Origin of the sequence: Nostoc sp. FACHB-280 (genome assembly GCF_014697615.1) — a bacterium.
Classification (GTDB): Bacteria; Cyanobacteriota; Cyanobacteriia; order Cyanobacteriales; family Nostocaceae; genus Nostoc_B.
In genome coordinates this window covers 173,015-230,685 of sequence record NZ_JACJSD010000004.1, presented here as the reverse complement: position 1 = coordinate 230,685, position 57,671 = coordinate 173,015, and the positions used below count along the sequence as shown (strand labels likewise).

Sequence of the window (57,671 nt, the reverse complement as noted above, 5' to 3'; positions counted from 1 at the left end):
ACAGAGCGAAAGCCAGAAATAGGCACTAAAATTACCCCCGCACTCCGCGCGGCTTGGGTCATGGCGCGAAACTTTTCGGCCGCAGTTTTTCGCATTCTGATGCGGCGATCGCTTGTAATTGGTACTAACTCTGACTCTGGTGCTTCTGGGTAAGCTAAATGTCCCAACACCACATTATTATCTTGGGGATTTGCTGAGTTAGTCGCGCCGGGAGTGGTGAGAGTCGGGGAATCTGCTGGTGAAGATGAAGAATCGGTGATTTTTTTCGGTGTAGTGAGAGAAAAGAAAAAACCACTAACTACAGCCAGCAAGATAAATCCCGCGACTCCCCCAATAATCAGCACTAAAGGTTGTAAGGGTGTTTTGGCTGAGACATCAGGAGTATCGCGTAAAGCTACTGGAATGTCATCACCAGAATCACCGGACGAATTTGGGGCTTTTCCAGAAAACCCAGCTTTATTCAAGGGTTAACTCCTGCTTTTGTTCAAAATTCATAACAGACTGTAGACTGGACAGAGATTAGCATATTCGGTAGATTTTACATCTGTCTTTATTAGTGAAATTTTGGCAAACCTCCTAGAACTATACGTCAAACTGGCAGGCTTAATTTTAATCGGATTTTTCCTGGGACGGAAACTGCCTGCCGCAGTTCCACAGCGTTTGGGTCAGTTCCTTTTTTGGGTGGGAGTACCTGTAAGCATTGTTGCTTTTTTACGTCAAGCTGATCTATCGGCACAGATTTGGATTGCACCTGCGATCGCTCATTTAGCAATTTTATTGGGTGCATTTTTGGCTTGGTTAGCAATCAAAGGACAAGCTTATCTGACAAACACAACTTTTCAACACCCAACTCAGGGAAGTTTTATCTTAGCCGCAATGGTCGGCAATACAGGTTATATCGGCTTTCCTGTGACTTTAGCAATGGTCGGGCAAGATTATTTTGCCTGGGCTTTATTTTACGATTTATTGGGGTCACTGTTTGGTGCTTATGGTTTGGGTGTCGCCATAGCATCTCGTTATGGCTATGGTGGCACAAACTACTGGCAAATGGCTCAGGCCATCTTGATTAACCCAGCCTTGTGGAGTTTTGGGTTGGGTTTATGGTTTCGCCAAATTAGTATTTCTCCGACGGTAGAATTTTATTTGGAAAAATCGGGTTGGATTGCAGTCGCCTTATCTTTAGTATTAATTGGAATGCGCCTTTCCCTGCTGACTTCTTGGCGCAGGTTTCCCCAAGCCGCCATCAGTTTGGCTATCAAAATGCTTTTAGTTCCTCTGCTGCTAGGCAGTATCTTATCTTTATTTGGTGTGACTGGTTTTGCCGCCAAGGTAATTGTTTTACAAATGGCAATGCCGCCAGCATTTGCGACAATGGTGCTGGCTGAAACTTTCAATCTTGACCGTGACCTCGCTGTGACTTCCCTAGCGTTGGGAGTCATGCTGTTGTTGGTGACTTTACCTGTGTGGCTGTGGTTGTTTTGAATTAGTCAATAAACCTGTTGCAAAGTTCATAACTCTAGCTTCTTTACTTTGCGCCTTTGCGTGAGACAAAAAAAGAGTCTAATATTTATGATTCTTCCCTCAGCATAATTGACTTAACTTTGCTGCCAAATCTGCGGGACTGGTATGTTCGTAATGTTCAAAGGGTTGGTGAATCCAAGGATTATCCGGTAAGTAATCGACGTAATAATCAGGTTTAATGACTGAACAGGCTTTATACCAAACGACGGCGCTGCGAATTTCCGCAATTGAGGAATCGACATTTTCCCGTAACCAAGGAATTGTCTGTTGAAGAGTAATCCCAGAGTCTACCAAGTCGTCAATTAATAGAATATGGGAACCTAACTTTTCTGTGGTCATAGTCAAGTGATGGGAAAAAGTGAGATCACCTCGTGCTTGTTTGCCGGGGCCGCTGTAAGATGATGTCGCTAAAATGGCCAATGGCTTTTGATAAATCCGAGAAATAATATCTCCAACTCGCAGTCCGCCTCTGGCTAGGCAAACAATTTGGTTGAATTCCCAACCAGATTGATATACCTGAACCGCCAGTTGTTCAATCTTGTAGTGATATTCTGACCAAGAAACGTAAAGGTCTGGCATAAAAAAAGTAATTTTGAGGTAATACTGATAGCGATCGCAAACTTTTTATTTTAATACGAGCCTCAGATATTATGAACGATTCTGCCGATAATTCCGCCCAAAATCCAGCTTTGAGTTCAAAAATGGATTTTAAAACCAAGTTAGCTTATGGTGCGGGTGATTTAGGCCCAGCAATTACGGCTAATATTTCGATATTTTTCTTGTTAGTTTTCTTTACAAATGTCGCTGGGATTCCCGCCGGTTTAGCTGGGAGTGTATTGTTGATTGGCAAAATCTGGGACGCTGTTAATGATCCATTTGTCGGATTATTAACAGATAAAACCAAATCTCGGCGCTGGGGTCGTCGGCTACCGTGGATGTTTTATGGTGCAATTCCTTTTGGAATTTTCTTTTTCTTGCAGTGGATTGTACCGCAATTTAGTAGCGATCGCAGTACAAATATTGGGTTTTTATTTTGGTATTACGTCGTAATTGGGTTGATATCTCAGGTCTTTTACACCGTGGTAAATTTGCCTTACACAGCGATGACTCCTGAACTCACCCAAGATTATGATGAACGCACCAGTCTAAACAGTTTTCGCTTTACTTTTTCAATTGGTGGCAGTATTTTATCGTTGATTTTAGCGCAAATAGTATTTTCGCAAATTCCTGACCGTCAACAACAATATTTTGTCTTAGCGGTGATTTGTACCGTAATTTCTGTAGTTTCGCTATATTGGTGCGTTTTTGGAGTCCGCGATCGCATTTTAGCTTTTGAAGCCAAACGCATCCAACTAGAAGAACCTCCATCACTGCCCTTTTTTGAACAGTTAAAAATTGTTTTTACCAATCGCCCTTTTTTATTTGTAATTGGTATATATCTATTTTCTTGGTTAGCTGTGCAAATTACAGCCAGTATCATTCCTTACTTTGTCATCAACTGTATGAAGCTGAAAGAAGCAGATGTTCCGACAGTGATGATTGCTGTCCAAGGCACTGCTTTAATTATGTTATTTGTGTGGAGTAATTTAAGTAAAAAAATTGGCAAAAAACTCGTTTATTTTATGGGAATGAGTTTGTGGATTATCGCCGCCGCCGGACTATTTTTTTTACAATCTGACCAATTAGTTTTAATGTATGTCATGGCTGTGATGGCTGGTGTAGGAGTATCTACAGCTTATTTAGTTCCTTGGTCGATGATTCCCGATGTGATTGAATTAGATGAACTGCAAACCGGACAACGCCGCGAAGGTATATTTTATGGTTTCATGGTTTTGTTACAGAAATTTGGGTTAGCATTCGGGTTATTTCTTGTCGGTAATGCCTTACAATCTGCTGGTTTTAAAGAAGCTGTAGCGGGACAAAGCACTTTACCAATTCAACCAGAATCCGCACTCACAGCCATTCGCTTTGCTGTTGGCCCTATACCCACTGTTTGTTTAATTTGTGGTTTAGTTTTAACGTATTTTTACCCCATTACTAGGGAAATGCACTCGGAAATATTGTTAAAACTCAGAGAACGTCAGACAAACAAGTCATAAATAATTTTTGGCACTATTTGAACTGAAACTATCTACAAATATGTTTTTAATAGTATAGAACTACAAGATTCACGATTTTTTCCACAAGTCAGGAATCTGGAAGTCTGACAATTTTCTCAAATCAAACATCCTCAAACTGATAGTTACTAATTATGTGCCAGCTGCTAGGGATGAACTGCAATGTACCCACAGATATTTGCTTTTCCTTTGAAGGTTTTTCTGCACGAGGAGGCAAAACAGATGATCATAGCGATGGTTGGGGGATTGCATTTTTTGAGGGAAAAGGATGTCGGGTATTGTTAGATGACAAACCTTCTGTGACATCTCCAATAGCAGATTTAGTCAGGCGCTATCCCATCCACTCTACTCATGTAATTGCCCATATCCGTAAAGCAACTCAGGGAGAAGTAGCCTTAAGAAACTGTCATCCCTTCCAACGAGAACTGTGGGGTAGGTATTGGGTATTTGCTCACAATGGTAATCTACCAGATTATCATCCCCGGAATATGGGCTTTTACGAACCAGTGGGTGATACCGACAGCGAAAAAGCCTTCTGCATTATGTTAGAAACTCTCCGGGAGGCTTTTCCTGACGGTAAGCCGCCTTTAGAAAAACTTAATGTTGTGCTGCGTCAAATTACGGCGGAAATCGCTCAAGTAGGTGTTTTTAACTATTTGTTGTCGGATGGAGAACATTTTTTTGCCCACTGTTCGACAAAACTCTCCTACATTGTTCGTCAAGCCCCCTTCGCCGCTGCCCACTTGATTGATCAAGATATGACGGTAGACTTTCGGGAGTTGACTTCCCCACACGATCGCGTCGCCGTTATCGCCACTACCCCCCTCACCGATAACGAAGTCTGGACAACCATCCAACCAGGAGAATTACTAGTCTTTCAAGACGGCTTACCCCAGAAATAACCCCAGAGTGTATGGCAATTTATTTTTGATTCATTATCAATAACATTAGTATTTTTACAGTCTCCCATAAGGGAAAATTTGTTACTTATCGCCCTTACCATATTTGTCTGCTATCAAAAAGTAAATAGTACACAAATATAAATATTGCTATGCCTATGTATATATCTTGGGTGGTGACTGTAAAGAGTATGTAAAGATGCTTTTGGTGAGAATAGACACCTCAGTAAATATACAGTACAATTGCAATAAATTATTTAAATAATAATAGCTGCTAAAGCTAAATAATCATAAGTAACAACCCATAATGTAAATGTGGGAGTAGCTTTCTGTGTCTGATACATCTTTAAGCTTGATTTTTTGATATTGATTAGCGATCGCTAATGATCAAAGGATGGTTGAAATAAAGCCTAAATATGAGTGCTTTTATGGAAATTCATAAAGGCATAGAGAATGCAGAGATAGATAACAGCTAAACATATCACCCCGAAACGATTGACAGGAATAATACAGCAATTAGATAGCTAAAAGCCATATTTACGCTAAGAATATGGTCTAAAGTTTGATGAATTTTCCTGGCTAAAGATTAATATTCTGGCAAGATGGGAAAAATTAAGATTTTCTCGTCTTAAATGCTATGAGATTGGCTAAATATTGAAACAGCTTATCGATTATCAATAAAGATAAAGATATTCTTGTTAGTAGAAAACTGTTCATAAACTTTTCAGAAGCACATTACATATTAATTAATAATCAGCTTTCACAAAGCCTCTGCTATATCTATGTGTTTCTGGAGAATTAATAGAAAAAACTTTATAAAAAATTACTATGTTATGTAATCTAAATATGCTTTAGTTAAATATGTTTCTACTTAGTTAATGCGACAGCAAAAGCCAACATTATGTTGCGAAACGTGCCTTTAAAATTAAACCGAATTGTATTGCTTCTATACTCACGAAAAAAATGCTGAAAGCATCGGCTATCGGCATATTTTTTGTTGTTTCAAATAGCAAAATCTGTAATTTGCAAAATTTCAACTGACTGAAACAATCAATTTATTTTAGGTAAAAGTTATGGCAATTAATGGCACTAATGGCGATGATAATCTCATCGGCACAGCTGGTGATGATATTATTAAAGGCTTTGCCGGAAATGACAATATATCAGGTAATGGCGGCAACGATATTCTAGAGGGTGGCGCTGGAGATGATACTATTTCTAGTTTTGCTACCTCTGGTAATAGCATTCTTGATGGTGGATTAGGCGACGATGTATTGGATGTGGATCAGTCAAGCGGTGATAATCTGCTTGATGGTGGTGCGGGTGATGATTATCTGTCCGCTGTAGGTTCCTCTGGGGTTAACGTTCTCAATGGTGGTGGTGGGGAAGATATCTTAAATGCGGATCAGTCCACAGGCAATAACCTGCTGAATGGTGGTGCTAATGATGATTATCTGTCAGCGATCGCATCTGAAGGCAATAACGTCCTAGATGGTGGCGGCGGTAACGACACCCTTAATATCAATCAGTCCGACGGCGATAACCTACTCGAAGGTCGTGCTGGAGATGATGAACTGTCGGCTGTTGGTGCTTTTGGTAATAACATCCTCAATGGTGGCGCAGGCAACGATATATTAAATGCTGACGATTCCACAGGCAATAACATCCTCAATGGTGATGGGGGTGCTGACTATATTACTGCTGTGGGTTCATCAGGGAATAACACCCTCAACGGCGGTGCAGGTGCTGATACCTTAGATATCACCGATTCCACAGGAAATAACCAGCTGAATGGGAATGGTGGTGACGATACCTTGACAGCTTATCGTTCATCAGGTGATAACACCCTCAATGGTGGTGCAGGCGCGGATACCTTAGATGTTGATCAGTCCAGTGGCGATAACACATTGGATGGTGGTATTGGTGATGATTCTCTATCCGCCATCAATTCCTCTGGAGACAATACTCTCTATGGTGGAGAGGGAGCGGATATCTTAAACGCAGATCAATCCACTGGTGCTAATTCTCTCTATGGTGGTGCAGGTGATGATTATCTGACTGCCGTTGGTTCCGAAGGTGATAACACCCTCAGTGGCGAAGGTGGTAACGACAGATTATTTGTCGATCAGTCCACAGGCAATAATGTACTTGAAGGTGGTACTGGGAATGACGAACTGTCTGCTGTCGGTGCTTTTGGTAATAATATCCTCAATGGTGGGAATGGTCAGGATACATTAAATGCAGACAATTCCACAGGTGATAACCTGCTTGATGGTGGTGATGGTACTGATTATCTATCTGCCGTTGGTTCCTCTGGCGATAACACCCTCAATGGTGGTGCAGGTGCAGATACCTTAGATGTGAGTGATTCTACAGGTGATAACATCCTCAATGGCGAGAACGGTAACGATACCCTAACAGCTTATCGTTCATCCGGTTATAACTTTCTCAACGGTGGCGCAGGCAGCGATACCTTAGATGTAGATCAGTCAAGTGGCAACAACTATCTCTATGGTGGTGGTGGTGACGATTATCTGTCAGCAATCAATTCCACTGGAGATAATAATCTCTACGGTGATGATGGAGAGGACATCTTAACCGCAGATCAATCAAGTGGCGATAACTATCTCTATGGTGGTACTGATGATGACTATCTGTCTGCCGTTGGTTCCGAAGGTAATAACCTCCTGGATGCTGGAAATGGCAACGATATCTTAATTATTGATCAGTCTACAGGCGATAACACCCTGGAAGGTGGGGCTGGTAATGATGAACTGTCTGCTGCTGGTTCATTTGGCAATAATACCCTCAATGGTGGCGCAGGCAACGATACATTAAATGCAGACAATTCCACAGGTAATAACGTCCTCAATGGTGATGGGGGTGCCGATTATATTACCGCTGTGGGTTCGTCTGGTAAAAACTTCCTCAATGGTGGCGTAGGCGACGATACTTTAGATGTGACGGATTCCACAGGTGATAACGTCCTCAACGGCCAGAACGGTAACGATACCCTGAGAGCTTATCGTTCCACAGGTGATAACATCCTTGATGGTGGCGTAGGCGCGGATACCTTAGATGTAGATCAGTCAAGTGGCGACAATTATCTTGATGGTGGTATCGGTGATGATTTCTTGTCGGCAATCAATTCCACTGGAGATAATACTCTCTATGGTGATGATGGAGCGGACATCTTAGACGTAGATCAATCTACTGGTGCTAATTCTCTCTATGGTGGTGCTGATGATGATTATCTGTCTGCCGTTGGTTCCGAAGGTAATAACCTCCTCTATGGTGAAGATGGCAACGACATCTTAATTGTTGATCAGTCCACAGGCGCTAACACCCTGGAAGGTGGTGCTGGTAATGATGAACTATTGGCTGCTGGTTCATTTGGCAATAACACCCTCAATGGTGGCGCAGGCAACGACACATTAAATGTTGACGATTCCACAGGTAATAACGTCCTCAATGGCGGTGCGGGAGATGACGAATTGTCTGCTCTGGGTGCATCTGGAAATAACAGCCTCAACGGTGGCGAAGGTGATGACGCAATCTATGTTAGTACTGCCTTACAACAGTCAACCACTTTGGTAGTACAAACAGTTGATGGTGGCGCAGACTACGATTACCTTTTTGTTGATTACAGCAACGCTACAGCTGGCATTACCTCCACGTATAACTCTTCAACCAATAGCGGGAGAATCACCGCAGGCACAAATCGAGTTAACTACAGCAACATCGAAAGTCTAGAGTTGATTGGTACAGCCTACAGTGACAATATTATAGGCACCAACGGCAACGACAGACTTTTTGGTGGCAGTGGTGGCGATGATATTATCAACGGCGGCGCTGGTGATGATTATATTTCAGCGATTGGTTCCGCTGGAAATAACAGCCTCAACGGTGGCGAAGGCGACGACAGGTTAACCGTTGACGATTCTACTGGGGATAACCTGCTGAATGGTTATAACGGTAACGATACTCTGTCTGCTTATCGTTCCGAGGGTGATAACACTCTGATTGGTAATGCGGGTGACGACACATTAGATGCGGATGAGTCGATTGGTAATAACACCCTCAATGGTGGTAGTGGTGATGATCATCTTTCGGCTATTGGTTCAGCTGGTAATAACATCCTCAACGGTGGCGCTGGAAGTAATATCTTAAATGTGAGTCAGTCCAGTGGTAATAACACCCTCAATGGTGATAATGGTGATGATGTGTTGTTGGCAGATGCTTCTGTGGGCAATAACACCCTGATTGCCAGAGGTGGTAATGACAGATTAAGTGTGGAATATTCGGAAGGGAATAACCTACTTGATGGCGGTGTGGGCAATGATGAATTGTCTGCCGTTGGTTCTTTTGGCATTAACACTCTCTACGGTGGTAATGGTAGCGATGTATTGACTGTTAACTATTCCAGCGGCAATAACCTACTTAATGGTGACAGTGGTAATGATACTCTGTCGGCTGTAGAAGCTACTGGGAATAACACCCTAGATGGCGGTAGTGGAAACGATACATTGATTGGTGGTAATGGCAATGATATTCTCATTGGTGGCACAGGTAATGACCTGATCACAGGTGGTAGCGGTGCAGATACCTTTGTCTTTAATCGTTTTAATGAAGGTACTGATACGATTACTGACTTCAGTATCAGTAATGACATTATTCAGATATCTGCTGCTGGTTTCGGTGGTGGTTTATTGGCTGGGGCGCTATCGATTAGTCAGTTTACCTTGGGGACATCGGCAACCACAGCTGATCAAAGATTCATCTATAACAACACCACTGGTGCGTTGTACTTTGACCAAGATGGTAATGCTGGTGGATTTAGACAAGTACAACTAGCGCAACTGTCTGGTGCGCCTGCATTGAGTGTTAGCAATTTTGTGATTGTTTAAAGACTGTCGCAAAACTAATTATTAAATTGCAATAGTACAGAAAACAAAGGTTACGCCATCAGCGTAACCTTTTTTCTATTTATTAATTATTTGTGGGAGCGATCGCCAATCATAGCCAAATATTTTACCAGTTGTAAAAAGTAGATAACCAATGAAGAATAAAGCTGAAGTTGCGATTAACAATAACAAGTTAACTGAGGCAAAAATCCGACCAGTAAATATAATGATGAGGATTCCGATAGCAATCAAAACCCAGCCTAAATGACGATTGATCCGTTGTTGACACAACACAAAAATTCCAGCAAAACAAAGCGCAATGCTAGGTAAACCAAAAAATATACCGATTCTCACGTTGGCAGTTAACAGTACAATACTGGCAACTATTAAACTTAAACCTATCAGCTTAGTTGTTTTATCTACCACGATTGGTTGCTTATGCTGAACTGGTGGGGGTACAACTTGTGTGCTATGAACTACTGTCGCTAAAGCTGGGGAATTTTGCCAAATAAAAGTGATGGCATCACCTTGACCAAAGTTAATGCGATCGCCTACTTTTAACTGATATCTGGTTCCCGCTTCCAATTTGACATCGTTGAGAAATGTACCATTGGAACTACCTAAGTCTTCAATCAAGTAATTGCCATTCTCTACAATAATTTGAGCATGAGCGCGAGAAACAACTTCCGCATTTGGCAAACTGGAAACATCAATATCTGGGGGATTTTGGTCATTTGGCTTACCCAGTCGGATTACTGTCAGATTTGCTGGTAAGTCAAAAGCGGTGTTGGTTTGAACATGGAATAGCTGTAAACTTAGCCCGGTAGTGCTGAATTGATTGAGATTTTGCATGGCTTACCGTTGTATCGCTAATCCTATGTTAAATAGTTTAGGCGATCACTGACACCTTTGCGTATTTTCCCAGAGACAGGGTAAAGCAGAATTCAGGTGTTGGAAGTGATCACAGTTTGATGATGCTTTTTAAGCGATACTTCCGCGTTTCCTAGCTTCTTTGTAAGAAGTACCAACATTTTTTAAGCCAGCTTTAATCATTTGCTTTTCTAAAAGGGCGAAGAAACGCGCTTTATCTCCACCTCTAACCACAGCTTGATTATGTGCTTCTGCGATCGCTACTGGGTAGCCATATCCTTTTTGAACTTGCGCCAGCATCAATCCCAAGGCTTCATCAAACATAGCTGTATTTTCCACAACCCAAGCTGGGACTTCTATACGGGCAATTTCCGTACCTACGTGAACGTAACAAAAATAAATGTTTTGACCTTCATAAAACTCTAAAATTCGGGCGTTACTCCGCCATAAAGGGCCGCGTTGTCCTGGCTGGAGTTGAGTTGACCACAAAGACGTATCTCGTAAAGGTTCAAATACTTTGCAAGGAACTTTTTCTAACTGGTTGGGACAATAACTTACACAGTCGGGAACCGGATGGGGACAAGCCATCAACCGTAAAAAGTTAATTCCTTCAACATTTCGAGAGGCGCTGAGATAACCCATTAATGGGATTCCGGCATCACGTAGCTGCTGCCAAGCTTGCAAAATCGGCGGTAAAATGCGATCGCGTGCTTCTAGCGGTAACTGTTCTAAAAACCAATAAACTAACGAACCATCCACCATTGCTAAGGTTGGTATTCGGTCTTGGGAGGGTGAGGGAGAGAGGGGAGACAAGAGAGAGGGGGTAGACAAGGAAGAAGAAACATAGTTTCCCCCTTGTCTCCCTTGTCCACCTTGTCCCCTTCGTCCCTCCCGTCCCTCCCGTCCCTCCATCACTCCACAAGCTAATTCAGCCAGTACAGTTGCTTCACTTGCAGTCCGACAAAAACTCATCCATTCTTCCGTCCTAATACCCCACTGTCGAGATGTATATAAATCTTCGGGGCGGTAAAATACCTCTGGCAAGCTATCAAGTAGTGGATGACGATTTTGACCGTAGTGTAAAACTACTCTGCCAATATTTAAGAGATAACAATAAGCTATTTCGTGGTGGCTAGGGGCAATTTGTGAACCGTCGGTAGCGATGACAGTATGTACTTTCGGTGGAACAGGAATATCAATACGAGTTTCTAATGGCTCAATGGGGGTAGCATTAGCGAATAAAATGCGATCGCGCCATTTTTCTTGACGTTCAATTAAATCCTGCTGACATTCGTAAGCATTTATTAAATGTTGTTGCGCTAATTCTAAACGCTGACGACCAGCAACAGCTTCTTGGGAAAGATGCTGGCTTAAACCTTGCATTTGTCGCGCTAATTTTGTCAGGTCAAGCATATATTTTTAACTGAAGCCATTAATTAATTCAGCATAAAATATAATTCTAGACGTGGCTTATTGGTGAAATGACCACAAAATGTTACCTATAATCCAGAAAATATTTGATGAGATAGAGACGTAAAATTTACGTCTCTACAAATTTATGACAACCAATCAGAGAAGTTCTTGGTAAACTGTGACAGCGATATTAACTGAATTCGCTCGTCATCTTGCGCGGCTTTTCTTTCTGGTTGGGTATTATAGCCCCAATCAGCCAGAAAAAGTTGCACATCCTCTAGGTCAGCTTGTTGTTGAACTAACTGCAACGTTTTGATCCGGTCTTCAACAAACCATAAACTAACTGGCTGTTGATTCGCTGTTTGTATCAATTCTCGCAGAATTTCATATTTCGGACGCTTCACTTCTTTACCAAAAATTGCAGCGGGAGGTAAACTCACACCTTCTTGTTGCAACAATTGTTGTACAAAACGTCCCTCTTTCGTTGTCACAATGAATAACTGCACATGACTATCCAGAGTCAGTTTGATTTTTTCAATCACACCCGGATAAAATCTGTGCAGACTCAGCCAGCCGTCTAAATCTGTTGCAATCCATTCATCCCGCAGGTGATCTAGTTTTGCACCGATTTCTCTAGCCTGCAAGTTATCTTTTAATAAAATTTGTGGCGTAATTGTTGTCCATTCCTGAAGAATCTCTTCATCGGACATTCCCGCCAACAAAGCTTTAATTAAAACAGGCATTTCCCAACCTGTTTCAATCACTGGTCTGAGACGATAAAATCTCAATGCCAAGTCATCGGGCGGTGTATCATTATCTGGCAACCAAAGTTTACAGTAGGTTAGCCATGCGACCTCAAAATATTCAATTAGTCCGTCGCAAATTACTCCGTCAAAGTCTAAGGCCAAAATTGTAGGACTACTTGCGGTCATTGTTTTGAGGATGAAAACTGCTTTTGTCAGCTTACATGAAAAATTAAAAATTGGTAGTAATTTTTGCTAGTTTTTTGCAATTGATATTTTTTTCAAAATAGCTTCATCTACTTTTAATTATTTATTTTTAACTCGCTTAAAAGAAAATTTCTCTAGACTTTTGTTATTGATTAATAAAGTTAATATTTTATCTAAACTAATCTAGATATTCTATAAGTATTTTTTATTGGATAGATTGCTAGAAGCTGCTGACGCGGTTACATTCGCATTAATTATTCATTTTATTAACTTTTTTATTCATTTTGAATATCTCTAAACAAAGAAATTAAAAAAATCTGATTTAATTTTTTATTTGCGTTTTGGCGCTCTTATGTGATGTAAATTAATACACGGATTCAGCACAGTACAAAACCAACAAGCGCGAGATATAACTATTAAATTGGAAACAAAATCATGATTACCCAATCTGAGAAAATAACCTCACCCAAGCTGCTGATGGGAAATCCGGCTCCTGTTTTGGAAGTTAAAACTTTAAATGGAACCATCTGGAAACTAGCTGACCACACTCCGAAAAACTACACAATGGTTGTATTTTATCGAGGGTTACATTGTCCCATTTGTCAACAGTATATTACTGATTTAGAGCAGAAACTCGATGATTTCCAAAAACTAGGTGTAGAAGCGATCGCTATCAGTGGTGATTCTCTAGAAAAAGCACAACAATTTCAACAACAAGCTAACATCCAAAATAGCACCATTGGCTATGACTTCACCCCCGATGAAATGCGTCGTTGGGGACTGTATCTCACCAAAGGTCATTTTGAAAGTGAACCTGCCTTATTCAGCGAACCTGCTGTATTTTTAATCAAGCCCGATAGTCGTTTATATTTTGCCAACATTGGTACTCATCCCTTCTCCCGCGTCGATTTTGCTTTCCTACTCCAAGGGCTAGAGTACATCATTCCCAGAAACTACCCCTTCCGGGGAACAGAGTGGTAAGACATAACAGTCGGCTTCCAGATATCACTAAGCGTGCTTAAATATTGACTGATTGGTTAAAGCCAAAGGAGCCAAGCAAGCAATTTTGGCCAATCTAATGTAAATTAAGAATGTACACAGCAATGCCCTCTTCAGTGGGTAGTACAAACTCAACAGGCTGGAGTTTAGCAAAATTTCGCTTTGGTGTGATGTCTAACGACAAGACGTTCTGCGTCTACGCTCCTCAAGCACCAAGTAAATTTTCTAAACCCGGCTTTCCCGAAATATTACGTAGGTGATTACACAACGCTTCTGGAGGTCACTGAGATTATTTGACGAAAAAGCAATCTAACATAAACTAGGAATTTCGCAGGTGAGATTCACGTTACATCCTCAGATTTGCCTGCTTCCTAAGTTTTCTCGCTTTGTGCCTATCCAAAGTTTAATTTGTGTTGCGTTTGGGTAAAAAACAAGAAGTTAATTGTTTTTTTCTAAAGTATTGTTACCAGATCGTGATATGATTCAGCTGACTGAATGTGCAGTCATAATAAGTTAGCTGTACTGGTTTCAAGTCCCGTGAGCTTGTCAGAAGAACCAATTGCGCCCCCTCCGACAACACAACAAGATGCTCCATCTGGTTTTGAGGACACAGAACCAGTCAACACTTCTATGCAGGAGTTCTATCAACTCTATCAGAAGTTGTTGGTAATCACACTTGTTTTGACGGGGATTATATTTATCTCTGTGTGGATTTTTTATTCACTAAACATTGCCCTGAATTATTTAATTGGGGCGTGTACAGGTGTGGTTTACTTAAAGATGCTGGCTAACGACGTTGAGCGATTGGGTGCTGAGAAAAATCGTCTAAGCAAAAATCGTTTTGCTTTATTTATTGGGTTGATTATACTAGCAACTCAATGGAACGATCTACACGTAATGCCCATTTTTTTGGGATTTCTTACATACAAGGCCACGCTCCTCGTCTATACGGTGCAAACTGCGTTCCTTCCTGATTCTTAACAAAATCAGGCTCACTAAAGACAATACACCCATCCTCGCTCGTTGGGGAAAATGCTTGAAGAATGCAAATGCTTAGTGTTTTAAACGCCTTTAATTCTTTTCCCCTCGCCGAATTAGAAGTAGGTCATCATTTCTACTGGCAATTAGGCAACCTAAAAATTCATGGGCAGGTTTTTCTCACCTCATGGTTCGTGATTGGCATTCTGGTAATAGCTTCATTAGCTGCTACTCGGAATATACAAAAAGTTCCCAGAGGTATCCAAAACTTAATGGAATACGCTCTGGAATTTATTCGTGATCTAGCAAAAAACCAACTTGGTGAGAAAGAGTACCGCCCTTGGGTACCATTTATTGGTACATTGTTCTTGTTTATCTTCGTATCGAACTGGTCAGGTGCTTTAATTCCCTGGAAGCTCATCAAGCTGCCATCTGGTGAATTAGCGGCTCCCACCAATGACATCAATACGACGGTAGCATTGGCACTGCTGACTTCTCTTGCTTACTTTTATGCGGGTTTCAGCAAACGTGGTTTGGGCTACTTCAAGAAGTATATAGAGCCAACACCCGTATTGTTGCCGATCGCCATTCTCGAAGATTTCACTAAGCCCCTCTCCCTAAGCTTCCGTCTTTTCGGTAACATCTTGGCGGATGAATTAGTTGTGGCGGTATTAGTGCTGCTCGTGCCTTTATTTGTACCTCTGCCTGTAATGGCCTTGGGTTTATTTACCAGTGCCATTCAAGCCCTAGTGTTTGCTACCCTAGCAGGGGCATACATTCATGAGGCAATGGAAGGACACGGCGGCGAAGAGCATGAGGAGCATCATTAAAGCCCTCAGTTGTTAGCACAGTTCCGACGAGCATCAAAGCTCAAAACGTCGCAAACTGCGATTTGCGAGAACTCGGTGCAGCGTGAAAAAACACGTCTTTACTAGTTAATTTACTTTTGTAGTTCTGTACTTAAAGCAAGGAAAATCAAAATGGATCCATTAGTTTCTGCTGCTTCAGTTCTGGCTGCTGCTTTAGCAATTGGTTTGGCTGCTATTGGCCCTGGTATTGGACAAGGTAACGCTGCTGGTCAGGCAGTAGAAGGTATTGCTCGTCAACCAGAAGCAGAAGGTAAAATTCGCGGTACTCTGCTATTAACCTTGGCGTTCATGGAATCTTTGACCATCTACGGTCTAGTAATCGCGCTAGTACTATTGTTCGCTAACCCATTTTCCTAGAACCTAAAAGTTTTGTGAGTGTAGAGACGTGAATTCTCACGTCTCTACACAACAAATATTTTGGGGATTAATTGGTTCTGATGTAGGCTGACCCTCGTGGCTATGGGTCTCTAAAATACGAAAGGTTGGATAACGTTGCTAGCCATGAAAACTGCTACTCCAGCCAAAGAGGAGAGAAATGTTTGATTTCGATGCTACTTTGCCCTTTATGGCATTGCAGTTCCTGCTGTTGGCAGCCTTGTTGAATGTAATTTTCTATAAGCCACTGACCAAGGTACTGGATGAGCGCGATAATTACATCCGCACCAATACCCTTGAAGCCAAGGAACGTTTAGCCAAAGCCGAACGCCTAACTCAAGAATATGAGCAACAACTAGCAGAAGCTCGCAGACAATCGCAAGCTACTTTAGAAGCTGCTCAGGTTGAGGCTAAGAATATTACTGCCCAGAAAATTGCTGAGGCGCAACAAGAAGCTCAAGCTCAACGAGAAAAAGCTTCTGCTGAAATAGAGCAACAAAAGCAGGAAGCTATGCGTTCCTTGGAACAACAAGTTGATGCTCTCAGCAGGCAGATCCTAGAAAAACTATTAGGGCCGAGTTTAGCTAGATAAGCTAAAAATGATTGGTCTGACAAAACCTACGCGCAACTGGGCATTTGTCCCAGAGCGCCTAATTTAAGTGTCAAAACAGGCACTTTTTTCCTACGGGAAGACAAAACTTAATTAGCAAGCGAGCAGCGCACCTGTAAATGGCTATCATGGGCATTTTCTTCTTACTTGCCACAGAAGCTCAAGCTGTTCACTCTGAATTGGCAGAAGGCGCAGCAGAAGGTGGTTTCGGTCTAAACCTAGACATTTTAGAAACCAATCTCATAAACCTAGTGATTCTGATTGGCATACTATTCTACTTTGGACGTAAAGTTTTAAGCAATATCCTGAACGAGCGCAGCTCCAATATCGCAACTGCCATTCAGGAAGCAGAACAACGCTTAAAAGAAGCACAAGCTTCTCTTTCACAAGCACAAGAACAGTTGACCCAGGCTCAAGCTGAGGCACAGCGCATTCGCCAAGCAGCCACAGAAAGCGCCCAGGCAACCAAGCAAGCTCTGTTAGATAAAGCCGCACAAGACGTAGAACGCTTGAAACAAACAGCAGCAGCAGACTTGAACACCGAAAGAGAACGGGCGCTAACCGAATTGCGGCAGCGAGTAGCCGCTTTGGCACTACAGCAAGTTGAATCACAGCTGCGCTCTGGTGTGAGTGACGATGTTCAACAGGCGCTAATTGACCGTAGCATCGCTCAGGTGGGAGGACGGTAATGAAAAGTAATGTAGAAACAGCCGAAATCGCCCAGCCTTACGCACAGGCACTGATGTCAGTAGCACAGTCCAAAAATCTGACAGAAGAGTTCGGTAACGATGCGCGTGCTTTACTAGACTTGTTGCAAAATTCTCAACAACTGCGGAACTTTATCGATAACCCCTTCATTGTACCTGACACCAAAAAAGCGGTGATCAGCCAAGTAACGGGTGAAGGTGGTAATCCTTATTTACGCAACTTTTTGCTACTTTTAGTAGACAAACGACGCATCTTCTTCTTAGACCAGATTTTAAAACAGTACTTGGCATTGCTACGGCAGCTGAATCAAACTGTGTTAGCAGAAGTAACTTCTGCTGTTGCGCTCTCACCAGAGCAAGAAGAAGCCATTAAACAGAAAGTCATTGCTATCACCAATGCGCGTCAAGTAGAACTTGAAACTAGAGTAGACAGCGAATTGATTGGTGGTGTGATCATCAAAGTCGGCTCACAGGTAATCGACGCTAGTTTACGTGGTCAACTACGTCGCTTGTCTTTGCGTTTGACAAATGGCTAGGAAGAGGCAGGGGAGCAGGGAGCAGGGAGCAGGGGAGAAAAATTTTACTCAGCACTCAGCACTTTCAACTCAGCACTTTTCGATATTGATTACTATTTCTTCCGTGTTGCAAAAGAAAAACATACACCATGAGCATATCAATTAGACCTGACGAAATTAGCAGCATTATTCAACAGCAGATCGAGCAATACGACCAAGAAGTCAAAGTTGCTAACGTTGGTACCGTTCTGCAAGTAGGTGACGGTATTGCCCGGATTTATGGTCTGGAAAAGGCTATGGCTGGGGAACTTTTAGAATTTGAAGATGGCACCGTTGGTATCGCCCAAAACTTAGAAGAAGATAACGTGGGTGCGGTACTTATGGGTACAGGTAATAGTATCCAAGAAGGTAGTTCTGTGAGAGCTACTGGTAGAATTGCCCAAATTGGTGTCGGTGAAGCCTTAATTGGACGGGTTGTTGACGCTTTAGGTCGTCCCATCGACGGCAAAGGCGACATCAAATCCAGCGAAAGCCGCTTGATTGAATCGCCCGCACCCGGTATCATTGCTCGTCGTTCTGTACACGAACCAATGCAAACCGGGATTACCGCTATTGACTCCATGATTCCCATCGGTCGGGGTCAACGCGAGTTAATTATCGGCGACCGTCAAACAGGTAAAACTGCGATCGCAATTGACACCATCATTAACCAAAAAGGTGAAGATGTTGTTTGCGTATACGTCGCCGTTGGTCAAAAAGCTTCCACCGTAGCTAACGTAGTTCAAACCTTACAAGAAAAAGGCGCACTCGACTACACCGTAGTTGTTGCAGCTAACGCCAGTGACCCAGCTACCTTACAATTCTTGGCTCCTTACACCGGAGCTACCATTGCTGAGTACTTCATGTACAAAGGCAAAGCTACCCTCGTAATCTACGACGACCTTTCCAAGCAAGCACAAGCTTATCGCCAAATGTCCTTGCTACTGCGTCGTCCACCCGGACGGGAAGCTTACCCCGGAGACGTATTCTACATTCACTCTCGCTTGTTGGAAAGAGCCGCTAAACTCAGTGATGAGTTGGGCGCTGGTAGCATGACTGCGCTACCCATCATCGAAACCCAAGCTGGTGACGTATCCGCTTACATCCCCACCAACGTAATTTCCATCACCGACGGTCAGATTTTCTTATCTTCTGACTTGTTCAACGCTGGTATCCGTCCAGCTGTAAACCCTGGTATTTCCGTATCCCGTGTGGGTTCTGCGGCACAAACCAAGGCAATGAAGAAAGTTGCTGGTAAGATTAAGCTCGAACTGGCACAGTTTGATGACCTCCAAGCCTTCGCGCAATTTGCTTCTGACTTAGATAAAGCTACCCAAGACCAATTGGCACGGGGTCAACGTCTGCGGGAACTGCTCAAGCAGTCTCAAAATGAGCCTTTGTCTGTAGCTGAACAAGTGGCAATTCTTTACGCTGGTATTAACGGTTACTTAGATGATATCCCTGTAGATAAAGTAACCACCTTCACCAAAGGTTTCCGTGACTACCTGAAAACTGGTAAGTCTGCTTATTACGGAGCAGTACAAAGCAAGAAAGTACTAGGTGATGATGAAGAAGCCGCATTGAAGGCTGCTTTAGACGATTACAAAAAGACCTTCAAAGCTTCAGTGTAATTAGTCATTAGTCATTAGTCATTGGTAAGTAGCTAATGACTAATGACATAAGGACAAATGACTAAGGACAAAGGACAAAAATATGCCTAATCTTAAATCAATACGCGATCGCATTCAGTCGGTCAAAAACACCAAAAAAATCACCGAAGCTATGCGGCTAGTAGCAGCAGCGCGGGTACGTCGGGCGCAAGAACAAGTGCTGGCAACTCGTCCCTTCGCTGACAGACTAGCGCAAGTTTTATATGGTTTACAAACCCGCCTGCGGTTTGAAGATGCAAACCTACCTCTACTGAGAAAACGCGAAGTTAAATCAGTAGGTTTGTTAGTAATTTCTGGCGACAGAGGTTTGTGCGGTGGTTACAACACAAACGTCATCCGTCGTGCAGAGAACCGTACCAAGGAACTCAAAGCAGAAGGTATCGACTACACATTTGTATTGGTTGGTCGTAAAGCTACCCAATACTTCCAACGTCGCAACCAACCTATCGATGCTACCTACAGTGGCTTAGAACAAATACCCACCGCCGAAGAAGCAAATAGAATTGCTGACGAGTTGCTGTCTTTGTTCCTCTCGGAAAAAGTAGACCGCATCGAATTAATCTACACTCGTTTCGTTTCCTTGGTGAGTTCTCGTCCTGTAGTTCAAACCTTGTTACCTCTGGATACCCAAGGTTTAGAAGCAGCAGACGACGAAATCTTCCGGTTGACTACTCGTGGTGGTCAATTTGAAGTTGAACGGCAAAAAGTCACTTCTCAAGTTCAACCTTTAGCCAGCGATATGATTTTTGAGCAAGACCCAGTGCAAATTCTGGATGCCTTGCTACCCCTGTATTTGGGCAACCAACTACTACGGGCATTACAAGAATCTGCTGCCAGTGAACTAGCAGCACGGATGACAGCTATGAGTAACGCCAGTGATAACGCTGGTGAATTGATTAAAAGCCTATCGTTGTCTTACAACAAAGCCCGACAAGCCGCAATTACTCAAGAACTTCTAGAGGTTGTTGGTGGTGCAGAAGCACTGAGTTAGGGACAAGTTAATTGGTAACTATAATAAATAGCTAATTGCTGGTAATTTCAAACTGGCGATTAGCTATTTTTGCTTTCACAATAATTTGGGGACTTTGCAGCATTGCTTTACTACGAGTTAATTTTTTAGGTTAAAACCTATCCGTCCCTCTACTTCAAAAAGCTCCGCATCTGTAAAACCTTCACTTTCTAGAAACTTAATAAGTTCTTCATTGCTACGATTTTTAACAGCATCTAGATGAATATATGCCTTGGGATGAATAGTATAGATATATTTACCTTTTGTAACAGAGTTTGTAGTAAGAACTATTGCAGGTTTATATTCAAGAATTTTGGTGGAAGAAAGAAAGCAAATCAAATCCAGAGTATTACTACTGTACTGTTGCGTCATAAAGAAACCTTATAGTATTTGCAAGTAAGCTATCATTAGTCAACAAAAAATCAATTTGCATCTTATATTAATCAGTACAAAAGTACTAAATAAATTAAAAGATAAGATATCGTGATCTATGAGAAAAAGTCAAGTACTTTTTGAGTAAAATAGTCAAAATTCCATTACATTTGATTGCAGATTGGAAGTGTAACAGATTTCTTATCCCTTTTGCAGTAAAGAGTAGATGACATCACGACTGAAATATGATTTGGAAAGGAAGTACGCTCGCTATTTTCTGTAGGTTGGGTGGAACACAGTGGAACCCAACATTATTTTGTAGTTAATTTACCATCTTCAAACTTCTATACAAGAATTTCTTGTTTACTAAAATCATTGATGTTGGGTTACGACGCAAAATAGAACTGTCTGTTTAGTATCCAGATTTTTCGTGCGTCTAACCCAACCTACACAATAATTAAAAAACTTTATGAAATAATTCAGAGCGTTCGTTCAGTCGAGCTACAACCGTATGCAAATCAGGATTAACTTGACTCATTTTTATGATCTAAATCCATCTGTAAAAATTCTAAAGCCGGGATTATTTCTGGCGGCTGTCTGCCGACAGGTGGAATAAAAAGCCTGTACGCTTCAATCCCATTTCGAGAATAATAGCCATATAGAAACGAGTAGTATTCTGGTGGATATCCAGGATTGAATTCTACAAATTGCTCATAGGACAACCGTGTATTTAATCCAATATTCTGAATATATTCAGGATAATGAAACTCTGCTACGAGCGGAGGACATCTATAATAGGAAATGAATTCATCAAAAGATAATGGCTCTTCAGTATCATTGCCCATGTTTCTTTCCATTGCTTCTTAATGTCTCTTGTAAATAATCCTCTTGGGCTGCTTATTGATAGCTGTATTAATAATATCAACTATTTCTGTATTTGAGAAATGATCACCAAGTCAAAACAGCAATCATAGGAAAAAGTATGTGCATAACGACGATAATTTTCAAAAAGTTTTATTGTGATCGCCAGTCTACACAGCATAATAGGTACGATCGCTATCTTCTGTAGTTTGGCTGGAACGCAGTGTAAACCAATATTATTTTGTAGTTAATTTACCATTCTTAAACTTCTATACAAGAACTTATTGTTTACTAAAATCATTAATGTTGGGTTAGGACGCAAAATAGAATTGTATGTTTAGTCTCAAGATTTTTCGTGCGTCTAACCCAACCTACACAAGAATTAAAAAATTCCTGATTCTCTCTGCGCCTTTGCGTCTCTGCGTGAGAAAATTCATCCCGTATTTATGCAATATTTTACATAAAATCGGCGATCGCCAATCTACACAGCCTAATAATAGATTGAATGGAGCGATCGCCCACCCAACTTACAAGCATACTGATTTAATGTTGGGTTTTATTGTGAATCTTACTCTGATGTTCAACGTAAGTTCGTAATACTGCATTCATTAAGGACTGATAGCCCTTACCTTGATTTTTAAACCATTGCAATACATCACTATCAATTCTTAATGAGATTGCTTGTTTAGTGATAGGTTGAACAAGTTTAGCATTTTCCCAAAAATGAGCATCTAATTCAGGAATATCAGAAGTATCAATATCTTCATCAGGAATATTCTGAATTTCTTCAAGTCGTTTGGCTGAGATATTCATAGTATGCTTTTAATTTCCAAAAAACGAACGGCAAACAAGTATCATTGCGATCGCCTGCGTAAAAGCATAATAGTGAATTGGATGCGATCGCACCACACAACAGTTAAAAGCAAACTACAGTAGTAGAAGCAGAAGTACGATTTTCTGGTTTAGGTTTGACTCTAATTTCTACATCATTACCCAAAATATTCAAAAATTTTATTAATCTTTCAACTGAAAAGTCTTTTAGTTTACCTCTAGTTAAAGCAGAAACTTTTGGTTGATCTATACCTAAAATTTCCGCAGCTTGCACCTGAGTTAGTTTTTGAGTAGTAATAATTTCACTAATTTTTATCGCCAGTTCAGCTTTAACTAAACGTTCTTCAGGATTAGACAACCCTAAATCAGCAAATACATTCCCACTACCACTAGTAACTTTATTTTGGTTGTCCATCTTTATTACCATCGCTTTTGTGAGTCTCTTGTAAATAATCTTCTTTAGCTGCTTTTAATCTTTTTTCTACTAATTCAATATCTTGTTTTGGTGTAGCAATACCATGTTTTGATTTCTTTTGAAAAGCGTGTAATAAATACACAACACCTTCAAACTTAACAGTGTATATTGCTCTATAAGTATCCCCATCAAAATCATCTACAATTTCTAAAACACCCGCGCCTGAAAACCCGCGTAAAGGTTTTGCGTCTGGATGTTTTTTACCGCGCTGTGCCAACTCAAGAGCATATCCCATTACATCCTGTACATCTTCGGGGAACTCTTTTAAATCATCAAGTGCGCTGGCTATGGATTTAAACTTTTTTAGCTGTGGTTTTTCTTGTTCTGTATCCATACACTATAAATTATGCTGAAATTAGCATATTGTGTCAATAAGTAACTTTGGCATAATTTTTTATGCGTCTAACGCCAGCCACACAATAGTTAAAAAACTCTTGATTCTCTCTGCGTCTTTGCGTCTGTGCGTGAGAAAATATTTTACAGAAAATCGGCGATCGCCAGCTTCCACAGCATAATATTAGGCTGAGTGCGATCGCGTTAGAATATTTTTCTCGCCTCATAGTAGAAAGCAGGAATAGCTATTAATATCCTGCTTTCTACTATGAGTTTGCTTGAGCATTTAAAGCATATTGCTTAAATCTTTCTAAATCAGCTTGAATTGTTGATTCTACAACCCTACCTAAAAACAAGTTATCCATGATTTTGCCAATAATGCCAGGGATAGCATAGGACACAGTTAGCTTGACAATACTACTAGTGTGGCGATCGTAAAACCGAATCGCCCCCTGATTTGGCAAACCATCAATTGATTTCCACTGGATAATTTGGTTAGGGATAATTTTGAGAATCTGCGATTTCCAAGTAAATTCCAAACCCCCAGTGTTGAGTTTCCAAATAGATATATCTGGATCATCGGGTGGAATTTTGACCGAATCAATCCATTTCATCCATCGGGGCATTTGTTCTAAATCAGACCACAGACTCCACACTAAATCAATGGGAGCCTCTACTTCTACCTGTACACTATGCTCTAGCCAATCTGACATTCTTTGTTGTTCCTCTGGGGTGCGCTACTGCTTGATTGTCTCTAAAATCGCTTTTGCTGCCCTTCTTCCAGAAATTGTTGCTCCTTCCATACTATCGATATAATCTTGCTGAGTATAGCTACCTGCGAGGAAGAAGTTAGGAATGGGAGTTTTTTGGTTGGGGCGGTATAAATCCATCCCTGGGGCTTCTCGATAGAGAGATTGGGCAAGTTTTACAACACCATACCAAGTCATGTTAAGTTCCCGCGATGAGGGGAAAAGTTCATGTACTTGCTTGAGGACGTGCTGGGCGATCGCTTCGTTACTTTCCTTAATGAATGGATCTCCTGGTGTGAGTACTAGTTGCAGTAGGGAACCTTGTCCTGGGCGATAGTAATCACTAGGACTAGTCAACGCCAAGTCAGCAAAACAAGAAAAGTCTGCGTCAGCAGTATACAGTAAGTTATCTATACCTGCGGCATGGTTGAGTTGTTTGCGTTTTTCTGCATCTTGCAGTTCTGTCACCCAACCATCAAAACGCAACTGGACTGTAGCTACTGGTACTGCATCTAATTTATAAATCTTGTCAAATTCTGACCATTTCCGCCAATCTTGGGGCAGTATTCGCTGAATACCTGGAATATCACAGGCGCAGACATAGGCATCTGCGGTAATAGTTTCTGTGGTATCACCTTGAGCTACTACTATCCCAGTAACTCTTGTTTGTCCATCTGCTTCGGCAAATTGAATTTCTCGTACTTGCCGACGAGTATAAATTTGCGTGCCTCTGGCTGCCAAATATTCCAGAATTGGTTTATGTAAGTACCCTTCTGGGGAACCTTCCAACATCCGCAACACAGAAGCTTCACTTCTGACTGCGAAAAACTGGAAGATGGTTAACATACAACGGGCAGAAATATTTTCACAGTCAATGAATCCCAACGCATAAGCGATGGGATTCCACATCCGTTTAATGCTACCTTCACTACCACCGTGGCGACGAAACCAATCGGCAAAACTAATTTTATCTAGGTTGCGAATGGTGTTCATCGCCCCGTCAAAGTCTACTAATCCTCTGACAATGGGACTGGTACCAAGAGCGATCGCATTTTGTAACTTATCTTGTAAAGATAGTTGGGAAGTCGTGAAAAATGCTTTCAAGCCATTAAAAGGCGCACCTGTGAAAAAACGAAAATCTAATGCACCGGTGCGTCCGCCTTTATTAATAAAAGTATGGGTGTGTTCTTTCAGGCGTAAATGTGACAACGCACCCACTTTTTCCATTAACTCAAACAATTGATAGTAGCAGCCAAAAAAGACGTGCAAACCCATTTCTACATGGTTGCCATCGCCATCTACCCAACTGCCAACTTTACCACCAACAAACGGACGGGACTCAAAAATTTGGACTTCACAGCCAGCATCGGCTAAATCTACAGCGGTTGCTAGTCCAGCCAATCCCGCACCTACGATTGCAACACGCATTCCGTCCTACCTCTTCAGTTTCTTTACAAATTGTAACTGGGTTGGTGTCGGAATTTGCTACTAGCATCAAGCCGATTTGCGAGGTTTTACACTCGCTGAGTCAGAAATTGAGTTGTCAGAGATTGATCAAGAGTCCACCAGTATGTAGATGCACGACGGGGTTCAACCCAGAAGTAATAAAAGCTATTTTATTACTTGATTTCATTCCTGATTGCTAAATATACTTCCTGCAAAACGCTTGTGTTGAGTTCCACAAACAGAAGTAAAGGTGGACGGAAAAAGCTTAATCGGTATTTCTAGTCAAACCAGTGACTATTCTAAGATGCTTTTTCTTTTCTATTTTGCTTCTTTATTGTCATCAGATACTGGTAATCCTCGAATCAGTTCTCGAATTACATCTGTTGCAGGTCTACCTGTCTGCTGACAATATTTTTCTAGCTTCTCTGCTTCCTGTGTCGCTAAATTCACAGTAATACGTTTAACGGCCCATTTTTTATTAGTCATTATCATGCTATCTGCTGTATGTTAACACCATCAAAACAACAAAAGACTCCAGATAAGGAGGTATAAGATTATCAGAGTTTGTGTCAAGAAACAAGCAATGCTACAGACACAAAAATCATCATTTTGTCAAATTATTCATCATTTTTGTGGAAGATAATCAGAACGGGATCACTATTGTGGCAGGAAAAGTCCTTAGTGTACATTCATGAGTTGTAACAATTGCACTAATGAAGTTCTCAAGAAAACCTGACATTAAATTCCACCAACTAATTTGAGATACCTAAGTTTCACTCAATTGAGATTACCAATATTTTTATTCAGAAAAAGTATTTTAACTTTTCTGCTTCATCAGCTCAGATTAATCTGTTGGAGAGACAATTTTGTCAACAACTTCAGACCCTAATACATCTACTAGTTATTAGGTGTGTATATTTGACTGGTAATTACCCAATAGTACGCAGCTACAAGGGTTCACTCTCGTCTTCAACATTTTTTACCTGAATCTAGAAATGATTTTTTGGTACTCATTGGGGGAAGATATCAACAAATTATGGTTGAGTATTTAAGTAATCATGGGCTAACTCCTCTATTTCAATTGGGTAAATTTGAGATTTTATAAATAACTACTAAAAGTAGTAATACAGTGATGTTTGATTTGATTACGAATTCTGTACAAAAGTTTTCGTAAATCCTGCAAAATTTTGTTTTTGCATACATCACTATTTTCGTTTCATGAGATTATCAATTCCGATAAACATCTAATTAATGAAACGAATTTTAGTTAGCCTTTGTGACAAGCTTAGACATAAGTCTCAGTTTTCTTGGGAGAAAGTCTCAAGAGCTTTTCAGTTTTCCTCCTCGTAAATTTAAGTCAAAAATTATTTAGTAAGCACTCAAATCATAAGGGAATATTTGCTTGATTTTTAGTGTTAAGGCTATTATAACCATGATTTTTTGGCTTTAAATAATCTTCATTTAATACTTAATTAGTGGCTTTGTAGAACTTTATAAAAAAAATATAAAGCAGAAAATGGATGAAATAAAGTTTTCAGTAATTACTGAGAAAAGTAACCTGGATGATTATCAAGAAGAATTAGAATTTCAAAATTTTAGGATAAAGTTCAAGGGGTTATTTGATTTCCCCATTCAGATGTTCAAAAAATTATCACTGGGATGGATATCATAATTTAGTGAAAAAATTACTGAAAAATTCCAACATATCTATGCTTCATGAACTTTGCATAAAGTAATTTGGTGGGCAAAAGCATCTAAAAACACAAGCACATCTGCTTTATACTTGTCTTCATTAGCCAGCTAAACAAATCCTGAATTTTTTGGATTTTGGAGGAAGAGAACTGAATATTGTGTCCGGTAAAAGACTGATCATCAAGACCACAGGGGTCAGGGATCAGAGCAGAGGGAGAGTTTTGTCTTTCTGTACAGATGTGCAGAAAGACAAAACTGATTTGCCGGACATGATATGAAAAGAGGTAACAGGGAACGGGAAACAGGATTAGTAAAAATAGAAAAATCAGCTTTTCTGAACTGTATTGCTATATGCCGAATGCAGGTAAATTAAGCATGGAAAAACACCAAACAACCGGGGTTTGGGAATATGGTGAATATGGTGATGGAATTAAAGTTGTGGCATCAGTTGTAAAGTGCCAAGACCCAAATCTTTAGGTGAAAGCGATCGCGCTTCAAACAAAGCCACCATATCGCGTAGTTGAGGATTACCACGAGCTGATCCTGTTAATCCTTTAGCAATAATCAAACCGCAATAACCTTTGGTGTTCTTACACCGTTGATTCCATTTTTTGCGAGCTTCCACATGGATGGGATCATCATCTAAAAATTCGCCAAATAAAAATAATTCACCATTTTGAGTCTGCAATAAGCCTAAATCGTAGCGATCGCCATCAAACGGATCAGCGCCAGGATTAAAACAAATTGCTTTGAGTCCACCAGCAACTTCGATACTTTCAATTACCGTCTTAGCTTTAGGACGGGAAGTTTGAATCAAAATTACAGGTAATCCGTCACCTACCTGTTTAATTTCCCCTGCTGGATGATAAGTTACACCTTTGCGAAGATATTCCAACATTTCCCAAGACACCACACCCAAGCTGAGAAAAGAATCTTCGGGAATTAAATCATCGCGTAAAGACCGGAAAATCGGGGAATCTGATGTTTCCGTCTCCAATTCATCTGCACCAAAGCCAGCCATCTCCTCTAACTCAGCGGCCAATTTTGGCATAGAAGCAACCGTCACCGAGACAGATTTAGTTGCGCCCTCGGCTTCTGGAAGAGAAATTCGATAACGATGGCTGAGTTCCGGGAAAGTGTCATCAGATAACTGACGACGATGGTCACGAATAAAACGACATAAACTTTCTAAAGCAACATATACTACTAGCGCCTCTTCGTCATATAAAACAGAACGCAGTCCTTCTAAGGGGTGAATGTTGCCAAAAGTTGGGGCGATTTCTGATAACTCCATCTCTGCTAAATCGTCCATTTCATCCTCATCTTCGTCGTCAGCATCAAGACTTTCAAAAGTGAGGAATAGACAATCTTGCTTGAGAAAAGCTTCTTCTAAGCGCCCTTGGGAATCTTCATGTTGCAAAACTGCGGCTCGAAAACGTTGCAGGGATTCTTCCGAGCGATAAAACAAAATCCCGTACTCCATCCCCAACATCCCCATAACTGAGGCGTAAAGTTTCCCGACATCCCATTTATTAATTTCAATCGAGATAATTTGCTGTTCTTCCAAAAATTCCCAAGGGGCTGCTTGCCAAAGGGCAAATGCTTTTTCTTGCAAAGCTTGGGCATACTGTGGTGGTAAATCTGGAATTTGGCTATCAACAATTTCTGCAAAACCGCGAAATAATTCATCAATTAAGGGTAAGTCTGGGGCGTAGTCAATCACAATATCTAAATCTTGCAGTACGCCACGCAAATAAAATTGAATTTCTCGGTCTTTGACCACAATTTTCTGGGGTCTGGCAGGTTTAGCCGGACTGTGGGGATGCTCCATTGCTCGCATCAGGGTACGAACAATTGCTTCTGGGCCTGTTTCGGGAGGTACTACATCCATGCCACGAACAACACCTTGTGAGCCATCAACCCAAAGAATACAATCACCATTGGCCGATGAGTCGGAATGCGGGATTGGTGACGATGACAACGGACGGCGATCGCCCTCCCATACAGAAGGAATTTGGGGTAATTTATGCAACCGACGATTGGTAGAGCGATTAAAACTTGTCATAGAGTCAGTTCATCAAAGGAAGCAATTTGCATATCAACTGTTGGGGATGGCTAACCTGGAAAGAAATTTTCCTGGCTGTACCTGAAGAGGAATGGCGACTCAGGTTGCCACAAGGCTGAAATTCTGAAAATACCGAATGTTTAAATACACCGAGTCTCTCAATTCTAGAATAAAAAGCTTTGGCTGCTTTTGACGGAGTGTTTACAATTGGCAATTTCTGGCCTCAATGTCGCTAGAATATATACACAAATTACCCATCAACCCAGCAGCAATTACAAGTTTCTATAAAGTTACTAGTTATTAAGGAGTTAACAAAATATGACACAAGCAACGCAGCCTCAACAACGTGGCATTCTATTAAGCGAAGCAGCCTTGCGCCAAGTAAAACTCCTGCAAGCACAACAAGGTCAAGATTTATGCCTGCGGGTAGGAGTGCGCCAAGGTGGATGCTCCGGGATGTCTTATATGATGGACTTTGAAGACAAGAGCAAGATCACCCCCCAGGATGAAGTTTTTGACTATGACGGCTTTCAAATTGTTTGCGATCGCAAAAGCTTGTTGTACTTATATGGCTTGATGCTGGACTATAGCAATGCAATGATTGGTGGCGGTTTTCAGTTCACTAACCCCAACGCTAGTCAAACCTGTGGTTGTGGTAAGTCATTTGGGGTGTAGTAAGATTGTCATTTGTCATTCGTTCTTTGTGTTGACTCTTGACCAATGACTAATGACTCTTGACCAATGACTAATGACTCTTGACTAATGACTAACACTGTTGAATCCTTGTTTGATACAGGTTTGGAACGTTATAAAGCTGGCGAATCAGTGGATTCTTTGATCCCTGTATTTAAGGAGGTATGCGATCGCTCTCCGAAAACTGCCGCTGCTTGGATTTGTCTAGCATGGTTATATATGTTAGACAATAAGTCCAACTTAGCTTATAAGGCTGCACAAAAAGCAGTCAAGTTAAGCCCACAAGACCCACAAGCTAGAGTCAATTTGGCTGTAGCAATGCTAGAGACTGGTCAAAAAGGGTTACGCCAACATATTGATGTTGTACAACAGTTATTCTTGGTGAACCCAGAATGGCGCGATGAAATTAACAGTAGTATTGAAGACGGTCTGAGTCGGAAACCAGACTGGGAAAGTCTCAAAAAAGTTAAGAAGTGGTTGTTTGAAGAGTAGGGGTGAGAGGTGAGAGGATAGAGGTGAGAGGCTAGGGGCTAGAGGTGAGAGTAACATCCCTGATGATTGTCACTTTGTCATAGCTAATTTCTATTGCTTAATTCTTATATTCCTAGCCCCTAGCCCCTAGTCCTAGTCTCAAATTGTCGATATGAAAGATAAACTATTAAATTGGCTGAACTTGATTTTGGTAGCCGATGTTTTCTTGGTTTTATTTGGCTTTGGTTGGTTTGCGATCGCAGTTTTTGGTGATGCTGCGGGCATAAATTTGGGTCTTGATTTATGGCACAAGCTTTGGCAACCATTATTTAACCCCGCTATTGGCATTCTCATGGGGGGTGCCATTCTGAGCGGAATTATCAGTTGGGTGTCTCGGAAGTTTCTCACTGATTAGTTATTTGTCAATAGTCAATAGTCCAACTTTTTGACTATTGACTATTGACTTTTATTATAAAATTTGCTTCAAAGCTGGTTGTAAATTTGGATATTGATAGGTGAAACCAGATTCTAAAGTGCGCTTTGGCAGAACCTGTTGACCTTCTAAAACAACAATTGCGCCGTCTCCAAGTAAAGCTTCAATGGCAAAAGCCGGAACAGGCAACCAAGAAGGACGATTTAAGACTGTTCCTACACTTTGAGCCAGATCGTTCATTCGGACAGGATTTGGAGCAGTGGCATTATACACTCCTTCCATATCTGACTTGTTTAAAGCTTGCAAAATTAAATTAACTACATCGTCAATATGAATCCACGAAAACCATTGGCGACCACTGCCAATTGGCCCTCCAGCAAAAAGCTGAAAAGGTGGAATCATTTTGGCTAAAGCTCCACCCTTACCAAGAACAATCCCAAAACGCAGAATTACCAGTCGCACACCCGCATCTTTAACCTTTGTGGCTTCTGCTTCCCAGGCTTGGCAGACTTGAGCCAAAAAATCATTACCCGATGCACTGGCTTCATCAAAAGTAGCGGTTTCACTTGTACCGTAGTAACCAATAGCAGAAGTGTTAACTAATACTCTAGGTTTGGGGTTAGCTTTAGCTATGGCTTCAACTATTTTCTGCGTGCCTAGCTGACGACTATTGAGGATTTCTTGCTTACGTTCTGCCGTCCAGCGTCCCTCACCAATAGGTTCGCCTGCAAGATTAACTACAGCTTCGCAACCGCTAATGGCATCTTGCCAACCACCTGATGTTGTTGGGGTGTATGTCACAATTTCCACACTAGGAAAATTGGCTGCTGGAAACACCTTTTGAGCCAAGCCAGCATTACGTGTTAATACCAATACTTGATGACCTTCTGTTTGCAGTCGTTCTACTAAACGACTCCCGACTAACCCTGTTGCACCCGTAATTGCTACTTTCATTCTGCATCTCCCCAAAGCCTTATACAATTTTGGATTTTAGATGGAACATTGTTGTTTTAATCTATGTTCTGTCAATCCATTTCCCGCCATTCTTTGGCAAATTGGCCTTATTTTAAAGTTTTTTATCAAATTTTCAAGTTGTGTTTCTCTGGTATGTTAGTGGAAAGCACTGAATTTAAGCCAATTTGCCAGTACCTTTATGTAATCAATCTGTAATGAAGTACCTTTTGGCGGCTTTGGTATTATACGATGGACGGAGTGTTGCAATGCTTGGGGCTATTATGGCTCGCTATACCTGTTCATTTACAATTGGTCTTTCGATTGACCGTCTTCAGCCATTACTGTTAGAACTTCTCCAAGGCTGCGATTTGGAAATTCAGTACTACAAGTCAGATTACATTTTGGCTCGTGAAATTCCTGGTAATGTTTCATTTTCCAAATCGGTCAAGGTTGAAGTATTCATTGACAGATCAAGCGCCACTGAAACAGAATCTCGGATGAATGTCATTGTTAAAAATGAAGAATTGCCAATTCACCTGGAGAATCACTGTCGCAAAATGTTTGAATTTGTTAAAGAGGAAATTGAACACAGTCGTCATTGGCATTTAATTGAAAGCCTCGCTGGTTAATTACAGCAGATTTCCATTGGGTGAATAAAGCTAAGTAGATAGCCTATTTTCATTCTGAATTCTGCTGTAAGTGGAATGCTGGTAGGCTAACTTTAGGCAAAGCTAACTGTGACAAATTGAACTAGTGTAAGATAAACAAGCTATCCGAGACTTAGCTGATGTTTACGCTTCCATCTCTTCTGGATCGTCCGTCATCCCAGGGTTGATTAGAGTGATATCGTACTCACTAGAATCGGTTTGTCCTGAACGTTGAGTATTTCTCAAGAGATAATAGATGGCACGTACTTGAGGGCCAAAAACGATTTCATCTTCATTTTTTAAATCGTGAGCCGGGATTTTGCGCCCATTAATCATCAATCCATTGGCACTAGGTTTACCTTTAGCATCACCATCAACAATTCGATAGTAATAGCTGTGAGTGTTTTGTCCTCTTGGCAATCTGACTAAGGTAGCATGACGACGAGAGACAAATTGCGAGAATAAACGGATGTTGCAGTCACGGTCTCGACCAATAGAGTAAACGGAATTTTCGAGAGCAAATTCCTTACGACCTTGATCATCTTCAAGAATCAGTAGATGGCTTTCATGAGTTTCTGGTGCCATTGATATATCGTGATCATTATCAACAGAATTTTGATTAATTAATGTTGGTCTATTATTGTTTCCTACCATTCTTGCTTACTACAGTCTGTGGTGATAACTCTGACAAACTTGAAAGCTATTCTGACTGAGAAGAGTAGAACGTCAATGTTCTACTCTGTGAGATGTATTACATCTAACTATCGATTTAGTTTAACCTGAGTTAGTAAAAACTGGCATTCAGTTTGCATTCTCACATTTAATAACCGTATTTATTGCCTGTGAGCTAGTCTTCGCAAGAATATGGAGTTAGTTACAACACTGACTGAACTAAAGGCCATAAGTGCAGCAGCGTGTGATGGGCTGAGGACGAAACCCATACTAGGTAATAAAGCACCAGCTGCTAAAGGAATCCCCAAGGTATTGTATGCAAAAGCCCAAAATAAATTTTGGCGGATTTTGTTGAATGTGGCACGACTGAGGCTAATGGATTCTACAACGTCACTTAAGCGATCGCGCATCAAGATAATTTCCGCAGTTTCCATTGCTACATCTGTACCTGAGTGTAAGGCAATCCCCACATCTGCTTGAGATAAGGCGGGTGCATCATTAATGCCATCTCCCACCATTGCTACAATTGAGTGCTTTACACTGAGCGAACTTGAAGTGTGGGTTTCAGTTTGTAGAGATTTAATCAGTTCAGCCTTTTTACTGGGTGGCACTCCAGCGATGATATCAGCATGATCTAATCCTAGTTGTTTACCGATCGCATTGGCAGCTTCTTGGCGATCGCCACTCAGTAGCATTACCCTTAAACCCTTGTGCTGCAATTTTTCAACGGTGGTTTTGGCATCAGGGCGCAAGGTATCTTGAATGGCGATGAGTCCTGCTAAAGTACCAGCAACAGCCACACATACAACTGTTTTGCCTGCTTTTGCCAGTCTTTGAATTTCTTGTTGGGCGATTTCATTAACCACAACTCCATGCCAACTTAACCAATCTTGATTGCCTAATAGTACTGTTGTTTCTGCTACTACCGCAGACACTCCTAGCCCTGGTTCGGTATGAAAATCAACGGCGTTGGGAATTGATAATTGCAGGCGTTGTACTTCTTGTTGAATGGCTTTCGCCAGGGGGTGATATGTACCACTTTCCACTGCGGCGGCTAGTTGGATGAGAGATTGACTACCAGATGATGTTTTTTCTAATCCCTCCAAGACAATGCAATCAGTCACGGTGGGATTACCAGTAGTGAGTGTGCCTGTTTTATCAAAAACGACTGTATTTAGTTTGTGGACTTTTTCTAAAACGTCACCGCCTTTGATTAATAAACCGCGTTCTGCGCCTATACCAGTACCGACGAGAATGGCTGTGGGTGTGGCTAAACCTAAAGCACAGGGACAAGCAACTACCATCACGGCGATCGCTAGTTTTAAGCTGGTTAAGAGTGCTGAGTGCTGAGTGCTGAGTGCTGAGTTTGTATTGTGGGCGGTGTGACTCATCATTTCCATACCACTGGAGATGATGATATCAGGCCAAATGTTTGTGCCAAAAAAGTACCAAAAGACAAAGGTGAATACAGAAGCGGTTAACACGCCGTAGGTGAAGTATCCAGCGACTTTATCGGCTAATTTTTGTACAGGTGCTTTGCGGGTTTGGGCGGCTTCTACTAAGGCGACAATTTGCGCCAAGGTGGTATCGTTGCCTGTACGGGTTGCTTGAATTGCGATCGCACCTGATTGGTTGATTGTGCCGGCAGTAACTAGATCACCTGCTTGTTTACTTACAGGTACAGCTTCGCCTGTTAACATCGACTCATCTATGGTTGTCTGCCCAAAGCACACTTCACCATCTACAGGAATTTTATCTCCAGGTAATACCTGCAACCATTCACCAACCCGCACTTGTTCGGCGGGGATATCGATACTGTTAGCCGCAATTCCTAATTTTTCTGGGTCTGGGTTGGGAATTAACCTGGCTACCTGTGGTTGGAGTGCGAGTAATTGCCGAAAGGCGTTAGCCGCCCTACCTCTGGCTTGTCGTTCTAAGGTTCTACCCAAAAGGATAAAGCCTAACATCATCACTGGTTCATCAAAGAAGCACTCCCAACCCATTTGGGGGAACAACAACGCCACTAAACTCGCAGTGTAAGCGGTGATTGTTCCCAAACCAATTAAGGTGTTCATGTTGGGAGAATTGCGCCGCCAACCCAGCCAGCCATCAACAATAATAGGACGACCGGGAAATAATAGTGCGACTGTTGCTAGTCCACAATGAAACCAAATGTTGTCTAATATTGGCCAAGTTACACCAATGAAACTGCTCAGATGTCCAATTCCCGACAACACCAGTAATATAGCAGCGATCGCTAATTGTCGGAATGCTGCACGCATTTCTTGGCGCTGTCTGTTGGCGGAATCTTCTAAAGCGGCTTGGTGACTAGATTGACGAGGTTGAGTTGGGAATCCAGCGGTAGTTAATCGCTTTGCCAGTGCATCTGCATCTACCACCCCAACTTCTGACTCTACGACTGCAACTTCTGTCGCCAAATTGACGCAGGCAGTTTTGACCCCCGGATATTGAGTTAGCTGACGTTCTACAGCACTTACGCACCCAGCACACTTCATCCCTCCCACATCCAGAATAATTGTCTCGGAAGTGGGGGCTAGTTCTGGGTCAAGGTTCGTTTTCGGCACAAGTTGCATGGCAAGTTTTTGGATTCACTACGAACATTCAACGCCTGACTATAAGCGTCTCTATTTCGAGCGTAGGCGAAATTTGGAACTATGACTGAATATCAATAACATTAATTTTTTTGTTTAACACCTGACCTAAGCCTCAGTTGCGCTTCCAGCGTAGATAAGTGACATAAACAATCGCCGCCAACTGCACTGGCAGTAAAAAAATTACACTCTTTAAATAAGAATTAATCTCGAAATTAGACATGGTACTAAAATATCCGCAGCCTAATAGCAATAAGCAAAACCAAATGAGATGTTTACGTTTGAGCATTGGCATAGCAGTAAAACTCAGACTGTTTTTTCCTGTTCTAATTTTATATATGAACAAAAAAGACAAGGGTGACAAGGTAGACAAGGAAAAGAGATGTTTGTAAATCATTGAGGCTTGCTATAGCCATTCCAGACTTACTGAAACAGCAATTGCCCTAAAGGAGATTGACTAAAAGCAATATACAATTCTCCTGTTTGTGAAATGTGATACAGCCGGAAAGTATGATAAATTAACACTGTGAATAAGAATATTATTTGTACCTTTTTTAGACTTAATAGTTGACAATATAAAGTTGTAATTTGCTGCCTAGTTAACAATTCTAAAGTAACGTGAACTATGGCAATTACAAAACTAGCAAATAAAATGGGGCCAAATAAATTCTCAGTAAATGCTTGGTTTAAGTTTCCTCGCCCAATAGCCATAAATGAACGCGTCATACCACAGGTAGGACAGGGAATTCCTGTAAAGTGTCTAATAGGACAGACTAAAAAACCAAGGCGATAATTTTGGTTGTAAAAATATGTACCAAATAGTGGGGTATAAGAAAATCCTAATATACCCCAACGCACTAGCTTACCGTGTCCCGATAGAGGAGTAGAAGATAATTTCAACACAGATGTCCTCTGAAATTACAACGGCAAATCACATCAAAAGTAAAACTTAAAACCAGCCTTTCTTATTGACAATATAAGCCTCAACAAATTCCTCGTCAGTTTTGGTTAAGTAAATAACTCCTTCTACTAAACCAATAATGCCCATAATTGCTCCACCAAAACCACAGGTGAGGATGCTAACGAGCAACATAATCAAGCCTTCGGTTGTGTAACCAAGAATAAACTTGTGAATTCCTAAAGCTCCTAACAAGATTGCACAAATTCCAGCCGCTAGTTTTTTATTACTGATCTCACTGGGACTGTTATTAGACATTGGTTAGAAATGCCCCTCAATTATAAATAACACTCCAATTTTATAGTAACTATATTTACTTGGCATCTACATATTTACAACAGATACAATTTGTTATAGCAGGGGACAGGTAATAGGTGACAGGTGAAAGGGTTAAAAGCTTTATGGTGTCTAAGTCTCATGATTTATCAATGTCCTAACCAACTTGGCTACTGCTATATCTAGTGAACATTGAGTTACGCCTTGCTCGGACATTTAAGCATCTAGCGTATGAAATCAGAGTTAGCATTAAATATAGTTAAGTATTGTATTTAAAATATCAAGATAAGTTACACTATATTTATTAAAAATAAACACTTTGAGATACCCAATTTTCTGAAGAAAGTCGGGTATCTTGTTGTTCTTGTGGGAGATAAGCTTTAGAACCAGCCTTGTTTATTGGCAAAATAGATGTTGGCAAATTCTTCTGAGGATTTGTTTAAATAAATCATGCCTTCAATCAAACCAATTAGCTGCATTACTATTAAGGCGACTCCATAAGTAAAAGTACCTGCAACTATGGATATAGCCAACATAATAAAGCCTTCCGCAGCATATCCTAAAATAAATTTATGAACGCCAAACCCGCCAAAAATGATGCCGCAGTAACCAGCCAAAAGTTGTTTATTAGGATGACTAGTAGGGTTGAGATTTGCCATAGTATTCTTACTCCTCAAAGATCAGTGGAAAACTAAATTTTGCTTTTGATGAAGAACAATTGAGCTCAATTCATAATTTGTAATTAATGTTTTTGAAGCTCAATATAGAAATGCAGAAATAACCAAGAAAAACAGTATTTTTTCTTAGTCGCACATGAATAGTCAGCTAGGAAAAACTATTTATGAAACTGGTTTTTTGTTAGTATACGCCTAACGTTTACCTAAATAAAGATGTCAACACTTTAAAGGAAACACTACAAAATATAAGTAATAGGAACAAGTATTTTGTAGCTGCAAACTAGCAAGCTACTTGATTTACAGCAGAATCCGAGCATCAAAAGTCTAAATTAGATTAGTTCTCTACCTAGCTTAGAAAACTAAATTGTGTACTTTATTTACTTGAAATCTGCTGTATGTATTTAATTGTGATTATGACATCAAAAACAGCGTTTTTGCAGATTCGTAAGTATGATTTCTCTGGAGGAGGATAAATACTCATAATCAGCAAAAAACGGTGATACCATACCATTTCTTTCAAGTCCATTAATGTTATTTCCGGACTTTTTTGATATGGCTGCAAGGAGGAGATTTTAAGTTAGCTGTAAAGGGATAAATTCAATACAGATGGCATATATTCCACAACTAGAAAATTATGCCATCTTGGTATTAGTGATTTTAAGTTACACTGAATACCTTATTTAGTTGTTTTGCGTCACTCCTATGGTTAAGGGCTATGATTCAATATTGCCTGCCAAATATTACACAGAGAGGCAATCAACATCTGAAAAATAGCTTTCACTATCTAGATAGTACTAGAGGCTTATCCAGAAGTTTTGTAGTCTATTTGACAGTAATGTTGGAATTTTTTGGCTGTCAATATGATTAAATTTCAGCCAAATTTCAGAGAATACTTGCTTTAGTAATCACCTGCTAAAAATCATGACCTACGCAGATGTAACCAGATATTTTTTGCTACGGCAACCGTATTAAATATGTTTTATTAGTTACTACTGCCTAACAGAAAAAGACTCAGTAGTGTGCCACTATTCCAGAGGCTGTGGAGTAGCATCGGAGCAAAGAGATTGCGCGATCGCGTGTACACTACTCCCAGGACGATCCCCAATGCTGTCAAAGGTAAAACTTCTGACAAGCTAAGGTGAGCGATCGCAAACAACAAGCTACTAGCCAAAATTGCGCCCCACACAGGTAAATAACGGGTGAGGGAGGGTAGCAAAAAGCCCCTAAATAAAATTTCTTCAAATATAGGAGCAGCGATCGCAGCTGTGGAGAAAAATATTCCTAATGCGATAGAATCTTGACTTTCTAGCGCCAGTTGCAATAACGGATTACTACCACCCTGTCCTTGCCAGAGTTTTTGATTAATCAACGATACCACCACAACCACAGGTAAAGCGGTGCAGTAACCGCCTAATCCCCACAGCCACCAACTATCTTGGAGTTGGAATTTAAACCACAATCTTGGTAAAGGGAAAAACCGTTTGATGGAAAAATACATCACCGACAGCGCCCCAGCCGCCACCAACAAGTAACTAACCAACACGGAAAAAGCCTGTAAGCGTACACCGACAATCGGGCGGGGAATTGGCAGTATAGATAATAAAATAGGAACAAAAACTTGTCCCATAAAGAAAAATCCCACCACAAAAACCTGGAGTACGGTTTCGCCATCCCAGGGTGTTGTCCAGACTAAATCATCATTTTGTGCCAATAACGCCTCTTTTCCTTTCAGCAAGCGTTGTGTCAATAAGAAAATCAGCAGAATTGTGCCGATTAATGCTGCTAAGGCGGGGATCGTACCGATGAGGGTGAGTTTAAATACTGCTTGGGCTGCGGCTTCTTGCTGTGCAGCTTTAACTGTGGCTAAAGGTTCCTGACGCTGCTGGAGTTGGTATAGCTGAATCAAAGCCGTATTCCGAAACCAACCATCTAAATTCTTTTTAATTAGCTGCTGGGCGTTGGGTAAAATTCGCGGCGGATTACTCCAGAGTCCACTTAAGATAGTCGCGGTATCTGCAAAATCGCTGTTGAGTGCTGGTTGTTGTAATTCCGCCCAAGTTTTCAAGGCTGTGTCTTGTTGTCCTTGTTGTACTTGTAAAATTCCCAGACGTAAATCTAACTCGGCGAGTAATTTTTGCTGTTGGTAAAGAGATTGCTGTAATTGTTTCTTGGTGACTTCTGGAGATGCACTAGTATCAACAGTGTCTTTTGGTAGGGGTTTAGCTGGAGAACTTAGCTGTGTAAGTTGGTTATTAAGCTGATCTAAATTAGTTTGTACAGATTTTTTTGCTTCTTGATATTGCTGTGTTGCATTTTCTAGGGGCTGATCTTCGAGGATGGCTTGGCGAATTACCTGAAAATTATCACCATTACTATCTTCTGGCTGCCAAGCTTGGGCTTGCAGCGCAATATTGGTTTGATAAAGTTCCAGACGACTTTGGAACTGTGGTTTCTGCCAACTACTGACTAGCGATAAAGTTGCTAATACAACTGCTATCACAGTCGAAATGATTAAAACCAATCGTTTGAGAGTCATCTATCCCCCTTGGACGAACCAGAATATGCCCCTTGGGAATTATCGCAAGAAAAAGCAGGAGGTGGATAGATATGGTCAAGATTGTGAGTCTACTTTACAAGGCGATCGCCCACCACACCACAGAATGTTAAATTACAACTCATTAACCCTCTAGCTGACTTCTTACCCAAGCACGAAATAATTTGAGTAAAGCAATTTCACCCATAGTTTTACTTCGTTCAATAAATCGGCTCATATCATGCACTGATACTATCGGAAAGGCAATGCTAAACTCACACTCAATATATTGCCCTTCTAATAATTGATAAAATTTTAAATTCTGACCATTATATCCCCATAGTTCAGAAACACCTAATGCGGCATAAATATTAAACTTATTAACTGAACTACTAGTAATATCAACTTCTATTGCTAAATCAGGTGGTGGATCAGTTTCTAAGTCTAAAGTTTCCTTACCTCGCATCAATAATTCATTTTGGATATAATAACAAGCATCTGGTTCTATACCTTTTTTAACTAACTTCTGCTTCAACGTTGTAGAACCAGCACTTCTGATTTCAATATCTAATTCTTCAGCTAACGCAACAATAAAGTTTCCTAAATTACTTTTAGGGTTTTCATGTTCAAATAGTGGTGTCATAATTTCTAAAGTACCGCAGTCATACGCAAACCGAGAACCTCTCTCTTCACCTGTATCTCTTAGCAAAGCTTCAAAGGTTTCCCAGCTAACGTTGTGCAGAACTATTCTTTGTTCAGCAGGCGTTGACTTGGCAAGCATACGAAAACGTTGATTTTATCAGATTACTAGATAAACAAATTTTATCCTGTATATCTAAAAATTTATAGACTCAGATCCCCGACTTCTCAAAGAAGTCGGGGATCTTGTTGTTCACAAATGATTTAGGACTGCTATATACAGTATATGGTTACAAAAGCTTTTGGTTATTTGGCATCAGATTTGACTGAGGAGAAATTCAAAGTATATCCAGCAAATCTATTACCTTGATTATTGTTAAATCTAAATACAATTTTTCCGACAGGCTTACGAAGATTTGAGTTTTTAAGCTGACATCGATTTTCTCATCAGCTTCGCCAGCTTTTTCGACAATCGGCTTAGTATACTAAGTTGCCAGTACCGCGTAATTGTCGCAAGGAATTGATGCAATAAGGACAGTCGCACTTAAAGATTCTAATTGCGGCATCACTTTCTTCATCTGTAAAATTCAATTCTGCAATGTCGACGTTAGATGGTGTGGATGAAACCACCATAGATTTAGGTGCGGGAGGTGCTTTGGGGTCTCTTTCTGAATCTCGAATACAGACAAAATCCTTCAAACCGTGGGGATTAGTAATGCAAGTACGTCCATCGTTGGTGTGCATTAATTTTTGAGTGAGGTTCACAGAGGCGTGTGCTGGAATGACTGCCAATGTAGACATCAGGGAGGTAAAGATTGCGGAACTAGAAAGCAAATTCAGTACTAACTTCTTGTTCATATTTTTCCTGATAGAACATCTCTGATTGCCAAGCCTATCCTATTAGTTGTCATTGGTCAAGATGATGTTGACAATAAATTATGAAAGATTACTCATATATTTACTTAACTACCCATCTTTAGCTATCAAAGCAAGTAAATTAATTGACTATTAAAATTCGTCACTAAAAAGCAATATAAAAGACAAACCAAGTTCATACACTTAATAAGTATCGTCAAAATTTTAAGTCTATCTTCAAACATGAATACACACAGTTACACGGTGGTATAATTTGAGTTATTATGCTATTTGCTTAAGAATCGGTTTTAAATAAATAGCTATTTTTAGAGATTGTGGAAAACTTTAGTTCAAACCTCAAAGGTGACAACTGTAAAGCGGATAAAACTACTTTTAGCTATCATTTTGACCGATGCGTTAAATTGTATCTACTCATTCGAGGTATTTGATGACTACTCAAACTCATCCTTCAGTTTTACAAAAAACCGCAAGTGTGACTTTATCGACACCAGTACAAGCCACGCTGTATGTTTCTTTGTGTGCTTTGACTCTTTGGACAGTTTATTTTACAACTAACCCAGCCATTCACGATCGCGTCCACTCGTTACGTCACCACACTTTGCTGGTAGGTTGTCATTAGTAGCATTTTGTGATCAATTGATGGGTAGAGAGATAAGAAATTTAAACTCTTCTACCCATCATTGAGAAAATCCATCAAAATGATTGCGATCGCTAGGGCTAGAAAAGCTAGTCTAGCCGCTTCTGGATATATGCTGAAAATCAAAAAATTTAAGGTTTATCTACTCGTTAGTAGCGCGGTTGGGTTGATGAGTGTTGGTTTTCATCACTCTGCGGGTTTGTCTCAGTCGCCCCAAGCAAGGGTGCAATTAACTACGGAACCGCCTATTAGTCAAATCATACCGTTTGAGGCTGAAGCTAGTAAACCGCAATTGCCAGTTAAACTAACACTGCAAGCTGTAGATGCAGCAGGTAAACCATTAACAAATGCCAGTATTAATTTAAAAATCTTTACTCCTACGAGAAATCCTTGGTTGACTACAGATTTCCCCATTGTAGAAGGCACTAAATTATTAGATATACAAGCGATCGCTCCTCAAGGAAAACTGCAAGTTCAGCAAATTTTACCAATTCGGGGTAATTACCAGCTACAAGTAAATGTTACCCCCATCACGCCTAATGCGTTCACGCCAATTCAACAAAATCTGAATTTATCAGTTCCTGAAAATGGGGTGAAGTATCGCAACTTTGCCATTCTTGCTATCATTTTATTGCTGGTTGGTTTAGGTGGCGGTTGGGTAATTGGAGGAAGGCAAGAAATTCAACCAGGAGAAATAGCTCCCCAACGGGTAAGATTATTGTTGAGTGGTGCAACTGTGGTGGCTATTATTGCTTTGTTGGGTGTTAACCTGAGTTCAGAAATCGCACAATCGCAGACATCTCATGGAGAACATCATCACCATGAGGCGACAGCAGATAATCACCACGCATCTGCGGCTGAACCAGAAACTGATAATTATGACATTGTGAAACAACAAGGTTTAGAAGTGCAACTGTTGGGTGATGGGAGTGCGACAGTTGGCAAAACTGATAAATTACAAGTGCAAGTTGTTGATGAAAAAACCAAGCAGCCTGTTTCTGATGTGTTGGTAAACATCAAAACAAAGTCACTGGAAGATGGCTGGGTTCCCTTCGCTTACCAAGGTATCCCAGATGCAAACGGGAGACTATCTTGGGAACAGCAATTTTTTGATGGCGCACCCCATAATATTCAAGTAGAAGTTTCGCCTCAGCCAAGTGCGTCACGTCAGTTTTCCCCACTGCGAGTACAAAAAGATATAGATGTGGAAGGGGTTGCGCCACCTGTGTCAATTCGCTTAGTTGTGCTGGCTTATCTCACCGGGATCATCATTATTGGTTTGTTAGTGGGAATGCAACTCAGACGCAAATTGACACTGCAACACTAGAACACCAATTCAGTAATCTTGAAAGAACCTCTCCCCCTACGCTACGGTGTATACACAAATCCTCTGATCCCACTAAATCCCCCTTAAAAAGGGGGACTTGAAGAAAGAAAATTCCCCCCTTAAAAAGGAGATTAGGTGTTTAATTGCTGAATCGATGCTCTAGTACAGCTTGGCGTAAATAAACAGACCATAAGAAATTGCTAAAACGCTTGTGGTATTAATGTTCTTTCTGGCTTTGCTGATTAATGGGATGATTTTTGTTTCGCGCAAAGACGCAAAGGGGCGAAGCATCAATATTTCATTTTTGTTAAACATCTGAATTCATCCCGCATTTATGCAACGCCTTCTTTCTTTTTCCTTTTGCCTTTTTACTTTTGCCTTATTGAACTAACGTTGTACCTGTTGAATTAAGTTTTGTGTTTGTTGATAGCTTGCGGTATCGCCTTGCTGGCGGAAAAGTGTTGCGGCTTGCTGTAAATCCGCGATCGCGTTACGCTGATCTCCTAAAGCATATTTAGCCAGTCCGCGATTACCGTAAGCATCTGCTAAATTTGGATTCAAGCTAATTGCTTGATTAAAGTCAGAAATTGCAGCTTGGGGATTTTGTTGTTTAAAGTAAGCCAATCCCCGATTATAGTAAGCATCTACAGATTGCGGATCAATTTTGATTGTACTGTTAAAGTCGGCAATTGCTTTTTGTAAATTTCCCATTTGGGCATAAACTGTTCCCCGACTATTATAAGCGTCTATGTGATTGGGATTGAGTTTGAGTGCTTGGTTAAAGTCAGCAATTGCGGCGCTTAAGTCTCCAATTTGCGATTTAGCTAAACCCCGCAGACAAAAACCTTCATAAAATTTGGGATTTTGCTGTACTACTTTATCAAAATTTGCTATTGCTTCCCGAAAATTGCCTTGTTCTAACTTCTGTACGCCTTGTTGATAAGATTCCTGAAAATTTATTTGATTATTTGGTGTATTTGCATAAACAAGTGTAGGTGTTGCACCAAACAAAATTGTCATTCCCAAAACTGCAACTTTTTGCTGGATATACTTCATAAATTTCACCCCTTCACATTTGCAGTATTTTCCTTCTTTGATTATTTTAACCAAATAACCAACCAGAAATAGTTTGCAGTAATAACCAAGCATTTAAAATAATGATGGCGATCGCTACTAACCATGATAAGGTTTTTAACCACCAAGGATTAACAAATTCACCCATCAAGCGGCGATTACTGGTAAACATGACTAACGGCACTACGGCAAATGATAGTTGCAAACTTAAAATTACTTGACTAAAAATCAATAAATTACTTGTACTTTTTTCGCCAAAATAAATAATAGAAATCAAAGCAGGCACAATTGCAATTATTCTGGTTAAAAATCGGCGGAACCAAGGTTTCAGGCGTAAATTTAAAAAGCCTTCCATGACAATTTGTCCGGCTAAAGTTGCGGTGAGGGTTGAACTTTGTCCAGAAGCTAATAAGGCTAAACCAAAAATTGCACTAGCCGCATTTACACCCAACAAGGGAGAAAGCAATTGATAAGCATCTTGAATTTCCGCAACATCCTGATGTCCAGAAAAGTGAAATGTTGCTGCTGCCACAATTAATATTGCCGAATTAATTAAGAGTGCAAAACACAAAGCAAATGTCGAGTCAATTGTACCAAATTTAATTGCTTCCCATCGCTTTTCTGTAGTTGGTTGCCAAGCGCGTGTCTGCACAATTGAAGAGTGCAAATATAAATTATGGGGCATGACTGTAGCTCCCAAAATGCCAATAGCAATATATAGCATTCCTGGATTTTGTAAAATTTCTACTTTGGGAGTATAACCTAATAAAATTCCGCCCCAATCAGGACGGGAAAACATCATTTCAATAGCAAAACATATACTGACAGTTCCTACTAACATAATTACTAAGGCTTCTGTATAACGAAAGCCTTTGTTTTGTAGTAATAACAATACAAATACATCTAATGCTGTAATGCACACGCCCCAACTCAGGGGAATACCAAAAAGTAATTGTAGCGCGATCGCACTTCCTAAAACTTCTGCTAAATCACAAGCTGCGATCGCAATTTCACACAACAACCATAAACCAAAGCTCACACGCGGACTAAAATAATCTCGACAAGCTTGTGCTAAATCTTTTCCAGTCGCTACCCCTAACCGCACACACAGCGATTGCATTAAAATCGCCATCAAGTTAGAAAGCATAATCACAGTTAGCAGTGCATAGCCAAATTTAGCCCCACCAGCTAAATCAGTCGCCCAGTTTCCCGGATCAATATATCCTACAGAAACTAAATATCCTGGCCCTGCATACGCCAAAATTTTTCGCCAAAAACTTTTAGTCTGAGGGACTTTTATACTGCGGTAAACTTCGGGTAAGCTTGGCTTTTTCGCCGTATTCTCCCAAAAAGGCATTTGTGTAAACTCTAATTTTCATAATCCTCTCATAATCTTACGAAAATTTGACATACTGGCATCTTTCCCCAGGGGAATTTATCAATATTCACATTGACTGAAACTTTCTCACATCATTTCATCCAGTCATTCAACTAGTGATTGATAAAGATTCTCTTTCTTAAAAAATTCAACTTGCATAAAATAGTAATTTCTCATAAATTTGAATATATGCTCATATATTAAACAAACTGGAATTTTGCCAAAATGCAACATAAAATACATTCAGAACATTCCGATTGTTGTGGTCACAATCATCATGAGAATCATAACCATAACCATGAGCATCATCACGATGATAATCATCACCATGACCACGACGGAGAATTTAGTTTCAAAAATGAGATATATTCTCTAATTGTGATTGGTGTTTTGTATGTATCTGGGATTATTTTTGAACAACAATTACACAACACACCTTATGCAATTGGTGAATATTTAATTTTTATTCCTGCCTATCTTCTGAGTGGTTGGACTGTGTTAAAAACCGCCGGACGTAATATCCTTAAAGGCAGAATTTTTGATGAAACATTTTTAATGACAATTGCCACACTAGGTGCTTTAGCAATTCATAAGTTACCTGAGGCTGTGGGTGTGATGTTGTTTTACAAAATAGGCGAATTATTTCAGGATGTGGCTGTAAGTCGTTCGCGTAACTCCATTAAAGCTTTATTAGAAGTACGCCCAGATTATGCCAACCTGGAAACAGCAGGCAATATTCAAAAAGTATCTCCAGAAGCCGTAAAAATTGGAGACATCGTAGTTATTAAACCAGGAGAAAAAATTCCTTTAGATGGAGAAATTATTACGGGGAACTCACAAGTGGATACATCAGCTTTGACAGGAGAATCTGTACCACAAACCGTTAGGGTTGGCGATACAGTATTAGCTGGTTCAATCAATCAAGTTGGATTGCTCAAAATGCAAGTCACAAAACTATTTAATGAATCTTCTATCGCTAAGATTTTAGACTTGGTACAAAATGCCAGAAGTAAAAAAGCAGAAACTGAAAAATTCATTACCAAATTTGCTCGTTATTACACGCCGATAGTTGTTTTTATCTCTCTAGCAGTCGCCATATTACCACCATTATTAATTCCTGGGGCGACATCTGCTGAATGGGTTTATCGCGCTTTGATATTATTAGTAATTTCTTGCCCTTGTGGATTGGTGATTAGTATACCACTGGGTTATTTTGGTGGAATTGGTGGTGCAGCCAAACGCGGTATTTTGATTAAAGGTTCGATGTTTTTGGATACCTTGACTACAGTCAAAACAGTAGTGTTTGACAAAACAGGAACTTTAACAAAAGGGGTATTTAAAGTAGTAGAGATTGTACCGTACAATGATTATAGCAAAAAAGAAATACTAGAATTAGCTGCCAAAGTAGAAGCGCATTCCAATCACCCAATTGCCCAATCAATTCGAGCCGCATACTCTGAAGATTTTGATATTTCCGAAGTGTCGAATTATGAAGAAATAGCAGGGCAGGGAATTAAGGCAAATGTAGGTAATAAACTAGTATTAGCAGGAAGCGATCGCCTACTTCATCAACAGCATATAACCCATCATACCTGCGACGTAGAAGGCACAGTTGTACATCTAGCAGTAGATAATATTTATGCTGGATATATTATTATTGCAGATGAGTTAAAAGCCGATGCGAAAACTGCGATACAAGCACTTAAAAAAATCGGCGTAGAAAGAACTGTCATGTTAACAGGAGATAATCAGGCGATCGCGGCTAGGATTGCTCAACAAATTGGCATAGACTCTTATATTGCCGAGTTATTACCAGAAGAAAAAGTTTCGGCAATGGAAAAGTTAATTAGCACGAATCCTAAACATGATAAAGTCGCTTTTATCGGTGATGGCATTAACGATGCACCTGTGATTGCTAGAGCCGATGTTGGTATGGCAATGGGTGGTTTAGGCTCAGATGTAGCCATTGAAACTGCCGATATCGTCATCATGACCGATGCACCTTCTAAAGTAGCAACAGCAATTCAAATTGCCAGAAAAACCCGCCAAATAGTTTGGCAAAATATTATTTTTGCCTTAGCAATTAAAATTGCATTTATTGGTTTAGGAATTTTAGGTGTCGCCACAATGTGGGAAGCTGTATTTGCTGATGTTGGTGTGGCTTTGCTGGCAATTTTTAACGCTACCAGAATTATGAAGTAGTCAGGGAACTGTCTGCTATAGGAGTCGTCAGTTTAACTCCTACTACTTAATAGAGAAATCAAGTGCATCTACCAATCAAAAACATCTCAACTGCTGCGTTGGCTTTATTAATTAGCTACTCGGCAAACCCAGCAATTGCATTACCACAACCTAACACTCATCATCTGATAATTGCTCAATCACAACTGGTAAAAGATACTTTAATTGTGCCTGGTGAAAGAGTCGGGCCGATTACTCGCAAAACTACCAAAAAAGATTTAGTCAAGCTATTTGGTACATCGCGCTTAACTGATAAAACCATTTATGGCCCCGAAGGAATCGGTCGTTTTGCTGCTACTCAGGTAAACTTAGGCCGAGAGCGATCGCTTTTGGTAGTCTGGAGTGATAACACTCGCACTAAACCCCTAGATGTGCGTAACTTAGGTACAGCGTGGAAAACCCGTGAAGGTATTGGTGTTGGTACGCCGTGGCGCGAGTTACGCCAAAAATTAGGCAACTTTAAACTTTATGGACTGGCTTGGGACTATGGCGGTACCATTTTGCTAGACAGCAGTAAACTATCCCGCTATCAAGGTAAACTCATCCTCCGCGTGGACTCTGCACCTAATACTGACCAAAAATACCCCCAAGACTATCAAGCCGTTCTCGGTGACAGCACTTTTTCTTCTAGTAATTCTCACTGGAAACCTCTAGGAATGAGAGTTTCTGAGATGATTGTCATACTTAACCCCAGTCAGTATTAAGGTATTTCATTATTTACAGACAAGGTGGATAAGGGGGACAAGGGAGATATAAGTCTTGTTGAGTCAGAACATTGAATGATTTATTTTTTGGAGTTTCGCTGGCACATTAGTAGGAATGAAAATTTTATTGCTTACCGACAGAAAAAACGGAAGCTCAAGTTAATTAGTGTCTATTTATACCATTTTTGATTCTGGGAATCGCTATACTTATCTTTAGGTTCTACCTGGGAATGATGAAGTGGCTCTGCCACTTCTTTTTATTTGAGCCATATCCCAATATAAAAGTCAAAAGTCTGATTTAACTTTTCACTTTTTCGCATTACCTAATCATTAGTCAAATCATCGCGCCATTTATTGAGATTTTCTGGAGGTTCACCCTCACGTACTCTCGCTAATTGCCAAGTTCCCCACATCAATGGCTTTTGTCTTTCAACATGGTTAATAAACTGCACAATAGATTGATCGGCTTTGATGGGTGTTTTTAAGTCAAAGCGAATAGTTTGGAAAATCTTACTATCGCCTTTAACAAAATGTGTACCCACCAGCTTGGCTAACAACAACGCGAATTTATTAAACAACCTGCCCAAAATTCCCCGACGTTTTTTCATCATAAAAATAGTTCGCCCTTCCGTTTTTCCCTCTGCTAAAAGGCGTAGAGCAAACATAATATGAAATCCTAAAAAATCAGGGCCAAGGGTGACTATATTAGTACTGCCATACCAATAACAAATACTATAGGTAATGGGATGTTTTACAAAAGCACGAATCAGTTTAGTGAAGTTAGAATCTCTCCTTGGGTCTGTAATATTTGTGAAAATGATGGCATTATGATGATATTCATGTTTGTCAAAAATAATGTCTAATCCTAGTTCATGAATTGTATTGAAGTGTTGAGCATCAATAGCATTCAACATTACCACATTCGGATGACAGTTTTTCACAAAATGAAACCCAAAAGCCACATCAAATTCATAAGCTGCTAAATCTGGAATATATGGTAATCTGTGTTGTGGTGTTTCTCCAGTCCAAATCCAAATCATGCCATATTCTTCATCTGTCGGCCAGGTTTTTAACTTAATGGGTAATGGCTCATCTAAACAAGGAATTTCTACGCAAATGCCTTGTTCATTAAATTTCCAATGATGGAAAAAACAGCGTAATTCATTACCTTCAACTCTACCTTCTGCAAGATGAGCGCCCATGTGAGGGCAGTAAGCATCACAAATAACTACTCTGTTATCTTGACCACGATAAACAACTAAATTTCTTCCTAAAATAGTAACAGGCTTTACCTCGCCTATTCGCAGATTTTGAGATGGCATTACCCAATACCAGCCCTCAATAAAACGCTCTGGATGATTAAAAATTTTAGGTTTACGCATCGAAATGTTATTCTGCGAGTTAACAGTTATTTGTCAACTTCACTAGAGGTGAAGCGGTTCTTATAGAAATATCATTTCAATTACTAAAAAACAGTTATTTTGAGTACGAGCAAAAATATTATGAAAAATAGTCGAGCATTTTTTAGGATATTCAAAGTAAGAAATTGTTAAATTTATAGCCAGCTAATCTAAGTTGGTATTTGCCAAAATATATTAATTATCAATAGTTGTAAAACTAAAACTAAGTGAAAACCGAAATAATTTTGAAATATACTAGATTTTATCTGTAATTTATAACTAAAATTGAGCTTTATTATTGCTTGTTCTGCATATATAATGTAGTTTTAATTTCCCTTGATTGTGGTGATGCGTAAGTAATTTAGGAATATGATTTAATTTCTAAAATGTACATAGGATATTTATCCAGCAAGGCTTAAATTATAGTTAATCTAACCTACCCAAAAATCTGTTACTCGACTGCTAATCCTGATGTAGCTGTAAAATAACATACTTAATATTTACTTTAGAAATAGACTCTTAGATGTTGGATAAATTACTATAAAATTTCTACAGACTTGACTTAATTCGTCATTAGTGGAACTGTGCAAATTCATTCTCACTCCGAATTTGACCCTAGATCAAACCAATTTGTTGAGCAGGGGTTACGAAGAGTTTTAGAGCGCCTTGTCAAAACAATGCAGCGCGATGCTTTGATTCGGCAAACAACTCATGAATTGAGAGAATCACTTCAGGCCGATCGCGTAGTCTTATATTACTTTTATTGGCAATGGCATGGCCAAGTTACATTTGAATCCTTAAGTTCAGATAAATATTCGATTTTGGGTTCCACAGGGGCAGATAATTGTTTTACTAATGAATATGCAGATTTGTATTTAGCTGGGAGAGTAAGAGCGATCGCAGATACGAACCTTGAACCTTTACCAGCTTGTCACCGTGAATTTCTCCACAGCATTCAGGTATGTGCCAATTTAGTAGTGCCGATTTTAGTTCCCAAAGGCTTGTGGGGGTTGCTAGTCGCTCATCAATGTCAAACACCCCGCATTTGGTCGCCAGCAGATATTAACTTAGTGCAAACAGCCGCGAAAACCCTCGCCACCGACGCAAATATTTTAGGAAGTTAAATTAAGTAGGTCGTCGTGAATATTTATCGTCAGGATAAGGCAGAGGAATGTTTTTCAGCACTCATACTTCGACTGCGCTCAGTGTACAATACTCAGCACTATAATTGGGCTTTCCAGTTAGCTAAATCTGCCAAAGAGCGATCGCGGTAACGTCCATAACGCTCTGGCTTACTTTTAATTTTCACACCTAAATCTGGCAAAATTCCAAAGTTAGGCGGCATTGGTTGAAAATGTTTCGGTGAAGCTGAACTAATAAACTCTAATAACGCCCCCAACATGGTTGTAGGCGGTAAAGCCAACGGTTCTTTACCCAAAGCCAACCGGGCTGCATTGGTTCCTGCTAACCAACCACCAGCCGCCGCCGCCGTGTAACCTTCCGTCCCAATTAACTGTCCAGCCGCTAGTAACGTGGGACGTTGTTTAAATTGCAAAGTTGGCTGCATCAGTTGGGGTGCATTAATAAAAGTGTTGCGGTGCATGACTCCCAACCGCACGAATTCTGCCTTTTCCAAACCCGGAATTAGTTGAAAAACTCGCTTTTGTTCACCCCAACGCAGATTAGTTTGGAAACCTACCATATTCCACAGTTGCCCAGCTTTATCTTCTTGGCGTAACTGCACCACAGCATAGGGACGTTCCTCAGTCCGGCTATCAGATAACCCGACTGGTTTTAAGGGGCCGTAACGCATTGTATCTTCGCCCCGTTGTGCTAATTCTTCAATTGGTAAACAAGCTTCAAAAAACTTGGCTGTTTCCCGTTCAAAATCTTTCAATTCTGTTTGTTCTGCTTGACACAAAGCTTGCCAAAACTGCAAATACTGTTCTTTATTCATCGGGCAGTTGAGATAGGCGGCTTCACCTTTGTCATAGCGCGATGCCATAAAGGCAACATCACGGTTAATCGACTCACCAACAATAATGGGACTAGCCGCATCAAAAAAGCTCATGTACTCCATTCCCGTGAAGCGGTGCAAGTCTTCTGCCAATTCAGGACTAGTCAACGGCCCGGTTGCTAACACCACAATACCTTCGGGAATAGCCTTGACTTCACCGCGCCGAAATTCTACTAAAGGATGGTTCGATAAAGTTGCGGTTAAATCTTGACTAAATTGGCCTCTGTCTACAGCCAACGCCCCACCCGCCGGGACTGCATGTTCATCAGCTTTAGATATGACAATAGAATTTAATTGTCGCAGTTCTTCGTGCAGCAATCCCGCCGCGCGATCGCTCGCCATCGCCCCAAAAGAATTACTACAAACTAACTCTGCCAAATGTTCTGTGTGATGGGCAGGACTGAAGCGTTGAGGGCGCATTTCATGAAAAATGACAGGTACTCCAGCTTGAGCAATTTGCCATGCTGCTTCTGTTCCAGCTAGTCCACCTCCAATTACTTGTATCGGTTGTTGTTCCATAATCATCTGCGTCCGTCTGCGTTTATCTGCGGTTAATTACCACTGTAATGTATTAGTTCATCACATAGAGTTCAGGATGGGTTATTGGTAATTCCCAAGACGCAGGGATAGTGTATGTCCCAGCCGGATAAGGCGACACCCAGGAATTAGGGTGATGTCCGGGTAAGACAATTTTGACTTTACTCTCCGATACCCACAACACATTGTAAATATAACCACGGAAGTAGATTTGCTTACCGCTAATCAAATCATCCTTGCTTGCTTGCTTCATTACCATCTTGTCCGTACTGTTCCCACTGCTGGATTCAGGAATTACGCAAAAATCGCCCACAAGCTTAATTTATCGTAGACGCGAATTCCATTCGCTGGGGCTAGGTGCAAGATGAGAGTCAAGGGAAATCACATATACCAGATTTAACTAAAAAGCGATCGCACCCAACTTATGCGATCGCCATCACAAAAATACATAAATTTTATTTACCCTTTAAAAACCACCTGAATTATTAAGGTAAAGTCGGTTCCGAAAAGCTGAGGGGGTTGTTGACTTCAGCTTTGGGTGATTCATCAACTACGCTGGTGGTTTGTTTATCGCATTTTGCCGTGCTGTCATCGGTTTCACTAAACTTCCCAGGACGGAGGGCGACTAATGCAGTTTTGACAATCACAGCCGTAGGTACAGCGACAATTACACCCAACAATCCGCCAATTCTGGCACCAGTCAAGACAGAAATTAGTATCCACACTGGATTTAAGCCAGTAAAACTGCCCAAGATGCGGGGCGCAATTAAATTTTCTAAAATTTGCTGCACAATTACAGCTGCGAGTAAAACTCTGGTTCCCATCCAAAAATCTTGCAACGCCACTAATGAAGTTGTGAGAATAATCCCTACAGAACCGCCAAAGGGGACAAGCGCCATAATCCCAATTGTCAAGCCAAATAACAACCCAAATGGCACCTTGAGCCATAAAAAGGCAGGAATTAAGGCGGATGCCATACAGGTAGATAAAATTAGCTGGGTGATAAAAAAGTTTTGGAAACTGAGGCGGACTGTTTGGGAGAAAGGTTCCCGAAATCTGCTGGGTAGCCATTCTACTAAACTTTGCCAGAGTTCATCACCGTGCTGCAAAAGATAAAAAGTCAAAACCATTGTCAGCAGAAAATCGAGCAAGCTGGTGAAGGTGACAACAGCCAAGTTGAGGACTTGTCCGGCGATCGCTTGTAACTGCCCCTTGACGCGATCGTTGATTTGGACTACAAGTGCATCAAGGTTAATTGGTAAGCCGAGGAGTTCTGCTTTTTCGTTTAACATCATCAACTGCGATCGCCCAGAGTCAATTAACTCTGGTATCCGCGCCACCAGTTGTTGCGCTTGGGTCAAGGCTAGGGGAAACAGAGTCACGCCCAATGCTAACAAAATTGATAATGCTAGTAAAAACACCAGCACAGCAACTTGCTCTCGCTTTGCCCCCTGGCGTTCCATCCAGCTAACAGGGTAGTTGAGGAGAAATGCCAGTACTGAGGCTCCGACTAAAATAACTATTAGAGAATGGAAATAATCAAAAATTGCGGAAATCGCCCACCCATTGAGGACTAGCACTGGTGCGAATAGAGCGATCGCTCCGATTCGCGCTATTGGTGTTAGGGTCTGCCACCAGTCGATTAGCTTGCGTGTCTGCATCTTTAGCCGCTTGCGAGATAAAACTAAATAAAATCTTTCTCTAAAGCCTATTATCTCTAACTACATTACAGTCTTTCATCCCTCTAGTTTAGGATTAGACTCAGCCAAATGGAAAATTTTGAACCAATTCATGATTCTTTCGGGAGAGAGGAAAGGGATAACTCTACCTCACCTGAGATTTTTAGTCAAAACTCCCGCTCTAATCAAATAAATTTGCTGATTTATCTCATCCCAGTGATTGGGGTTCTGCCATCTCTGTGGACTCTCTACCGTCGTCAAGGAAGTCGGGAACAACTAATAGTTAGCCGTCAGTCTGTTACTATGACATTTGCTTGGCTATTAGCTTATCTCTTATTAGCAACTGGATCAGCATCTTCAGAATTTTTTGCCTTGCGTTTATTAATACTCAATACCTTTGTGACATCTGGTTATTTTTTAGTGAGTATTTGGCTAATTATTCGGATTATTCGCGGTCAATCTAGTCGTTTACCAGGGTTGAGCTACTTAGCAGAGCGGGTCTTGGGCAAGTATTTATCGTGATGCTGTTGTGTCAATCTCTGGACGGTATTTTTACTGAATTTTTATCTAATTACAAATTATTTCCTAGCGGATCTAGTCAAAGTGACTTATTGTTGTCATACTTCAATAAAACATATCAGGATTTACCCCAAAAAAGAAAAATCCTGCTATAAGTGTTGTGGTTGACATAATAGCGAAAAGTCAACATGGTTAATTAAGAGTTAACTACTATGAGTTGATTATTTGCATATTGATAATCTGCAAATTTACCGAATTTAATCAGCAAGTGTGAGGAAGTCTGTGACCATTCAAAGAACTTCGGCGGAAGAAAACCACTCAAAAACCCCCAAGATGAAGGGCAGAAAGTCAATAAACCCTAAATCGGGACGTTGGTTGTGGTTCTGGGTGGGGATGAGCGGCATTGCAATGGTGTCAGCAATGGCTGGTGCTTTGTTGGCGGTTTCTTTAACTAGCACGCCGTTACAGCAAGCCGATCTTAGTCCCCAAGAAGAAGCCGTCTTTGACAGCGATGCGATCGCTGGGGGTGGATTACGCTTTTCTGAATTAACTCGTCCGGTGAATCTTTTAGTCATGGGGATGAGCGTACTACCCCCTGATGTTCAAAATCCTCCCGAAGAAACCAAAAACCTCCGCTACTTGCCCCAAGTCAACTCTTTTGATGGTCTTTCGGATGTGATGCTGCTGGTCAAATTTGACCCACAGACAAAAAAAATAGTCATGCTTTCGATTCCCAGAGATACTCGCACAGAAATCGAAGGGCATGGAATGAGAAAAATTAATGCTGCTAATGTGGAAGGTGGCCCCGCCTTAACAGCAAAAACCATCAGCAATCTCTTGGGCGGTGTTGGTATTGACCGCTATATTCGGATTAATGTCTTGGGAGTTGCTAAACTCATTGATGCTTTGGGTGGCGTTACAGTCTATGTTCCCAAAGACATGAAATACCAAGATGATTCTCAGCATTTATATATTAATTTAAAAGCAGGCAAGCAACATCTCAACGGCGAGCAAGCACTACAATTACTGCGTTTTCGTCATGATGAACTAGGTGATATCGGTCGGATTCAACGCCAGCAAATGGTCATCCGTGCCTTGACTGACCAAAGCCTCAACCCTGCTACCTTAGCGCAATTACCCAAAATTCTAAATGTTGTCAAAGAACACATTGATACTAACTTGACGGTAGAAGAATTAGTCGCCTTATTAGGTTTTGGTGTGCGGACTAATCGCTCCAATATGGAGATGTTAATGTTGCCAGGACGCTTTAGCGAAAAAGGCGAGTATGATGCCAGCTATTGGTTGCCCAGTAAAGATGGGATTGCCAAACTTATGGCTAAACAATTTGGCTTAGAATCAAATGCGGAAAATACTGAGCCACAAGCAAGTGATCCTAGTTCTGTGCGAGTCGCCATTCAAGATAGTACAGGAAGCGATCGCGCCGCCCTACGGCCTTTAATTCGCGCTTTAGAAAGGGCTGGTTATCGGAATGTTTATATCGCCAAGCCTTGGACTGAACCATTAGAAGTCACTCACATTGTTGCTCAACAAGGAGACGGCAGTAGTGCGGAATCAATTCGGGATCTTTTGGGAATTGGTGAAGTTCGCGTTGAAAGCACTGGTAGTCTCAATTCTGATGTCAGCATTCAAGTAGGCAAAGATTGGCTACAACACCAAATGCCTTTGAATGATTCGACTCAATCTTATTAGCGATTAATTAAATCACAGACTTCTTCAGCAGCAGGGGAAAAGGAATTCACCTTTCTCCTGCTGTTTCTTATTCAATACCCATTTCTATTTATTTCAGGAACGTGAAGGAGTTCATCACCTGTTGATATGCTCGTCTGTAAATAGCATCATTGTTACCGTAACCAGTTTTGGATAATGACACAACAATAATTCGGGAGTCTTTAGGACTAATAAAAGCAACGTGTTCGTTTTCGTATAACCCACTAGAATAAAATTTTACGCCCGTTTGTCCGGCAATTTTCGCAGATTTAAAGTCGCGGGTTGCAGAAAATTGGCTACTCTGTTTTATCCAATTTTGCAAAGAGAATTTGCGGGGATTATTGTATACAGCAACTTGGACATTAGCAGGATATTCTGTACCACCTTCATAAGCGCCAGCGCGGATTTTTTGGGCGTGTTGTTTAGTCCAGATATCAATAGCCGCGAGAGACCCATCAACATTATTTCTAGGAGTTGATAGTTTGCTATCTATAACAAAATCTTGAGTGGAGTAACTAAACCGAAAACGAAAGCGATCGCTGCGGTAAACTCCTGATGCTTGTGCTAATGTAACTACTGGTTTTGCGGCTTGCTTAGTTACAGAAGAATGAACTGGAGATTGGCAAGCAATTGTTCCAACTGCAACTAAACTCATCAAAATTGGTGACAAAATCCATTGCTGAATTTGCTTGTTGTGAATTTGCATAATTCACTCCTGGG

General features: G+C 40.7%; 59 protein-coding genes (1 of these 59 cut by a window edge). 28 read left to right on the top strand and 31 right to left on the bottom strand.

The features are described 5' to 3' along the window. Nucleotides 1–464, bottom strand: the 5' portion of a protein-coding gene (locus H6G75_RS04860) for a D-alanyl-D-alanine carboxypeptidase family protein (protein WP_190978824.1). It extends 355 nt beyond the left edge of the window; the window shows 464 of its 819 coding nt (coding positions 1–464); it begins with the start codon at nt 462–464; the stop codon falls past the left edge of the window. A gap of 100 nt (nt 465–564) precedes the next feature. On the opposite strand from H6G75_RS04860, the gene H6G75_RS04855 reads away from it, so the two are divergent. After that, nucleotides 565–1,482, top strand: coding sequence for an AEC family transporter (locus H6G75_RS04855; protein WP_190978823.1), 918 nt, complete (start codon nt 565–567; stop codon nt 1,480–1,482). Between the two features lie 99 nt (nt 1,483–1,581). Here H6G75_RS04855 and H6G75_RS04850 read toward each other — a convergent pair whose 3' ends face one another. Further along, complete coding sequence (locus H6G75_RS04850) at nt 1,582–2,100, bottom strand: phosphoribosyltransferase (RefSeq protein WP_190978822.1); 519 nt, start codon at nt 2,098–2,100, stop codon at nt 1,582–1,584. A 71-nt stretch (nt 2,101–2,171) separates the two neighbouring features. Here H6G75_RS04850 and H6G75_RS04845 point away from each other — a divergent pair, with 71 nt between their 5' ends. The 3 genes from H6G75_RS04845 (at nt 2,172) to H6G75_RS04835 (ending at nt 9,444) form a co-directional block, all read left to right on the top strand. After that, the gene (locus H6G75_RS04845) at nt 2,172–3,620 is read left to right on the top strand and encodes an MFS transporter (protein WP_190978821.1); all 1,449 of its coding nucleotides are present in this window, start codon (nt 2,172–2,174) and stop codon (nt 3,618–3,620) included. A 152-nt stretch (nt 3,621–3,772) separates the two neighbouring features. Continuing rightward, on the top strand, nt 3,773–4,540 hold the full coding sequence (locus H6G75_RS04840) for a class II glutamine amidotransferase (protein ID WP_190978820.1): 768 nt from the start codon (nt 3,773–3,775) through the stop codon (nt 4,538–4,540). A gap of 1,070 nt (nt 4,541–5,610) precedes the next feature. Next, nucleotides 5,611–9,444: a calcium-binding protein gene (locus H6G75_RS04835; protein WP_190978819.1), complete on the top strand. Its 3,834-nt coding sequence runs from the start codon at nt 5,611–5,613 to the stop codon at nt 9,442–9,444. A gap of 75 nt (nt 9,445–9,519) precedes the next feature. Here H6G75_RS04835 and H6G75_RS04830 read toward each other — a convergent pair whose 3' ends face one another. The 3 genes from H6G75_RS04830 to H6G75_RS04820 all read right to left on the bottom strand — a co-directional run bounded on the left by H6G75_RS04830 (nt 9,520) and on the right by H6G75_RS04820 (nt 12,656). Then, complete coding sequence (locus H6G75_RS04830) at nt 9,520–10,293, bottom strand: FHA domain-containing protein (protein ID WP_190978818.1); 774 nt, start codon at nt 10,291–10,293, stop codon at nt 9,520–9,522. 129 nt (nt 10,294–10,422) lie between these two features. Continuing rightward, nucleotides 10,423–11,724 (bottom strand): DNA double-strand break repair nuclease NurA, encoded by a 1,302-nt coding sequence (locus H6G75_RS04825; RefSeq protein WP_190978817.1) that lies wholly within the window; start codon nt 11,722–11,724, stop codon nt 10,423–10,425. Between the two features lie 143 nt (nt 11,725–11,867). Next, nucleotides 11,868–12,656 (bottom strand): HAD family hydrolase, encoded by a 789-nt coding sequence (locus H6G75_RS04820; RefSeq protein WP_190978816.1) that lies wholly within the window; start codon nt 12,654–12,656, stop codon nt 11,868–11,870. A gap of 453 nt (nt 12,657–13,109) precedes the next feature. On the opposite strand from H6G75_RS04820, the gene H6G75_RS04815 reads away from it, so the two are divergent. The 10 genes from H6G75_RS04815 (at nt 13,110) to H6G75_RS04770 (ending at nt 20,427) form a co-directional block, all read left to right on the top strand. Continuing rightward, a complete protein-coding gene (locus H6G75_RS04815) occupies nt 13,110–13,655 on the top strand; it encodes a redoxin domain-containing protein (protein ID WP_190978815.1) in 546 nt (181 codons plus the stop codon). 122 nt (nt 13,656–13,777) lie between these two features. Then, on the top strand, nt 13,778–13,933 hold the full coding sequence (locus H6G75_RS04810; RefSeq protein WP_190978814.1) for a hypothetical protein: 156 nt from the start codon (nt 13,778–13,780) through the stop codon (nt 13,931–13,933). A 235-nt stretch (nt 13,934–14,168) separates the two neighbouring features. Further along, nucleotides 14,169–14,654: an ATP synthase subunit I gene (locus H6G75_RS04805; RefSeq protein WP_190590582.1), complete on the top strand. Its 486-nt coding sequence runs from the start codon at nt 14,169–14,171 to the stop codon at nt 14,652–14,654. 62 nt (nt 14,655–14,716) lie between these two features. After that, nucleotides 14,717–15,481: a F0F1 ATP synthase subunit A gene (gene atpB / locus H6G75_RS04800; protein ID WP_190978813.1), complete on the top strand. Its 765-nt coding sequence runs from the start codon at nt 14,717–14,719 to the stop codon at nt 15,479–15,481. A 150-nt stretch (nt 15,482–15,631) separates the two neighbouring features. After that, nucleotides 15,632–15,877: an ATP synthase F0 subunit C gene (gene atpE, locus H6G75_RS04795; protein ID WP_008233924.1), complete on the top strand. Its 246-nt coding sequence runs from the start codon at nt 15,632–15,634 to the stop codon at nt 15,875–15,877. 178 nt (nt 15,878–16,055) lie between these two features. After that, nucleotides 16,056–16,487 carry a F0F1 ATP synthase subunit B' gene (locus tag H6G75_RS04790; RefSeq protein WP_190966857.1) on the top strand — a complete coding sequence of 144 codons (432 nt, stop codon included), beginning with the start codon at nt 16,056–16,058 and terminating at the stop codon, nt 16,485–16,487. Nucleotides 16,488–16,624: 137 nt separating this feature from the next. Beyond that, complete coding sequence (locus H6G75_RS04785) at nt 16,625–17,194, top strand: F0F1 ATP synthase subunit B (RefSeq protein ID WP_062297596.1); 570 nt, start codon at nt 16,625–16,627, stop codon at nt 17,192–17,194. Beyond that, nucleotides 17,194–17,748: an ATP synthase F1 subunit delta gene (atpH, locus tag H6G75_RS04780; RefSeq protein ID WP_190978812.1), complete on the top strand. Its 555-nt coding sequence runs from the start codon at nt 17,194–17,196 to the stop codon at nt 17,746–17,748. The genes H6G75_RS04785 and atpH overlap by 1 nt, the downstream gene beginning before the upstream one ends. Nucleotides 17,749–17,876: 128 nt before the next feature. Beyond that, entirely contained in the window at nt 17,877–19,397 is a 1,521-nt protein-coding gene (gene atpA / locus H6G75_RS04775) for a F0F1 ATP synthase subunit alpha (RefSeq protein WP_190978811.1), read from the top strand. Nucleotides 19,398–19,479: 82 nt separating this feature from the next. Beyond that, nucleotides 19,480–20,427 carry a F0F1 ATP synthase subunit gamma gene (locus H6G75_RS04770; RefSeq protein ID WP_190978810.1) on the top strand — a complete coding sequence of 316 codons (948 nt, stop codon included), beginning with the start codon at nt 19,480–19,482 and terminating at the stop codon, nt 20,425–20,427. 117 nt (nt 20,428–20,544) lie between these two features. On the opposite strand, the gene H6G75_RS04765 is transcribed toward H6G75_RS04770, so the two are convergent. From H6G75_RS04765 to H6G75_RS04745, 5 genes are all read right to left on the bottom strand, one after another. Continuing rightward, entirely contained in the window at nt 20,545–20,817 is a 273-nt protein-coding gene (locus H6G75_RS04765) for a hypothetical protein (protein ID WP_190978809.1), read from the bottom strand. Nucleotides 20,818–21,341: 524 nt separating this feature from the next. Continuing rightward, on the bottom strand, nt 21,342–21,674 hold the full coding sequence (locus tag H6G75_RS04760) for a hypothetical protein (protein ID WP_190978808.1): 333 nt from the start codon (nt 21,672–21,674) through the stop codon (nt 21,342–21,344). Between the two features lie 547 nt (nt 21,675–22,221). Next, nucleotides 22,222–22,491, bottom strand: coding sequence for a BrnA antitoxin family protein (locus H6G75_RS04755; protein WP_190978807.1), 270 nt, complete (start codon nt 22,489–22,491; stop codon nt 22,222–22,224). A gap of 103 nt (nt 22,492–22,594) precedes the next feature. Then, entirely contained in the window at nt 22,595–22,924 is a 330-nt protein-coding gene (locus H6G75_RS04750; protein ID WP_190978806.1) for a helix-turn-helix domain-containing protein, read from the bottom strand. Beyond that, nucleotides 22,908–23,318, bottom strand: a complete 411-nt coding sequence (locus H6G75_RS04745) for a type II toxin-antitoxin system RelE/ParE family toxin (RefSeq protein WP_190978805.1) — start codon at nt 23,316–23,318, stop codon at nt 22,908–22,910. Before H6G75_RS04745 ends, H6G75_RS04750 begins: the two co-directional genes overlap by 17 nt. Nucleotides 23,319–23,349: 31 nt before the next feature. On the opposite strand from H6G75_RS04745, the gene H6G75_RS04740 reads away from it, so the two are divergent. Further along, complete coding sequence (locus tag H6G75_RS04740; protein ID WP_190978804.1) at nt 23,350–23,499, top strand: hypothetical protein; 150 nt, start codon at nt 23,350–23,352, stop codon at nt 23,497–23,499. 84 nt (nt 23,500–23,583) lie between these two features. Here H6G75_RS04740 and H6G75_RS04735 read toward each other — a convergent pair whose 3' ends face one another. From H6G75_RS04735 to H6G75_RS04720, 4 genes are all read right to left on the bottom strand, one after another. Beyond that, nucleotides 23,584–24,030, bottom strand: coding sequence for an SRPBCC family protein (locus H6G75_RS04735; protein ID WP_190978803.1), 447 nt, complete (start codon nt 24,028–24,030; stop codon nt 23,584–23,586). 24 nt (nt 24,031–24,054) lie between these two features. Then, nucleotides 24,055–25,494 carry a 9,9'-di-cis-zeta-carotene desaturase gene (zds, locus tag H6G75_RS04730; RefSeq protein ID WP_190978802.1) on the bottom strand — a complete coding sequence of 480 codons (1,440 nt, stop codon included), beginning with the start codon at nt 25,492–25,494 and terminating at the stop codon, nt 24,055–24,057. Between the two features lie 336 nt (nt 25,495–25,830). Further along, complete coding sequence (locus H6G75_RS04725) at nt 25,831–26,004, bottom strand: CopG family transcriptional regulator (protein WP_190871154.1); 174 nt, start codon at nt 26,002–26,004, stop codon at nt 25,831–25,833. 1,630 nt (nt 26,005–27,634) lie between these two features. Then, nucleotides 27,635–29,269: a DUF6930 domain-containing protein gene (locus H6G75_RS04720; protein ID WP_190978801.1), complete on the bottom strand. Its 1,635-nt coding sequence runs from the start codon at nt 29,267–29,269 to the stop codon at nt 27,635–27,637. A gap of 318 nt (nt 29,270–29,587) precedes the next feature. Between H6G75_RS04720 and H6G75_RS04715 the strand changes: the two genes are divergently transcribed. The 3 genes from H6G75_RS04715 (at nt 29,588) to H6G75_RS04705 (ending at nt 30,848) form a co-directional block, all read left to right on the top strand. Continuing rightward, nucleotides 29,588–29,944 carry an iron-sulfur cluster assembly accessory protein gene (locus H6G75_RS04715; RefSeq protein ID WP_062297578.1) on the top strand — a complete coding sequence of 119 codons (357 nt, stop codon included), beginning with the start codon at nt 29,588–29,590 and terminating at the stop codon, nt 29,942–29,944. Between the two features lie 87 nt (nt 29,945–30,031). Next, nucleotides 30,032–30,454 (top strand): M48 family metallopeptidase, encoded by a 423-nt coding sequence (locus tag H6G75_RS04710; protein ID WP_190978800.1) that lies wholly within the window; start codon nt 30,032–30,034, stop codon nt 30,452–30,454. Nucleotides 30,455–30,605: 151 nt separating this feature from the next. Continuing rightward, the gene (locus H6G75_RS04705; RefSeq protein ID WP_062297575.1) at nt 30,606–30,848 is read left to right on the top strand and encodes a hypothetical protein; all 243 of its coding nucleotides are present in this window, start codon (nt 30,606–30,608) and stop codon (nt 30,846–30,848) included. A gap of 54 nt (nt 30,849–30,902) precedes the next feature. On the opposite strand, the gene H6G75_RS04700 is transcribed toward H6G75_RS04705, so the two are convergent. Further along, nucleotides 30,903–31,820 carry a TIGR01777 family oxidoreductase gene (locus H6G75_RS04700; protein WP_190978799.1) on the bottom strand — a complete coding sequence of 306 codons (918 nt, stop codon included), beginning with the start codon at nt 31,818–31,820 and terminating at the stop codon, nt 30,903–30,905. Between the two features lie 281 nt (nt 31,821–32,101). Between H6G75_RS04700 and H6G75_RS04695 the strand changes: the two genes are divergently transcribed. Further along, nucleotides 32,102–32,449, top strand: a complete 348-nt coding sequence (locus H6G75_RS04695; RefSeq protein ID WP_190978858.1) for a hypothetical protein — start codon at nt 32,102–32,104, stop codon at nt 32,447–32,449. A gap of 162 nt (nt 32,450–32,611) precedes the next feature. On the opposite strand, the gene H6G75_RS04690 is transcribed toward H6G75_RS04695, so the two are convergent. The 6 genes from H6G75_RS04690 to H6G75_RS04665 all read right to left on the bottom strand — a co-directional run bounded on the left by H6G75_RS04690 (nt 32,612) and on the right by H6G75_RS04665 (nt 40,198). Continuing rightward, the gene (locus H6G75_RS04690; protein ID WP_190978798.1) at nt 32,612–33,121 is read right to left on the bottom strand and encodes an FHA domain-containing protein; all 510 of its coding nucleotides are present in this window, start codon (nt 33,119–33,121) and stop codon (nt 32,612–32,614) included. Between the two features lie 179 nt (nt 33,122–33,300). Then, a complete protein-coding gene (locus tag H6G75_RS04685; protein ID WP_190978797.1) occupies nt 33,301–35,733 on the bottom strand; it encodes a cation-translocating P-type ATPase in 2,433 nt (810 codons plus the stop codon). A gap of 441 nt (nt 35,734–36,174) precedes the next feature. Further along, nucleotides 36,175–36,654 (bottom strand): DUF2752 domain-containing protein, encoded by a 480-nt coding sequence (locus tag H6G75_RS04680; protein WP_313934791.1) that lies wholly within the window; start codon nt 36,652–36,654, stop codon nt 36,175–36,177. A 46-nt stretch (nt 36,655–36,700) separates the two neighbouring features. Then, the gene (locus tag H6G75_RS04675) at nt 36,701–36,967 is read right to left on the bottom strand and encodes a TM2 domain-containing protein (RefSeq protein WP_062297570.1); all 267 of its coding nucleotides are present in this window, start codon (nt 36,965–36,967) and stop codon (nt 36,701–36,703) included. Between the two features lie 398 nt (nt 36,968–37,365). Continuing rightward, on the bottom strand, nt 37,366–37,644 hold the full coding sequence (locus H6G75_RS04670) for a TM2 domain-containing protein (RefSeq protein ID WP_190978796.1): 279 nt from the start codon (nt 37,642–37,644) through the stop codon (nt 37,366–37,368). A 1,000-nt stretch (nt 37,645–38,644) separates the two neighbouring features. Continuing rightward, nucleotides 38,645–40,198 (bottom strand): CPBP family intramembrane glutamic endopeptidase, encoded by a 1,554-nt coding sequence (locus H6G75_RS04665; protein WP_190978795.1) that lies wholly within the window; start codon nt 40,196–40,198, stop codon nt 38,645–38,647. 25 nt (nt 40,199–40,223) lie between these two features. Between H6G75_RS04665 and H6G75_RS33445 the strand changes: the two genes are divergently transcribed. Beyond that, a complete protein-coding gene (locus H6G75_RS33445) occupies nt 40,224–40,352 on the top strand; it encodes a hypothetical protein (protein WP_277884072.1) in 129 nt (42 codons plus the stop codon). Here the strand turns inward: H6G75_RS33445 and H6G75_RS04660 are convergent. Together H6G75_RS04660 and H6G75_RS04655 are read right to left on the bottom strand one after the other, a co-directional pair. Continuing rightward, entirely contained in the window at nt 40,341–40,976 is a 636-nt protein-coding gene (locus H6G75_RS04660; protein WP_190978794.1) for a Uma2 family endonuclease, read from the bottom strand. The two genes, H6G75_RS33445 and H6G75_RS04660, sit on opposite strands and share 12 nt — an antisense overlap. 335 nt (nt 40,977–41,311) lie before the next feature. Beyond that, a complete protein-coding gene (locus tag H6G75_RS04655; RefSeq protein WP_190978793.1) occupies nt 41,312–41,692 on the bottom strand; it encodes a hypothetical protein in 381 nt (126 codons plus the stop codon). A gap of 445 nt (nt 41,693–42,137) precedes the next feature. Between H6G75_RS04655 and H6G75_RS04650 the strand changes: the two genes are divergently transcribed. Together H6G75_RS04650 and H6G75_RS04645 are read left to right on the top strand one after the other, a co-directional pair. Then, nucleotides 42,138–42,329, top strand: a complete 192-nt coding sequence (locus H6G75_RS04650) for a CbtB-domain containing protein (RefSeq protein WP_083468865.1) — start codon at nt 42,138–42,140, stop codon at nt 42,327–42,329. 61 nt (nt 42,330–42,390) lie between these two features. Then, nucleotides 42,391–43,674, top strand: coding sequence for a hypothetical protein (locus H6G75_RS04645; RefSeq protein WP_242051455.1), 1,284 nt, complete (start codon nt 42,391–42,393; stop codon nt 43,672–43,674). A 159-nt stretch (nt 43,675–43,833) separates the two neighbouring features. Here H6G75_RS04645 and H6G75_RS04640 read toward each other — a convergent pair whose 3' ends face one another. From H6G75_RS04640 to H6G75_RS04630, 3 genes are all read right to left on the bottom strand, one after another. Beyond that, nucleotides 43,834–43,989: a hypothetical protein gene (locus tag H6G75_RS04640; protein WP_190978792.1), complete on the bottom strand. Its 156-nt coding sequence runs from the start codon at nt 43,987–43,989 to the stop codon at nt 43,834–43,836. Between the two features lie 72 nt (nt 43,990–44,061). Next, nucleotides 44,062–44,730: a tetratricopeptide repeat protein gene (locus H6G75_RS04635; RefSeq protein WP_190978791.1), complete on the bottom strand. Its 669-nt coding sequence runs from the start codon at nt 44,728–44,730 to the stop codon at nt 44,062–44,064. Between the two features lie 46 nt (nt 44,731–44,776). After that, nucleotides 44,777–46,105: an Nramp family divalent metal transporter gene (locus tag H6G75_RS04630; RefSeq protein ID WP_190978790.1), complete on the bottom strand. Its 1,329-nt coding sequence runs from the start codon at nt 46,103–46,105 to the stop codon at nt 44,777–44,779. A gap of 246 nt (nt 46,106–46,351) precedes the next feature. Here H6G75_RS04630 and H6G75_RS04625 point away from each other — a divergent pair, with 246 nt between their 5' ends. Then, on the top strand, nt 46,352–48,328 hold the full coding sequence (locus tag H6G75_RS04625; protein WP_190978789.1) for a heavy metal translocating P-type ATPase: 1,977 nt from the start codon (nt 46,352–46,354) through the stop codon (nt 48,326–48,328). 62 nt (nt 48,329–48,390) lie between these two features. Continuing rightward, on the top strand, nt 48,391–49,071 hold the full coding sequence (locus H6G75_RS04620; protein WP_190978788.1) for a hypothetical protein: 681 nt from the start codon (nt 48,391–48,393) through the stop codon (nt 49,069–49,071). A 323-nt stretch (nt 49,072–49,394) separates the two neighbouring features. Here H6G75_RS04620 and H6G75_RS04615 read toward each other — a convergent pair whose 3' ends face one another. Further along, nucleotides 49,395–50,483, bottom strand: a complete 1,089-nt coding sequence (locus tag H6G75_RS04615) for a Rieske 2Fe-2S domain-containing protein (RefSeq protein WP_190978855.1) — start codon at nt 50,481–50,483, stop codon at nt 49,395–49,397. Between the two features lie 572 nt (nt 50,484–51,055). Between H6G75_RS04615 and H6G75_RS04610 the strand changes: the two genes are divergently transcribed. Continuing rightward, nucleotides 51,056–51,595: a GAF domain-containing protein gene (locus tag H6G75_RS04610; protein ID WP_190978787.1), complete on the top strand. Its 540-nt coding sequence runs from the start codon at nt 51,056–51,058 to the stop codon at nt 51,593–51,595. Between the two features lie 98 nt (nt 51,596–51,693). Here the strand turns inward: H6G75_RS04610 and trmFO are convergent, their stop codons facing one another. After that, the gene (trmFO, locus tag H6G75_RS04605) at nt 51,694–53,007 is read right to left on the bottom strand and encodes an FADH(2)-oxidizing methylenetetrahydrofolate--tRNA-(uracil(54)-C(5))-methyltransferase TrmFO (RefSeq protein ID WP_190978786.1); all 1,314 of its coding nucleotides are present in this window, start codon (nt 53,005–53,007) and stop codon (nt 51,694–51,696) included. Nucleotides 53,008–53,059: 52 nt separating this feature from the next. Next, nucleotides 53,060–53,278 carry a hypothetical protein gene (locus H6G75_RS04600; RefSeq protein WP_190591854.1) on the bottom strand — a complete coding sequence of 73 codons (219 nt, stop codon included), beginning with the start codon at nt 53,276–53,278 and terminating at the stop codon, nt 53,060–53,062. Nucleotides 53,279–53,382: 104 nt separating this feature from the next. Here H6G75_RS04600 and H6G75_RS33440 point away from each other — a divergent pair, with 104 nt between their 5' ends. Next, nucleotides 53,383–53,514 carry a hypothetical protein gene (locus H6G75_RS33440; protein ID WP_277884071.1) on the top strand — a complete coding sequence of 44 codons (132 nt, stop codon included), beginning with the start codon at nt 53,383–53,385 and terminating at the stop codon, nt 53,512–53,514. On the opposite strand, the gene H6G75_RS04595 is transcribed toward H6G75_RS33440, so the two are convergent. Next, on the bottom strand, nt 53,511–54,686 hold the full coding sequence (locus H6G75_RS04595; RefSeq protein WP_190978785.1) for an AI-2E family transporter: 1,176 nt from the start codon (nt 54,684–54,686) through the stop codon (nt 53,511–53,513). The genes H6G75_RS33440 and H6G75_RS04595 overlap by 4 nt on opposite strands. 108 nt (nt 54,687–54,794) lie before the next feature. Between H6G75_RS04595 and H6G75_RS04590 the strand changes: the two genes are divergently transcribed. Then, a complete protein-coding gene (locus H6G75_RS04590; RefSeq protein ID WP_190978784.1) occupies nt 54,795–55,226 on the top strand; it encodes a hypothetical protein in 432 nt (143 codons plus the stop codon). Between the two features lie 279 nt (nt 55,227–55,505). Then, a complete protein-coding gene (locus H6G75_RS04585) occupies nt 55,506–56,933 on the top strand; it encodes an LCP family protein (RefSeq protein WP_190978783.1) in 1,428 nt (475 codons plus the stop codon). A gap of 88 nt (nt 56,934–57,021) precedes the next feature. Here the strand turns inward: H6G75_RS04585 and H6G75_RS04580 are convergent, their stop codons facing one another. Continuing rightward, nucleotides 57,022–57,657 carry a hypothetical protein gene (locus H6G75_RS04580; protein ID WP_190978782.1) on the bottom strand — a complete coding sequence of 212 codons (636 nt, stop codon included), beginning with the start codon at nt 57,655–57,657 and terminating at the stop codon, nt 57,022–57,024. Between the last annotated feature and the right edge of the window lie 14 nt (nt 57,658–57,671).

Bases quoted from the DNA above. Each gene is read 5' to 3' on its own strand.
- H6G75_RS04850 (WP_190978822.1), bottom strand. From the start codon at position 2,100: ATGCCAGACCTTTACGTTTCTTGGTCAGAATATCACTACAAGATTGAA.
- H6G75_RS04845 (WP_190978821.1), top strand. From the start codon at position 2,172: ATGAACGATTCTGCCGATAATTCCGCCCAAAATCCAGCTTTGAGTTCA.
- H6G75_RS04840 (WP_190978820.1), top strand. From the start codon at position 3,773: ATGTGCCAGCTGCTAGGGATGAACTGCAATGTACCCACAGATATTTGC.
- H6G75_RS04835 (WP_190978819.1), top strand. From the start codon at position 5,611: ATGGCAATTAATGGCACTAATGGCGATGATAATCTCATCGGCACAGCT.
- H6G75_RS04830 (WP_190978818.1), bottom strand. From the start codon at position 10,293: ATGCAAAATCTCAATCAATTCAGCACTACCGGGCTAAGTTTACAGCTA.
- H6G75_RS04825 (WP_190978817.1), bottom strand. From the start codon at position 11,724: ATGCTTGACCTGACAAAATTAGCGCGACAAATGCAAGGTTTAAGCCAG.
- H6G75_RS04820 (WP_190978816.1), bottom strand. From the start codon at position 12,656: ATGACCGCAAGTAGTCCTACAATTTTGGCCTTAGACTTTGACGGAGTA.
- H6G75_RS04815 (WP_190978815.1), top strand. From the start codon at position 13,110: ATGATTACCCAATCTGAGAAAATAACCTCACCCAAGCTGCTGATGGGA.
- H6G75_RS04810 (WP_190978814.1), top strand. From the start codon at position 13,778: ATGCCCTCTTCAGTGGGTAGTACAAACTCAACAGGCTGGAGTTTAGCA.
- H6G75_RS04805 (WP_190590582.1), top strand. From the start codon at position 14,169: ATGTGCAGTCATAATAAGTTAGCTGTACTGGTTTCAAGTCCCGTGAGC.
- atpB (WP_190978813.1), top strand. From the start codon at position 14,717: ATGCAAATGCTTAGTGTTTTAAACGCCTTTAATTCTTTTCCCCTCGCC.
- atpE (WP_008233924.1), top strand. From the start codon at position 15,632: ATGGATCCATTAGTTTCTGCTGCTTCAGTTCTGGCTGCTGCTTTAGCA.
- H6G75_RS04790 (WP_190966857.1), top strand. From the start codon at position 16,056: ATGTTTGATTTCGATGCTACTTTGCCCTTTATGGCATTGCAGTTCCTG.
- H6G75_RS04785 (WP_062297596.1), top strand. From the start codon at position 16,625: ATGGCTATCATGGGCATTTTCTTCTTACTTGCCACAGAAGCTCAAGCT.
- atpH (WP_190978812.1), top strand. From the start codon at position 17,194: ATGAAAAGTAATGTAGAAACAGCCGAAATCGCCCAGCCTTACGCACAG.
- atpA (WP_190978811.1), top strand. From the start codon at position 17,877: ATGAGCATATCAATTAGACCTGACGAAATTAGCAGCATTATTCAACAG.
- H6G75_RS04770 (WP_190978810.1), top strand. From the start codon at position 19,480: ATGCCTAATCTTAAATCAATACGCGATCGCATTCAGTCGGTCAAAAAC.
- H6G75_RS04765 (WP_190978809.1), bottom strand. From the start codon at position 20,817: ATGACGCAACAGTACAGTAGTAATACTCTGGATTTGATTTGCTTTCTT.
- H6G75_RS04760 (WP_190978808.1), bottom strand. From the start codon at position 21,674: ATGGAAAGAAACATGGGCAATGATACTGAAGAGCCATTATCTTTTGAT.
- H6G75_RS04755 (WP_190978807.1), bottom strand. From the start codon at position 22,491: ATGAATATCTCAGCCAAACGACTTGAAGAAATTCAGAATATTCCTGAT.
- H6G75_RS04750 (WP_190978806.1), bottom strand. From the start codon at position 22,924: ATGGACAACCAAAATAAAGTTACTAGTGGTAGTGGGAATGTATTTGCT.
- H6G75_RS04745 (WP_190978805.1), bottom strand. From the start codon at position 23,318: ATGGATACAGAACAAGAAAAACCACAGCTAAAAAAGTTTAAATCCATA.
- H6G75_RS04735 (WP_190978803.1), bottom strand. From the start codon at position 24,030: ATGTCAGATTGGCTAGAGCATAGTGTACAGGTAGAAGTAGAGGCTCCC.
- zds (WP_190978802.1), bottom strand. From the start codon at position 25,494: ATGCGTGTTGCAATCGTAGGTGCGGGATTGGCTGGACTAGCAACCGCT.
- H6G75_RS04725 (WP_190871154.1), bottom strand. From the start codon at position 26,004: ATGATAATGACTAATAAAAAATGGGCCGTTAAACGTATTACTGTGAAT.
- H6G75_RS04720 (WP_190978801.1), bottom strand. From the start codon at position 29,269: ATGACAAGTTTTAATCGCTCTACCAATCGTCGGTTGCATAAATTACCC.
- H6G75_RS04715 (WP_062297578.1), top strand. From the start codon at position 29,588: ATGACACAAGCAACGCAGCCTCAACAACGTGGCATTCTATTAAGCGAA.
- H6G75_RS04710 (WP_190978800.1), top strand. From the start codon at position 30,032: ATGACTAACACTGTTGAATCCTTGTTTGATACAGGTTTGGAACGTTAT.
- H6G75_RS04705 (WP_062297575.1), top strand. From the start codon at position 30,606: ATGAAAGATAAACTATTAAATTGGCTGAACTTGATTTTGGTAGCCGAT.
- H6G75_RS04700 (WP_190978799.1), bottom strand. From the start codon at position 31,820: ATGAAAGTAGCAATTACGGGTGCAACAGGGTTAGTCGGGAGTCGTTTA.
- H6G75_RS04695 (WP_190978858.1), top strand. From the start codon at position 32,102: ATGGCTCGCTATACCTGTTCATTTACAATTGGTCTTTCGATTGACCGT.
- H6G75_RS04690 (WP_190978798.1), bottom strand. From the start codon at position 33,121: ATGGTAGGAAACAATAATAGACCAACATTAATTAATCAAAATTCTGTT.
- H6G75_RS04685 (WP_190978797.1), bottom strand. From the start codon at position 35,733: ATGCAACTTGTGCCGAAAACGAACCTTGACCCAGAACTAGCCCCCACT.
- H6G75_RS04675 (WP_062297570.1), bottom strand. From the start codon at position 36,967: ATGTCTAATAACAGTCCCAGTGAGATCAGTAATAAAAAACTAGCGGCT.
- H6G75_RS04670 (WP_190978796.1), bottom strand. From the start codon at position 37,644: ATGGCAAATCTCAACCCTACTAGTCATCCTAATAAACAACTTTTGGCT.
- H6G75_RS04665 (WP_190978795.1), bottom strand. From the start codon at position 40,198: ATGACTCTCAAACGATTGGTTTTAATCATTTCGACTGTGATAGCAGTT.
- H6G75_RS33445 (WP_277884072.1), top strand. From the start codon at position 40,224: ATGCCCCTTGGGAATTATCGCAAGAAAAAGCAGGAGGTGGATAGATAT.
- H6G75_RS04660 (WP_190978794.1), bottom strand. From the start codon at position 40,976: ATGCTTGCCAAGTCAACGCCTGCTGAACAAAGAATAGTTCTGCACAAC.
- H6G75_RS04655 (WP_190978793.1), bottom strand. From the start codon at position 41,692: ATGAACAAGAAGTTAGTACTGAATTTGCTTTCTAGTTCCGCAATCTTT.
- H6G75_RS04650 (WP_083468865.1), top strand. From the start codon at position 42,138: ATGACTACTCAAACTCATCCTTCAGTTTTACAAAAAACCGCAAGTGTG.
- H6G75_RS04640 (WP_190978792.1), bottom strand. From the start codon at position 43,989: ATGTTTAACAAAAATGAAATATTGATGCTTCGCCCCTTTGCGTCTTTG.
- H6G75_RS04635 (WP_190978791.1), bottom strand. From the start codon at position 44,730: ATGAAGTATATCCAGCAAAAAGTTGCAGTTTTGGGAATGACAATTTTG.
- H6G75_RS04630 (WP_190978790.1), bottom strand. From the start codon at position 46,105: ATGCCTTTTTGGGAGAATACGGCGAAAAAGCCAAGCTTACCCGAAGTT.
- H6G75_RS04625 (WP_190978789.1), top strand. From the start codon at position 46,352: ATGCAACATAAAATACATTCAGAACATTCCGATTGTTGTGGTCACAAT.
- trmFO (WP_190978786.1), bottom strand. From the start codon at position 53,007: ATGGAACAACAACCGATACAAGTAATTGGAGGTGGACTAGCTGGAACA.
- H6G75_RS04600 (WP_190591854.1), bottom strand. From the start codon at position 53,278: ATGAAGCAAGCAAGCAAGGATGATTTGATTAGCGGTAAGCAAATCTAC.
- H6G75_RS04595 (WP_190978785.1), bottom strand. From the start codon at position 54,686: ATGCAGACACGCAAGCTAATCGACTGGTGGCAGACCCTAACACCAATA.
- H6G75_RS04590 (WP_190978784.1), top strand. From the start codon at position 54,795: ATGGAAAATTTTGAACCAATTCATGATTCTTTCGGGAGAGAGGAAAGG.
- H6G75_RS04580 (WP_190978782.1), bottom strand. From the start codon at position 57,657: ATGCAAATTCACAACAAGCAAATTCAGCAATGGATTTTGTCACCAATT.